Below are 57,671 nucleotides of genomic sequence, written 5' to 3'. Positions count from 1 at the left end.
CTTTCTTTCGGCCTACGGGTGAGGGTATGCACCCCGTTGTGCGGTTTTTCTCGGTCCTGCTGACTTTTCATTTTGTCGCATTTGCCTGGATCTTTTTTCGGATGGAAAATCTCTCTGATGTTTGGGTGATGCTGGATATGATTGCGCACGAATTTCATCCGGAGGTGGCGAGTCAGTTTGTCAAGGGGTACCAAGTGGTCTCAATCCTAATGTTCACGGGCTTTTTGGCTCATTTTACGCCATCGGCACTCCGTCGGGGCCTTCAGGACTTTGTCACGCACCTCCCGCTTGTCGGCCAAGCGTTGGTATTGGCCATCGTCTTTGTGGTGCTTGTGCAGTTTCGCTCAATAGGGGTCCAGCCATTCATTTACTTTCAGTTTTAGTGATCGCAACCTTAGTGTTTTCTACAGAATGAAATACCAATGCTTCTTTTTCCTCCTCTTGGGAGGTTTGTTCTCGCTTTGTGTGCCTGCTTTTGCCCAAGCCGACAGTCTGCTCATGGCCCGCTACCAACGCTGTGTCGAGGATTACTTTGATGCCTATGAGCGTGGGCAGGTCGATAGCGCGGAGTTGGCTTTGCGATCAGCCCTGTCGATTTTGCCAACGTATGGCGGAAATTTTTTGTTGGAGGCCAACCTTGCAGAGCTTGTTGTGGCACGAGGTGACACGGTCGAAGCGTTGGGTTTGTTGACATCTGCCCTCAATCGTCAGCCGCATCTTGATACCATTCGGAGTCGTCGCGCGGAGCTTTTGACGCAGTCTCGGCGGTTGGAGGACGCACTCGCAGACCTAGATGAGCTCCTGAAGCAATATCCCAAGAGCGAAATCTATCGCTATCGGCGAGCCTTGCTCCTGCGTGACCTAGGCCTGCCGGAAGGTGCTGTGGCTGACCTCCAAAAAATAGTGGAACACAATCCCAAAGCCTACATTCCGCAGGTTACGCTGGCTGAGGTACTATTTGACCAAGGAGAAAATCTCCGGGCCGAACAGATCTTGACCCGCCTCATCGACGAATACCCCCAACAGCATATGGCCGCACGTGTCCTGACAAAATGCTACCTAAAGAGTGACCAAAAAGCTCAGGCACTTGCCACTATCCGAAAGGCCATCAACTCCGGTACTCGTGTAACCGCTGAGGAGTACCTCGTCCGGGGTATGGTGTGGCTGGCTTACGGCGAGCAAAAGGAGGCCGAAAAAGACTTTGGTAAGGCCAAAGAACTCGGTGCAAACGATCGAAGTGTCCACGATGCCAATGCTTGGGTCCATGACATGAGGCAGGGCAATCGACCGTAGCTCGCCGGGGAGTAAAAATAGGTGCCTCCGGGCAAACAAAAGCAGCTCTCGGACTGTTTTAGTCCAAAGTCCGACTTGATCGGACACTATAATCACCATCAAAAAAAAGATAACTATGGCAACAACTCAACTAAAAGGACAGACCCTCCATACCTCCGGCTCGCTCCCAAAGGCAGGCATGCCGGCTCCGGACTTTACCGCAACCAAAAGTGACCTCTCCGACGTCAAGCTATCCGACTACCTGGGGCAGAAAGTCATCCTCAATGTATTTCCAAGTATCGACACGGGTGTTTGCGCACAGAGTGTCCGGACCTTCAACAAAGCGGCTGCCTCGCTCCAAAATACCCAAGTCTTATGTATCAGCAAGGACCTGCCATTTGCCCAAGCACGCTTTTGTGGTGCAGAAGGGATCGCCAATGTCACCACCCTTTCCGTATTTCGTGATGACACCTTTGCCAAGGCCTATGGTGTTGAGCTGGCGGAGAGTGTCATGCGTGGCCTCCTCGCACGATGCGTGTTTGTGGTAGACGAAAAGGGACAAATCGTATACGAAGAACTGGTGCCGGAGATTACCTCCGAGCCCAACTATCAGGCCGCACTGGACGCACTCAAGTAGTTCGTCCTGCCGGATAGTACCCACAAAGCTCGCCTCCCTCTAGGGGGCGAGCTTTTCTGTATACGCCATCCAATCAATGAGTTTGTCAATTTGCTCTGAAAGCTATTATTAAGTGCAGGAACGATAAAGAAAACTTGATGTTGCGGATTGGTCTTTCTGATTAATGCCAGCCAACCGCTGCATAATACTCACTTTTAGGTATTGCGAGACTTGGCCACACCTCGTACCTTTGCAACAAATAAATTCAAGTGTACGATAAAACGAAAGTACCATATGACATACCTGGATAGACATCCATCGACCATAGAAGCGCACTGTTCAAGAAAAGAACAGTGCGCTTTTTTTATGAACAAAATAGAACGATGTTCATTATTGACGCCTTACCCCAATCATGCAAACTCTGAAAGATGACATTCGGCAACGTATCATTGATACCGCCCGTGAAGAATTTATCGCACATGGCGTACGTTGCACATCCATTCGCACGGTGGCTCGCAAGTCGGGTATTGCTGTAGGAAACCTATACAATTACTTCAGTAGCAAGGACGAACTGTTTTGTGAGGTGCTACGGCCTCTCACCAAGGCATTGGACAAACACATCCTGTCGCACAATGACGAAAAGTTCCTGTCGATAGACGTATTCAGCATGCGGCAATACCAAATAGACTACATCTTTGACCTGCTCGGCATCATCAAGGACTTCCGTCCGGAGCTTCGACTGCTCCTATTCAACTCTGAGGGAACGTCGCTACAAGGATACAAAGACAAGATGGTGGACAGACAGATGAAAGTGGGCATGGAATACATACGACTGATGAAAGAACGCTATCCACATCTCAACGCCAACATTTCGCCATTCTTAGTTCATATCACCTGCTCTACTTGGATAACTGTTTTCTGCGAGATTGTAGAGCATGAAGATTATACCGACGAGGATATCAAGGTCGCCTTGGAGCAGTACATGGACTTTAGTATGGCAGGATGGAAAGCATTGCTCAAACCATAAAGATTAATTTCTAAAAGACGATAATATATGATCAAGACTCTCAAACGTTTAGGAACTTACATGGGAGGGCGCAAATACTTGCTGCCATGCTCCGTAGCACTGTCGGCAGTCAACGGACTGCTGTCGCTTGTGCCATTCGTACTTTTGTGGCTCGTGGTACGCACACTACTAACAGCCAAAGGCAACCTCTCAGACACACCCCTTATAGACTATGCCCTATGGGCTTTTATCATATCGGTGGCGAACGTGTTGCTCTACTTTTTGGCACTGATGCTCTCTCATCTTGCGGCATTCCGTATCGAAACCAACATGAGACGAAAAGCGATGCAACGACTGATGCGTGCGCCATTGGGCTATTTCGATAGCCAAAACACGGGGCGTATGCGCAAAATCATTGATGAGGATTCGGGACAGACACATACTTTCGTGGCACACTTGTTACCCGATGTGGCGAGTTGTGTTGTTGCTCCGATAGGTGTTATAGCACTGCTGCTCTTAGTGGATTGGCAGTTGGGAGTGGCTGCAATGATACCTCTCGTTTGCGCCATAGGTATTATGGGATATATGATGAACCCAAAGAACAACCAATTTCAAAGACTCTACCTTGATGCGCAGGAGAAGATGGGGGCAGAGGCCGTGGAATATGTCAGAGGTATTCCCGTGGTCAAGGTGTTTCAGCAGACTGTCTTCTCGTTCAAACGTTTCTACGATAGCATTATCAACTACCGCGACCTTGTCATCAAGTGTACGCTTGTGTGGCGCACGCCAATGTCACTGTACACACTTGCCATCAATGCCTTTGCTTTCGTCCTCGTTCCTACTGCTATTATCCTGATAGGACACGGGGAAGATACCACTACAATTATTGCCAACGTGATACTTTATGTGGTGATTGCACCGCTTATTGCTGCCAACGTGATGAAAGCCATGTATCTCAGCCAGGACCTTTTCTTGGCAAACGAGGCTGTAGAACGACTGGAGCAGCTCACTCATATCACACCGCTCTCACAGCATGACGAGCCAAAACGGGTAGAAGCGTACGACATTCGCTTTGACGACGTGTCGTTCCGATACGAGGGAGCTGAGAAAGATGCAGTGAGTCATATCAACCTGACCATTCCCGAAGGCAAGACGATTGCGCTTGTAGGAGCGTCGGGCAGCGGAAAGACCACCATAGCAAGGTTGATACCCCGCTTTTGGGATGTATGCCATGGCAGCGTCACCATAGGAGGTGTAGACGTGAGAGATATGCGCCAGGACGAGCTGATGCGCAATGTGTCGTTCGTCTTTCAGAACACCCGTCTGTTCAAGACTTCGCTCATCGAAAACCTACGTTACGGCAATCCTGATGCAACGACCGAACAGATCAACCGTGCCATCGACCTCTCACAAAGCCGAGAGATCATTGACCGTTTGCCACAGGGGTTGGATACCATTATCGGTGCCGAGGGTACTTACCTTTCGGGTGGTGAGCAGCAGCGTATTGTTCTTGCCCGTGCCATTCTGAAAGATGCTCCTATCGTAGTGCTCGACGAGGCGACCGCCTTTGCCGACCCCGAAAACGAACAACTTATCCGTAAGGCACTGGCACATCTCACCCAAGGAAAAACCGTGCTGATGATAGCCCATAGACTTACCACGGTTCAGGATGCCGACAGTATTGCAGTCGTGGACAACGGCGAGATTGTTGAGCAGGGAACGCACGAGGAACTATTGAGTAAGGGAAAGCAATACCACCGTATGTGGAATGAATATCAACAGTCCGTTTCGTGGAAACTATAATCGATCAAATGTCACAAAACCATGATTAAATACTTTCAAAATCGTTTCGCTCTTACTGAAAAAGGGGCAAAAGACCTGCGCCAAGGCATCGTCTCCTCAACACTGCTCAACCTTGTGCTGATGCTGCCACCCACTTATTTGTTTTTCTTCCTGATGGAGTATCTCGATAATATGCAAATTAATACCCCTCATACGTTGTGGTTTTATCTCCTCATGGCAGCAGGGTTAATGATCGTGATGCTCCTCGTGATCCGTTGGCAGTACGACAGCACCTATACCACCGTATATAATGAGAGCGCGGAACGCCGCATCTCTTTAGCCGAGAAACTGCGCCGTTTGCCTCTCGCCTTCTTTGGTGATCGCAATCTCTCAGACCTCACTGCCACCATGATGGAAGACTGTACGCTATTGGAAACAACGTTCTCGCACGCCATTCCCCAACTATTTGCTTCCGGGGTAAGCATTGCCATTATCGCAGCGGGAATGTTCTGCTACGACTGGCGATTAGCCATCGCTGTGTTTTGGGTAGTGCCTTTTGCCTTGGTAGTGCTATTAGTTTCACGAAATCGAACGGACAAGGATTTTACACGTATCTATCACATCAAGCGTGGCGTGAGCGAACAGATACAGGAAGGACTGGAGTGTGTGCAGGAAATCAAATCGTACAATGGCGAGGACGAATATAACCAGCGGTTCGACCGGCGATTAAAAATATTGGAAAAAGGACTTGTTGCCGGTGAATTCTTGACAGGTGTGTTTATCAACATCTCCGCTGTATTGCTTAAACTGGGCATGCCTACCGTCATCGTTGTAGGCGCATGGATGCTTCAGCGTGGCGACGTATCGGTGTTCGTCTATTTGGCGTTCCTACTTGTTTCGGCAATGGTTTATAATCCTATCCTTGAAGTATGCAATAACCTTGCTATTCTTACTTTTCTTGATGTGCGCATTAAGCGAATGAAAGAGATGGAGGCAATGCCCATACAGACGGGCGACACGGAGGTGAAAGTTTCAAACTATGACATTGAGTTCCACAACGTCGACTTTTCCTACGAAACAGACAAGCAGGTACTACACAATGTTTCATTCACTGCCCGACAAGGTGAGATAACAGCACTTGTTGGTCCCTCAGGTGGTGGCAAGAGTACCGCTGCCAAGCTTGCTGCACGCTTTTGGGACATCAATAGTGGTAAGATAACACTGGGCGGACACGACATCTCTGGCATAGAGCCAGAGACGTTGCTCAAAAATTATGCCGTAGTGTTTCAAGACGTGATGCTCTTCAACGCCTCCGTTGCCGACAATATACGCATAGGAAAGCGCGATGCCACCGATCAGGAAGTAAGGCATGTGGCACGATTGGCACAGTGCGATGACTTCATCAGTCGTATGCCACAAGGCTACGACACGGTGATAGGTGAAAATGGGGAAACCATTTCGGGCGGTGAGCGACAGCGTATCTCCATAGCCCGTGCGCTCTTAAAAGATGCTCCAGTCATACTCTTGGACGAAGCAACCGCCAGCCTTGATGCCGAGAACGAGACGAAAGTTCAGGCTGGAATTTCCGAGCTGGTGCGCGACAAAACCGTCATCATCATCGCACACCGCATGCGCACCGTATTGGGAGCCGACCACATCGTAGTACTCTCGGGTGGCACAGTGGTAGAGCAGGGTACACCCAACGAGCTGATGGCACACAATGGGACTTTTGCACAAATGGTAAGACTGCAACAAGATACTACTTCGACAAATAGCTCATCAAAATAGACGGTTATTCTCCCATTGGAAGAGGGTGCCATCACCGATTAGGGCCCTGAAATCCGTCCTGGTGGAGCAAAAGTTTTGGCCAAGTAGACAAAAAAGGGTACCTTTGCAAAGATTACTCTTAGGCAGGGTCAGGAAAGCGGAAGTGAGAGAACGACCCCCCTGCCAGGTATAAAACGATTTTTTTTTCAAGAAATTATGTACGGAATCGTAGAGATTCAGGGACAGCAGTTCAAGGTCGAGAAAGGCCAAAAGTTATTTGTGCACCATCTCAAAAGTGTGAACGAAGGTGACACGGTCGAGTTTGATAAGGTCATGCTCGTTGACAACAATGGTGCTGTCACCGTAGGTGCGCCTCTCGTCGAGGGTGCCAAGGTGGTGTGCGAAGTGCTACAGCCACTCGTAAAGGGCAAGAAAGTCCTAGTCTTTCACAAGAAACGTCGCAAGGGCTATCAAAAGCTCAATGGACATCGCCAGCAATTTACGCAGATCTCTGTCAAGGAAATTGTTGCGTGAGAGGGGAATTATTTATCTGAATACTAAAAAGTAAAATAAAGACATGGCACATAAAAAAGGTGTTGGTAGCTCCAAGAACGGTCGCGAATCAGAAAGCAAACGACTGGGCGTGAAAAAGTTTGGTGGTGAAGTGGTCAAGGCCGGTAACATCCTTGTCCGTCAGCGTGGAACCAAGCACCATCCCGGTGATAATGTCGGAATGGGTAAGGACCATACACTCTATGCCCTGAAGGATGGCGTTGTGGTCTTCCGGACAGCTAAAGGCGATCGATCGTACGTGTCTATCGCAGAGGAGCAACTGGCTAACTAAATAACACACGACCGAGGCCTGTGCAATCTCACCGACAGCAGTGTGGTGACAGAGTACAGATGCCGATAGACTAATAGCCCACGAGTGACATGCTAGCCGGCATCCCACTCGTGGGCTCTCTTTTTGGAATAGACGACTGTGAACCTTCCCGGGTCCGAGATGCTAGGCCCCACTATGCGTGAGACAACGGCAGCCGACCAATGTACTTATGAAGTTATTATCTCGCAAGCCACTTTTTGTCCTGTTTTTTTTCTGCGTCAGCATGAGCTCATGCAGTGTCACTAGGACCCCAGTACACCGCATTTACTTCCCGGAAACAGTAGACGAGGGACGGAGTGTGGCACTCGACCGGTTGGCTGATGATCTGACCCAAAAGCTACTGATCCCACTGGACGCAACTCAAGACAATCTGGGCCTATATGCCTTTGTGGCTGATTGGATAGGGACACCCTATAGGTTCGGTGGCTCTACGGATCGAGGTACGGACTGCTCCGGATTCGTACATTCGCTCATGGGGGAGGTCTACAAGTTGAGCGTGCCCCGCTCCTCGTCCGCCAGTCTGATGGCCACCACCAAGCGTGTGGACAAAAAGAATCTAAAGGAGGGCGATCTGGTGTTTTTCAACATCAATAACCGCCGTGGCGGAAGGGCTTCGCATGTGGGAATCTATCTGAAGGGGGATAAATTCGTACACGCAACAACGCAGAATGGTGTCATCATATCTAGCCTAAACGAACCCTACTATAGGCGGACCTATATAGGTGCCGGACGTTTGCAATGAAAAAAGTCTTGGCTTGTCCCACAACCAAACCTGAGGTTGTGCTCTTTGACATGGATGGGGTTCTTTTTGACTCCATGCCGATACACGCTTGGGCGTGGATGGAGACGGCATCAAAGTTTGGGCTCGAGACAACAGAGCGGGAGATTTACCTCTCCGAAGGAATGACGGGTCAACAAACGATCCAAGAAGTCTACAGACGCCAGCACCACAAAGACCCGGATCCATCGCTGGTCGACGAAATCTATCGCTACAAGTCGCAGCTCTTTTTGTCCCACAACGAAGAGATACCACTCATAGATGGGACTTTGGAGCTCATGCAGTGCCTATGCAGTGCGGGGGTGAGGATGGGAGTGGTCACGGGTAGTACGATCCGCAATGCCAGCCATAGAATCCAAAAAGCATACCGGAGCTATATTCAAGACGGATACCTGATAACTGCGGATATCGTAACCCGGGGGAAGCCGCACCCCGAGCCCTACTTACGTGGGTTGGAGCTCTTTGGCATCGGACCGGACCAAGCGATGGTCATCGAAAATGCCCCCATGGGGGTACAATCGGCCCATGCGGCGGGTATCTTTACGATAGCAGTCACAACCGGTCCCGTGCCGGAGTACTCGTTGCGCGACGCCGGTGCCAACCTGGTGTTGCCGAATATGGATGCCGTGAGGGCATGGTGGTCATCTCTGTATAAATAACAAACATAGCCTATGGAAACCCCATCTGTCAGCACGAGAGAGCGAAAGCTGATAGCCTCACTGTGTATGAAAAAGTACAGAGATCGAGAAGGACTTTTTGTGGCCGAGGGAGAAAAGGTGATCGCACAACTGTGTGCCCACTATGAACCACGGCTGATCGTGGGTGAAAAACTCTGGACAAAGACCCCGATCCGGCCCGACCTCATGCGGATAGCGACTGCCAGTCAGCTCCGAGCAATGAGCAACCTTCAGTCTCCGACTGACTTTGTCGCACTTTTCCAATTGCCTCCATCCCCAGAGACCCTGCCAAAGTCAGAGGCGGTCGTCGTGGCACTAGATAGTGTGCAAAATCCGGGTAACCTTGGGACCATTATTCGCCTGTGTGATTGGTTGGGCATTGAGCAACTAGTCTTGGGCAAGGGGACGGTGGACCCCTTTTCGCCAAAAGTCGTTCAGGCCACAGCCGGAGCTCTTGGAGCCGTGCGACTGTATACCGACGTTGACTTGACAGAGTACTTGTCCGGGTTGGATGAGGAGGTGCGTGTGTTTGCAACAGCCTTGGAGGGAAACAACATCTCCCAAGTGGTAGTCCCCGAGCGGTGTGTGGTCCTTTTTGGCAACGAAGGTCATGGGCTCTCTGCCTCCCTCTTGTCTGCGTGTGATGAGCTGATCAATATACCGGCGGCTCCAAGTACGGTGAGCGAATCCCTGAATGTCTCGATCAGTGCGGCGATCATCCTCTCAAAGATAGCGAAGGTGCTTTAGAGTACAAGAAAAGCCGGAAACAAAAGAAAGGGGGTGTGCCAAAACAGTTGCTTTGACACACCCCCTTTGGTGTTTTGTGCCCATCTTTTGGAAAAGAAAAATGCAAGGTCGTAGCAAAAGGAACGCTTGTACTAGGAAAAAGATAAAATCACAGTGTGATTTCTAGAAATCACACTGTGATTTATTCAAATCACATAGTGGTTTGTTGTTTTCCCAGTAAGTGTGTCGGATATTGTCGCTCCTTTTCTAGATTATGGTGAAGATGATAAGTTCCAAGAACACACGGAGTGCACTTTCTTGCGATTCCTCATCCTCTATCGTTTTGCTCCTGCCACAGCTTACGGAATCTAGGGTCAAAGTCAGGTGATATTGTTAAGGAAAAAAATAGGTAACTTTGCCAAGAATATGCAAAAACAAACAATATAGTTCTAACCGATATTTTATGGCTAACGTGATCAAAATCAAGAAAGGCCTGGATATCAACCTCGTTGGTAGAGCCCCCAAAGTGGATGTGTCCACTACAATGGGTTCTTCTTTTGGTGTTGTGCCAGATGACTTTCATGGCATCGTTCCACGACTTTCAGTAAAGGTGGGGGACCGTGTCCTCGCCGGAAGTCCGGTCATTTACCACAAAGCTATTCCCGAGCTAGTACTTACTTCTCCCGTAAGTGGTGAGGTCGTGGAAGTGGTACGTGGTGCAAAACGCAAGATCATTGCAGTAGAGATCAAGGCGGATCAGGCAATCGAGTACCGTGACTTTGACGTGACCGGAGTGACCAATCGCACCAGAGAAGAGCTCTTGTCGTTGTTGCTGGAGAGTGGGCTTTTTGCGCTAATCAAGCAACGCCCGTACGACATTGTTGCCGACCCAACCGTCATGCCCAGGGATATCTTTGTCACCGCCAACTATACCGCTCCGCTGATGCCGGATGCGCTGGAGTTGATCGCGGAGGACAAGAAATACCTACAGCTGGCTGCCGATGTGCTGAGAAAGCTCACCAGTGGTGGCGTTTCCCTCGGGATAAAGAAAGGGGCTGATCTATCGCTCAACGGAGTCAACACCTATGAGGTTGAAGGTCCGCACCCTGCCGGAAACGTGGGTGTCCTGATCAACCACACTCGACCGATCAACAAGGGTGAGACTGTATGGACCCTGTCTGTGTCGGAGATGGCACTGATTGGTCGATTCTTGGCGACAGGAAAGGTAGACTACCGTCGCCGGATCGTCTTGGCCGGCTCACGCCTCAGCACCCCGGGGTACACAAATGTAATAAGTGGAGCACGGATAGCCGACATTATCAAGGACAAGCTGGACAGCAATCCGTCCAACAAACGAATCATAGACGGAGACGTCCTGACCGGCACTCAGGTGACACCGGATCACGAGTACCTCAGTCCGTTTAGCAATATCATTACCGTCATTCCCGAGGGAGACGATGTCGATGAGTTGTTTGGTTGGGCAGTGCCGGGATTCAATAAGTTTAGTGCCAGTCGTACCTACCCCTCATTTTTGTGCAAGAAGCGCGAATACAATATCGATGCCCGCATCCGTGGAGGCGAGCGTGCCATCATCGTCAGTGGTGAGTACGAGAAAGTCTTCCCGATGGATATTTATCCAGAGCAGCTCATCAAGTCCATCATCGCATTTGACATTGACCGGATGGAGGAGCTTGGTATCTACGAAGTAGCTCCGGAGGACTTTGCCCTGTGCGAGTTTGTCTGCACCTCCAAGCTAGAGCTACAGTACATAGTACGTCGTGGTCTCGATCTTCTGTACAAGGAGATGAACTAAAAGAGACTGTACTTCGACGATCTATACAGGATTATTCAATACTCAAAAGATACTACTACATTGAACGCTCTAAAGAAATACATAGACAAGATACAGCCGGCCTTTGAGAAAGGTGGCAAGCTTGCTTCTTTTCACTCGGTATTTGATGGGTTCAAGACTTTTCTTTTTGTCCCCAATACCACCGGCAAGCGTGGAGTGCATATTCACGACTCCAACGACTCCAAGCGCACCATGATCATTGTAGTGCTGGCCTTGATACCTGCACTACTCTTTGGAATGTACAACATCGGCTACCAGCACTATCTGGTGACAGGAGTGAGTGCCGGATTTTGGACCATGTTTTGGTACGGCTTTCTCGCTGTCCTGCCCAAGCTCATCGTCTCGTACGTGGTCGGACTGGGGATAGAGTTTGCCGTGGCGCAGTGGAAGCACCAGGAGATTGCAGAGGGCTTTTTGGTATCCGGCTTCCTCATCCCGCTCATCGTGCCGGTGGATACACCACTGTGGATGATCGCCATTGCAACCGCCTTTGCAGTCATCTTTGCAAAAGAGGTCTTTGGTGGTACGGGGTACAACATTGTCAATGTGGCCCTAGTCACTCGCGCCTTCCTATTCTTTGCCTATCCAGCACACATGTCGGGTGACTCCGTCTTTATCCGCACCGCTGACACCTTTGGTATCGGTGGGGGCAAGACGGTGGATGCCTTTACCGGTGCCACACCACTGGGACAAGTGGGTATGTGGGAAAGTGCACACGGCACAATCACCAATGCGGTCGGCACTCCGATCAGCTCCTTGGACTACTTTATCGGCCTGATCCCCGGCTCCATAGGTGAGACCTCCACTCTAGCCATCCTGATCGGAGCATTGCTTCTCCTCATTACAGGCGTGGCCAGTTGGAAAATCATGCTCTCCACATTTGTTGGAGGTGGGCTGACGGCACTGATGTTCAATGCCATCGGTACCACGCCGGCCATGTCGCTGTCAGCTGTGGATCACTTGTTGCTGGGCGGCTTTGCTTTTGGTGCCGTCTTCATGGCAACCGACCCTGTGACAGCCGCTCGCACCGAGACCGGCAAGTGGATTTACGGTTTTTTGATCGGGTTCTTTGCGATCTGCATCCGGGTCCTCAACCCCGGTTACCCGGAGGGTATGATGCTAGCCATCTTGCTCATGAACACGTTTGCACCGCTGATCGACTATGCGGTCATTGAGCGAAACGTCAGCATGCGCAAAAAGCGGGCAAAGTCTGCTGTCGCGGCAGTCAAGTAAAAGTAAAGGAGACCTAATTTTGGAACATTGAAAATGAACAAGAATAGCAATATATACGTGATCCTTTACGCCTCCGTGATGGTCATCCTGGTAGCCATAGGGCTAGCCTTTACCTCACAAGCACTAAAGGAGCGCCAGACCAACAATGAGAATATCGACCGGATGCGTCAGATCCTTCGCTCACTGCAGGTGGATGTCGAAGCCGACCAAGCCATCGACACCTACAACAGCATCATCAAAGATGCATACTTGGTGGACAAGTCCGGTGAAGTCGTAGCCGGATCAGAGGGCACCGGAGTGAAGGATGCCGCCTTTTTGGCCAGCCTGCCAACTCTGACCAAGTCAACCGAATACCCCGTGTACGTGGCCGAAATCGACGGAGAGACAAAGTACGTACTCGGTATGTATGGTGCCGGCCTGTGGGGACCTATTTGGGGCTATATCGCTCTCGACAAGGATGCAGATACGATCTACGGGGTGGACTTTAGCCATGCCAGCGAGACCCCCGGTCTGGGTGCAGAGATCGTACACACTCCTTTCCGTAGCCAGTTTGAAAACAAACACATCTACAGAGACGGAGAGCTACGTAGCATCGCCGTCGTAAAGCGTGGCAAGGACGATAGCCGTCGCGACTACGTGGACGGAATCTCGGGAGGTACCCTGACCTCACACGGCGTACAAGAGATGCTTTCGGAGTGTCTTTCTCTCTACGAGCCTTATCTCAACAAACTGAAGACAAACGCACAATAAACATATGGCACTATTTGGAAAACAACAGAGAGAAACACTCTCTGACCCCATTAGCAAAAACAACCCGGTCATCATTCAGGTACTGGGGATTTGCTCGGCACTCGCCGTCACCTCCAAGCTGGAGCCTGCAATAGTGATGGCACTATCCGTGACTACAGTCGTTGCCTTTGGCAATGTCATCATCTCCCTCCTGCGAAAGACCATCCCCAATAGCATCCGCATGATTGTTCAGCTCGTGGTGGTGGCGTCCCTCGTGACCATCATCAGTGAGTTCCTTAGGGCGTTTGCTTTTGACCTAAACAAGGAGCTATCCGTATTTGTCGGCCTGATCATCACCAACTGTATCCTCATGGGGCGGCTGGAAGCCTTCGCCCTCGGCAACAACCCCTGGGACTCATTCTTGGACGGTATTGGTAATGGCCTAGGCTACGGAATCATCTTGGTGACCATCGGCTTTTTCCGTGAGCTCCTTGGCTCAGGTACCCTGCTCGGATACCGGGTCATACCCGATAGCTTTTACGAAGCCGGCTATGCAAATAACGGACTGATGATCCTCCCTCCTATGGCCTTGATCCTTGTGGCATGTATCATATGGGTACATCGCTCAATCAAGCCGGAGCTACAGGAGGAAAACTAAACATGATCACTGTACTAACCGAAAAAGTTTAATCAGACAATGCAAGAATACCTAAGCTTATTCGTACGGTCCATCTTTGTGGACAATATGATATTTGCATACTACCTTGGTATGTGCTCGTACTTGGCGATATCCAAAAACGTCAAGACCTCACTCGGACTAGGGATGGCAGTGGTCTTTATCCTCACCTGCACGCTACCAATCAACTACCTGCTGGAGAACTACGTCCTCAAGGATGGCGCACTGGCCTCATGGTTGGGCGAGGAATATGCCCAGATCGACCTGAGCTTCCTTAGCCTGCTGATCTTTATCGCCGTCATTGCGTCCTTTACTCAGCTCGTCGAGATGGCAGTAGAGCGTTTTAGCCCCAGTCTGTACAACTCACTGGGTATCTTCCTACCACTGATTGCCGTGAACTGCTCAATCCTTGGTGGCACACTATTCATGCAACAGCGCGAGTTTGCCAACATTGGGCTGGCAACTATCTATGGATTTGGCTCCGGGCTGGGCTGGCTGCTTGCCATTGTGGCTATGGCGGCCATCCGCGAAAAGCTCCGCTACTCCGATGTCCCCAAGCCACTACGTGGTCTAGGCATTACCTTCATCATCACCGCACTCATGGGGATTGCCTTTCAGTGCTTCTCAGGCCTCAGTATCTAGTAGACGCCTTCACGATCACTAAATAACGAAAGAATACGAAGAAATGGTTATCAACACAATATCTCTAGTGGCCGTCAGTGTGGTAGTATTTCTACTCATCATACTGCTTCTCGTGGTCGCGCTGCTATTTGCCAAAGCCAAGCTAATCCCCTCAGGCTCGGTCACCATCAATGTCAACAACGAGCAGGACCTAAAAGTCCCCATGGGAGGTACCCTCCTAAACAGTCTCCAAAACAACGGCATCTTCCTGTCATCCGCCTGCGGAGGAAAAGGCTCCTGCGGTCAGTGTCGCTGTCAAGTACTTGATGGAGGTGGTGCACCCATCGCCACCGAGTTGCCACACTTTAGCCGCAAGCAACTCCAGGACAACTGGCGCCTCTCCTGCCAGGTAAAGGTGAAAGAAGACATGAAGATCCATGTCCCTGACTCCGTATTTGGAGTAAAAGAGTGGGAGTGCGAAGTGATCTCCAACCGAAACGTCTCCTCCTTCATCAAAGAGTTTGTCGTAAAACTCCCCGAGGGCGAGCACATGGAGTTTCAGGCCGGATCCTATGCACAGATCATGATCCCAAAATACCGGGTCAAGTACTCCGACTTCATTATCGAGGACAAGTACAAACCAGAGTGGGATAAGTTCAACATGTGGTCACTGGAAGCCCAGAATGATGTCGAGACCGTCCGTGCCTACTCCATGGCCAACTACCCTGCAGAGGGTAATATCATCACCCTCAACGTCCGTATTGCTACTCCTCCTTTTGACCGAAAGAATGGTGGCTGGATGAAAGTGCCACCGGGCATAGCATCCTCCTACATATTCTCCCTCAAGCCGGGTGACAAGGTGACCATGAGCGGACCCTACGGAGACTTTCACATCCATGAGTCCAACTCCGAGATGCTGTATATCGGTGGTGGAGCCGGAATGGCACCCCTCCGTGCACAGATCCTCCACCTATTCAACACCGTAAAGACCGGTCGCAAGGTATCCTACTGGTACGGAGCTAGGTCCAAAGCCGAGATTTTCTACGAAGAAGACTTCCGAGAGATTGAGCGAAAATTCCCCAACTTTGAGTTCCACATCGGACTGTCTGCCGCACTGCCTGAGGATAATTGGACTGGCTACACCGGCTTCATCCATCAGGTGATCTACGACAACTACCTCAAGGATCACCCCGCCCCCGAGGATGTAGAATACTACATGTGCGGCCCAGGCCCCATGACCGCATCCGCGCTACGCATGCTGGATGATCTAGGAGTATCACCGGACCAGATCTACTTCGACGACTTCGGTTGATCCAAATATCAAGACACACACCGGCGATGGGCTGTCACCACACATGTGGAGACAGTCCATCGCTCTATTTTTACACAGCGCTGAGGATTTGTTTGGGCAAAATGTTGATTGTTAGTCCGTAACGTGGTAGACGCTCCTCTCTAAAAACTCTCTGGGATCGGTCTATTTTTTTTGGAACGAATTTACACTTTTTGCAAACAGCAGAGAATCAGCAGATTGAGAGAGGCCTCGAGTCCCACGGATAGAAGCAATCTTTTTCACGGATAGAAGCAAAACTTTTCACGGATAGAAGCAATTGCGTAGACGGATAGAAAAAAACGAGACGGCAGAGAGGGATTGTCGTGGCCTACCTCCTTAGGTTCTCCGAAAGCTGTTGTGCGTCCTATTTACCCCCGATATTCATTAGACTTTAGTGTCAGTATTTCAATAAATTATAGTATCTTTGCCGAGGTGAGTACTTTGTGCTAACCATAAGAGAATCAATAACAATATTGTTGAACCATTTTTATTAAGCGTTTTTACTAACCATTTAATGAACAAATTTGACGACGTAAAGCCTCTAGAAGGTTTTGACTGGAAAAGTTTTGAAAGCGGAGATGGAGTAGCCATTTCAGAGAAGGAAGAAAAGGCACTCGAGGACAAGTATTCATCCACGATCGAAAGCATCGAGGAGGGACAGGTCGTAGAGGGCAAGGTTGTCTCAATCTCCAAGCGAGAAGTCATTGTAGACGTTGGTCTCAAGACCAATGGTGTCATTCCGTTCCCGGAGTTTCGCTACAATTCTGACCTCGCAGTAGGTGATACCGTAGAGGTTCTCGTCAAGGAGCAAGAAGATCGCTCAGGTATGCCCGTCCTCTCCCACAGAGAAGCGATGCAGGTGCGTGCTTGGGATCGCATCAATAAAGCACTTGAGACCGAAGAGACAGTCAAGGGATATATTGAGAGCCGTACACGTGGCGGTATGCTCGTGGAGATTATGGGTGTCCAGGCGTTCTTGCCCGGATCACAGATCGATGTGCGTCCGATACGCGACTTTGATGAGTTCGTGGGCAAGACGATGGAGTTCCGCGTGATCAAGGTCAACCAAGAGTACCGCAATGTCGTTGTTTCTCACAAGGCACTCATCCAAGAAGAGCTCGAGGCACAACGCTCCGAGATCATCTCTCGCCTCGAAAAAGGCCAAGTCCTCGAGGGCGTAGTCAAAAACATCACCTCCTACGGTGCTTTTGTCGACCTTGGTGGCGTAGATGGTCTGATCCACATCACCGACCTCTCTTGGGGTCGCGTAAGGCATCCTGAAGAAGTGGTGTCTCTGGACGAAAAGATCAATGTCGTAATCCTAGACTTTGACGAAGACCGCAAGCGTATCGCACTCGGTCTCAAGCAACTCACACCACACCCATGGGATAGCCTCGACCCCAACCTCGCAGTAGGCGATCGTGTCAAGGGTAAAGTGGTAGTCATCACCGACTACGGCGCATTCGTCGAGATCGTACCCGGCGTAGAAGGACTCATCCACGTGAGCGAAATGAGCTGGACACAGCACATCCGCAACGTGAACGACATCCTGAAAGTAGGTGAGGAGATCGAAGTGGTAATCCTCTCACTTGACCGTGAAGAGCGCAAGATGAGCCTCGGAATGAAGCAACTCGTGCCCGATCCATGGGAGAATATCGAGGAGAACTACCCTGTCGGATCCAAGCACACCGCAAAAGTCCAAAACTTCACCAACTTCGGAATCTTCGTGGAGTTCCCTGATGGTATCGATGGACTCGTACACATCAGCGACCTCTCTTGGACCAAAAAGATCAAGCACCCAAGTGAGGTTACCAGCATCGGTGCCGATATGGAGGTGGTCGTACTTGATATCGACAAAGAGAACCGTCGCCTCAGCCTAGGTCACAAGCAGATAGAGGAAGATCCTTGGGCGGCTGTTGCCGATAAATACAAGATTGGCAGCATCCACACCGGTACAATCACCGAAGTAATGGATCGTGGTGCCGTAATCAGCCTAGAAGACAATGTCCAGGGCTTTGCCACCCCCAAGCACTTGGTAAAAGAGGATGGCACTCAAGCCAAGCAAGGCGACGAGCTGGAGTTCAAGGTCATTGACTTTAACCGCAACAATAGGCGAATCATCCTCAGCCACAGCCGTATCCATGAGGACGCAGCTCGAAGCGAAGAGGGCGACGATCAGAGCGTAGACCAAGAAGCCCTACGCGCAGCGACCTCTACGACAGCCGAGAAGTCCACACTGGGAGACCTGGATGCACTGGCAGATCTACGCGAAAAGCTGGCTGACAAAGACGCCGAGTAAATAAAGATGCTGAGATCGCTTTAGTCGGGCAGCTGCTCGACAAAGCATCCACGATAACCGCAAGAGGGTGTGTCAAAACAACTGTTTTGACACACCCTCATTGCTATACAGAGCACAGTCAGTGTCAGGCTTCTAGATCCAGCAAATACTTCTTGCGCTCAAGGCCTCCGGCATAGCCGGTTAGCCGACCATCGCTGCCAATCACCCGATGACAGGGGACAATGATCTGGAGAGGGTTTGCCCCTATCGCTCTTGCTACGGCACGCACTGCGGAAGGACGTCCCACAGTATGGGCTACAGAAGTGTAGCTGCAAGTGGTGCCATAGGGGATCGTCATCAGTGCATGCCAAACGTCTTTTTGAAAATCAGTACCGACCGCCATCAGTGGGAGACTGAACAAGTGACGCTCACCTGCAAAGTACTCATCCAACTGCGCAGCCGCCACCAAAAGAATCGGGCTATTTACCGACATCGATACCGGACGGCAAGGCTGGCCGAGGCGCTTCAGGAGTCGGACATGACTCAATCCATCGATCCAGTCGCAACAGCAAAGATGGTGACCGCATGCAATCAGTACGAGCATACCACATGGCGATGTATAGAGCATCTGCTCAAGAGGCGGCAAATACTTGGTGCCACACATAGTTTCACGGAGGATTTCTCTACCGAGGCTCAACTTCGCCTGCAGCAAGCACCCACAAGTAAATACTTGCCACACTACCGTACGGCGAGTATCGACGTCTGTACCGCTCAAAGCGTGCACGTGGCATCTCTCGGTGGTGGTAAAGCAGTCGGAGTCCGCGGTGAATGCCCAAGTCACCGAAGCTCAGGACATCCGATCGCTGAAGAGAGTGGAGCAAAAGCATCTCGGCAGTCCAAACACCTACCCCATCCAATGCGGTAAGTCGCTGGATAACTTCAGCATTCGATAGCTCTGAGAGGGCGTGAAAGTCCAGAGCTCCACTCCGGACTTTTTCCGCTATAGATCGGATGTAGCCTGCTTTTTGGTAGGAGAGCCCCAAGCTCCGGAGCTCCTCCGGCGACAGAGAGAGGACCGACTGAGCGTCTACAGTCCCAAGTCTTTGCTGCAAACGAGCCCAAACAGTAGCATGAGCCTTGGTAGAGATTTGCTGCCCCACAATACTGTGGACTAACGCCTCAAACAGGTCCGGAATTACCGGACGGCGGACCATGCCGACCCGCTCGATGAGCTCAGCCATCCGCTTGTCTTTTCTCCTTAGGTAGTCCGTCTCTTGCCTACCGTATCGGAAGAAGTGATCACCCATATCCACTTTGTCACTTATCGACTGTAAAGGTACATATATTTTAGGCGTATAGTCCAAAAAACTTTTACCGGATAACAAGACTATAAAATAAGCCCCATAGGTCGAAGTTTCGTTGTCATTATAAGTGTGTAAGAGTTACTTCAAGTGTCCCTTTTATCATGTCTGAACTATGTAAAGCTAGACGATAAGTTAGTCTCCGGTTCATTAAGAGTCGGTAAGGGTACTGCTATTCGATAAAAACCAAACAAGAGCCTGTCTTCATCCTCCGTCAAGAGCTCTTCCAGGCTCTTATCTTTGAAAGGATTCTGCGCTTCCCCTTCCTTAGGATAGATAACAAGACAAGGGATTACTTCACTGGCTGAAAGCCGAAAAAGCTTTCGATCTCGAGCATATCCGGCTAATTGCCTTGCGATAGCTGTGTCGATACTTCCCTGCTGAAAGCGTGGTATATACTTAGTATCCATGACGAGTTTGGGATTATAACAGATAAAGTCCGGATAGCCCGTATATCCTTTGGCTTGATACTTAATCTTCTCACCATAGGCTTCTCGCAATAGTCCTAACACGTAATGCTCATACAGCAACGACATATCTAGCCAAAAGACAGGGCAAGGGCTCTCTGCAGCAGGACGGATGCTCGTGATACTATAATCACACCATCTCAAGATCATCTGAGCAATCTGCACAGCCTCTTCATACCCTCGAAAGAGTTTATGACACTTCATGCTTTTGATCTCCCACACCTCTATCTGGTCACCGACATCACAAAAGGCTGAGATACATTGATTGATCGCATGATGCAGAGCGTGTAGGCTTTTGTTTTCTTGTGCGATCTGAGCGATGATCTGACGAGAAAAGAGCAGAGCCTTCTTGATCAAGCGATTCTCTGGCGTATCTACAGAGTACTCTTGGTATTTGCAATACACCCTTTCGCAACGCTTACGCATCACATTGTAGTACTCGTTTTGGGAGATGGCGATGCTTCCCCTCACCTTCTTCAGATTGCTCTCTCTTGACACATAGCTCTTTTTTAGTCCACGCTTGATGATCTCCCGTATCAGGGATATGAAGTGAACTATAATCAACGGACTCAGCACAGAATTGAGTTCGGGAGCTTCTATCCGAGGTTGCTCTAGGTCGACACCATAAATCTTAGATAGCTCCTTCGGCTCTATGCCACTATTGAGACATGTAGCAAGCATCTTTAGGTAGTCTATCCTGTCACACCCACCCTTGGGGGTAATAACTAGAGGAGTCGCGTCGATCCATTGAGCTCCTATTACATAAGAGGCATAATAGCCCTCCCCTGAATACTCTTCACCAGAAGAGGCTAGTGGTGACGTACCACCCCACTGCCAGCGAAAGAACCACCTATCTAGGCCCTTCGACTGTGCAGGTAGCCGCATGCCCTCTTGCCAAACAGACAGAGAAATCTCTAGAGGGATTAGCTCATGCTCCTGTACTTGTATTAGCTTTGGCATTACTCTACTCAGTCCTCACTGTCCTCTGACGGCTTAGGTAGATAGCACTTCGCATCCATCCAGCTATTGAAGTAGTGCTCATCTTCTTTCTTCCCTCTCAAGATACCATCCTTGATGTATTCCTTGATCAGAGGCACCACTTCATAGCGCATCTTGAGCCGGAGCGACTCGATATCATCCGCCATAAAGTAGCTGTGTCCTATCATCAAGTCTTCAAGCTCAAAGTCGCCACTCTTGTGTTGATAAATAAACGAGTTCTGATCGTCTTTAGACTTGCCATTTATCTCCTCAAAGAGAGATATAGCGAGGTCACGCACAGACTCATTAACGTGCGTCCTAATAACCTCGGTACTAGCCTCCAATGTAACGAAGGCAAAACGACGACGTACGGCGTAATCAATACTACCCGTAGAGCGGTCCGTCGTATTCATCGTGCCAATGATGTAGAGATTGGCAGGGACAGCGAAGGACTCCTCAGAGTATGGTAGCGTCAAGCTTATGCGATGGTCACCGCCTCCGCTACGCTTATCTGCCTCTAACAAGGTAATCAACTCTCCAAATATCTTAGATACATTACCTCGATTGATCTCATCGATAATAAGAACGTATGGCTTACTAGATATTTGATTTTCTAGATGATACTCTTTCTTTACAGCATTGATGAAAGCGGCCGCATAGCTTGACCAGTTGTTTTCTCTACCTTCACCGATCGCTTGTAGCTTGACCTTTTCAATATTGAGCGGAGAGGGCGAATAGTCCTCTTTTTCTCTCAGTGAGAATACACTGCGCGAACTAATAGTTTTATTACCCTCTTTCCACCAAACGTTCAGTTTTGACTTGCCCGTAAGCGTTGGGATCGTTTTTCGATTCTCATATCCCTTGATTGACTCCAGATAAGTATCTATACAAGAGATGATGTCAGCACCTTCTTTCATTTGAGCCCTTTGGCAGAGACTCTTGAAGAGCCCATCCTCCACTTCGTACGTGATGCCACCCCCATTTTCACTGACTACCGGCTTAAGCCCCTCGACAAAGTCTTCATAATCCATCGACTGGTGAAAGGTACAAAAAGCTATCTGCCCCTCGTCTTGTAGTTTTTCATACTCAGCCATTACCTTGCTATGATCTGAGAAGTCAGAAAAGTCTTTATTGCACAAACGCACAGCGATGGAGGCTGTCGTATAGGTCTTGCCTGTCCCTGGTGCCCCTTGCAAAATGATGTTTTTCTTTAGCTCAAGGAGCCGCACATAGTTGTCTATCTCTTCATTCATCTTAAGTTTCGAAATGATTTTGTCAATATACTTCCAAGTCTGAGTAGTTGAGCCACAAGGATTAAAAGTCCCTTGCGCTTGTATGCGATAGCCGTATACATCTGGTTGATCCTCATCTGATATGTGGCAAAGCACATCTACATTTCGATAATGCTCGTAATAGAACTCTTTGTAAAGTTCAGGGTCTTCGTACCAGTTCTGGCAATTTTACAACTTTTTTACCAAAACAAACAAATGCGATGCGACGAGCGTGGGCTGCTTTTTTTGACCCATAGAGGCTAACGCTTTAGCTCCTAAGGTCTAAACTATAGCGGGCTACTCCTCTCCGCTGGCGATCCGGCGACGTAGTGCTCTCTTGAGTTGCGCCTTGATGGTGCACCATAGCTGAGACTCTTCCAGCTCATCTGCGGGGATTCGGCTAGCGTAGCGCTCTAGAAATTCATAGCTGTACAGATGCGATGCGCCAAGGTCATTATCCCTCCAGGCACAGTGATTTATCAGCTCAGCCCAATCCCACTTGTCAATGAAACGATCTATCGTATCATACTCCAGTGGTATATCCTCATTCTTAGATAGTTCATCCCAGTCCTAGTAGTCAGCAAACCGCTCCAAGCACGCCACTGTCAGAATGGTATAGCAATCAGTCTGAGAGAGCTCCGTCCAGTTTATCCAAGTCTTGAACAGCTCGAGCATCTCGGGCGTCCACAGGATCTCGCCGTTGCCGGAGACGATATCCCAGTCTAGCTTCCTGCTATACTTTTTGAGGGTCTCCAATGTCCAGGGGAACTCCCGTGCGAGATCTCTCCAAGCAGCTTCGTCCAGCTGCGTCTTTAGTAAGTCATTTATCTCCATAGTTCTTCATCTGATTAGTTGAACACGGTACAAAGATATCCCGTAGGGTGTGCCATATTGAAGCAGAGGCTATGAGAATCTTTCGACTTCCTCAGAAGCTCTGACAGTTCCATAGGGGTGACACTCCAGTTTCTCAGTAGTGAAACTCTAGTTTCAGCGGAGTGAAACTGGAGTTTCATAGGCTGGAAACCTCCGGCTTCATAGGGAGGTCTAATGCCTGCATTGAGAAGCTAGGAGAGAGCAACGACCAACGGCGAGAGTGGGGCTCCCGGCTCTCGTACCGATGATGCTCGCCACGCCACTTAGCAGGCAAGCACAAAAGCAGGCACAGCGCAAGCCAACGATCAATGACTTCGTGCTTGATGTGCAGGGTGGCGAGACACCGGCATCGACTGAAAGGGTACAAATATTTTATTTCTCTTTCTCGAATATTTATTATAATTTTGTAAGGACTATACTAGGACGAAACGATATCGTTTAACTACAGTAATACTATTCTAAACAATCATGGGTAATACACCGAACTCAGAAGTCCTTCACAGTGTCGTTGTGCGCTTTGCCGGCGACTCCGGTGACGGAATGCAGCTGACAGGCTCCCTTTTCTCCGACGTGTCAGCCATACTAGGCAACGAGATCTCCACCTTCCCGGACTACCCGGCCGAAGTGCGCGCACCAAAAGGCAGCCTCGGTGGTGTCTCGGGCTTTCAGGTACAGATAGGTACAGACCACGTGCGGACTCCCGGTGACCAAGCCGATGTCCTGATCACAATGAATCCCTCGGCACTCAAGGTCAACAAGGGCACGATCAAGCGAGACGCTATCATCATAGCCGATGATGACTCTTTCACCGATCGTGATCTGAAAAAAGGAGCCTTTGAGACCGACAACCCCTTCATCGAGCTTGGACTGGAAGATGTGCAGGTGATCATGGTACCGATCACAAGCATGGTCAAAGAGAGCCTAAAGGACTCCGGACTGGATGCCAAGTCGATTGATCGATGCAAAAATATGTTTGCTCTCGGACTCGTGCTCTGGCTTTTTGAAAAAGATATCACTCCGGCCGAAGAACAGCTCAAGCTAAAGTTTGGTAAAAAGCAGGACCTCCTTGCCGCCAATATCAAGGTCCTGACCGATGGATACAACTATGGGCACAATACCCATATGAGTGCGACGACCTACCGCATCGAAGGCAAGGAGATGGAGAGAGGACACTACACCGACCTTAGTGGCAACAAAGCCACTGCATTGGGCCTGCTCGCCGCAAGCGAAGCCGCCGGACTGGAGCTCTTTTTGGGCAGCTACCCGATCACACCGGCAACAGACATCCTACACGAGCTGTCCAAGCTAAAAGCACAAGGTGTCAAGACCGTACAAGCCGAAGATGAGATATCGGGAGTGTGTACAGCCATTGGGGCAGCGTATGCCGGAGATCTGGCCGTGACGACCACCTCGGGACCCGGGTTGGCACTCAAGACAGAAGCCGTCGGCTACGCCGTGATGACAGAGCTGCCTCTCGTAGTGGTGGATGTCATGCGCGGAGGCCCCTCCACCGGACTTCCGACCAAGAGCGAACAGTCCGACCTCCTACAGGCTATTCATGGACGAAACGGAGAGTCACCGGCAGTGGTGATGGCCGCATTGTCGCCGACCGACTGCTTTGAGTCCGCATACATGGCCGCCAAGATCGCTGTGGAGTACATGACACCGGTCATCCTCCTGACGGATGCATACATCGCCAATGGAGCCTCCTCCTGGCGAATCCCCGATATCAGCCAACTACCCAGGATCACTCCACACTACGTACAAGAGTTTTATAAAAACCCGGAGAAAAAGTGGACCCCCTATCGCCGTGACAACAACACCAAAGCACGCTACTGGGCGATCCCAGGCACAGCGGGATACATGCACCGAGTAGGGGGACTGGAAAAAGACCCCGAAACCGGAGCCATCAGCACCAACCCAATCGTACACGACCTGATGGTACACACCCGAGAGGAAAAAGTACAAAATATCGCCAACATACTACCTCCACTAGAGGTCGAGGGCGCAGAAGATGCCGACACTATACTGGTCGGCTGGGGTAGTACCTACGGACACAACCAAAGCGCTATGCGCCTCCTCCACGAGGAGGGCTGGGAGGTCGCATTGGCACAATTCAAGTATATATACCCTCTACCGACCAATGCTGCCGAAGTCCTTCGACGGTACAAAAAGGTCATCGTAGTCGAGCAGAGTCTGGGACAATTTGCCAAATACCTGAGTGGAGAGATCAGCGGTCTCGATATCTACCGGATCAATAAAGTCGAGGGCAAGCCATTCCTCGTGCGACGTATCTGCAATGATGTCATAGATATCCTCAAGAAGTAAAGCCACACCATGAAAGTACATAACGAATTTTTGACCGTATGCGGTCCCGAAAAGAGCGAACGCAAACTAACTGCCAAGGACTTTTCTAACGGCTCTCCCGTAAAGTGGTGCCCCGGCTGTGGCGACCATGCTGTGCTCAACTCCCTACAAAAGGCGATGAGTAATATCGGGATCGCCCCCGAAGATACCGTGGTCGTATCCGGTATCGGTTGCTCCTCACGCTTGCCCTACTATATGGGGACCTACGGGATGCACACCATCCATGGACGTGGCGCCGCCATTGCCACAGGAGTCAAGACTGCTAACCCCAACCTCAGTGTCTGGCTCATAAGCGGAGACGGAGACGCACTCGCCATCGGAGGCAACCACTTCATACACCTCTTGAGACGCAATGTGGACATAAATATGGTGCTTTTCAACAACCGCATCTATGGCTTGACCAAAGGCCAATACTCACCGACAAGCCCAAGGGGATTTCGATCAAAAAGCTCTCCTTTTGGGACAGTTGAAGATCCATTCAATCCAGCCGAACTAGTCTTTGGGGCACGAGGCACGTTCTTCGCACGCTCCCTAGATATTGAGATGGACACCATGTCCGAGTGCATGGAAGCCGCACATGCCCACATAGGAGCCTCTGTCGTCGAGGCTCTCACCAACTGCGTCATCTTCAACAACGGAACACATAGCTACTACTCCGACAGACCAACTCGTGCAGAACGAACCATCACACTCCGACACGGAGAAAAAATGATCTATGGCAAAAATAGAGACAAAGGGATCGTCCTAGAGGGGTTGGAACTCAAGAGTGTCACCATCGGTGAGGACGGCTATACCGAAGAGGACATCCTCACACATGACAGCCACATGCGCTCCCCCATCCTCCATGCACTGCTGGCACAAATGCACGAAACACCGGACATGCCTCTGGCGCTGGGGATCATTCGTGATGTCAGCGCACCAGCATACGATCGCGAAGTGTCGCGACAGATCCAAGAGGTCCAGGACCAAACACCGCCTAAGGGTGTACAAGATTTTCTCTACAGTCTGTCACGTTGGGAAGTAAAATAGGTCGACATAATTAGCGAAAGAATTCACCAAACTCTTGGTGATGGCCAAATTTCTAATTAACTTTGTGGTGCTTCCGAGGGCTACGTAGTGCGTCCCCCCGAAAGCACCACTTGGTGCATGTGCACCAATGACTGCAGGACACATAATACTTTCAAAATTCAATAAATATCGACTAACTGATTATGGCAAAGATTGACCTAACAAAGTACGGCATTACCGGTGCTACCGAGATCGTACACAATCCGTCGTACGAGCAACTCTTTGAAGAAGAGACTAAGCCAGGCCTTGAAGGCTTTGAAAAAGGACAAGTTACCGAGCTTGGCGCTGTCAATGTCATGACCGGTGTCTATACCGGTCGTTCCCCCAAGGACAAGTTCTTCGTCATGGATGACACCACACGTGACACACTATGGTGGACCACCGACGAGTACAAGAATGACAACAAGCCCGTCACAGAGAAAGCGTGGAAAGAGATCAAGAAAATCGCAACCGATGAGCTCTCCAACAAACGTCTATTCGTTGTTGATGCCTTTGTCGGAGCAAATCCCGCCACTCGTCTGAAGCTCCGCTTCGTGATGGAGGTTGCATGGCAAGCTCACTTTGTCACCAATATGTTCATCCGCCCAAGCAAGGAAGAGCTCGAAAACTTTGGTGAGCCGGACTTCCTCATCCTGAATGCATCCAAGGCCAAGGTAAAGAACTACAAAGAGCTTGGACTCAACTCTGAGACTGCTGTAGTCTTCAACCTGACCGAAAAAGTACAGGTAATCATCAATACATGGTATGGTGGTGAGATGAAGAAGGGAATGTTCTCCTACATGAAGTACCGTCTCCCACTTCAAGGTATTGCAGCTATGCACTGCTCCGCCAACACCAACCTGGACGAAACAGAGACCGCAATATTCTTTGGCCTATCCGGAACCGGTAAGACCACCCTATCCACTGACCCGAAGCGCAAGCTGATCGGAGATGACGAGCATGGTTGGGATGACGATGGTATCTTCAACTTCGAGGGCGGTTGCTACGCCAAGGTAATCAACCTGAGCAAGGAAAATGAGCCAGACATTTACAACGCAATCCGTCGTGACGCACTCCTTGAGAATGTGACAGTGGATGCCAATGGCAAGATCGACTTTACCGATGGATCGGTGACCGAAAACACCCGTGTTTCTTACCCAATCTACCACATCGAAAACATCGTAAAGCCTGTCTCCAAGGCCGGTCCTGCAAACAAGGTTATCTTCCTATCCGCCGATGCATTCGGAGTGTTGCCTCCAGTATCAATCCTGACACCGGAGCAGACCAAGTACTACTTCCTGAGCGGATTTACAGCCAAGTTGGCCGGGACAGAGCGTGGTATCACTGAGCCCACTCCTACATTCTCTGCTTGCTTTGGTGCCGCATTCCTCACACTGCACCCAACCAAATATGCAGAGGAACTTGTAAAGCGCATGAAAGCCAATGGATCAACTGCATACCTTGTCAACACCGGCTGGAACGGCACAGGCAAGCGTATCTCCATCAAGGATACACGTGGCATCATCGACGCAATCCTAGACGGCTCTATCGACAAGGCCCCCACGAAGCAAATCCCATACTTTGACTTCAAGGTACCTACAGAGCTACCTGGTGTAAACAGTGATATCCTGGATCCTCGCGATACCTACGCAGATCCTGCAGAGTGGAACAAGCGCGCTGAGGATCTCGCACAGAGATTCATCAAGAACTTCCAAAAGTTCACCGGCAACGAGGCTGGAAAGGCTCTCGTATCTGCAGGCCCAAAGCTCTGATACGGACACCACGTCCTAGAGCGTGATTGAAAAGAGAGGGTGTGTCAAAACTACTTTTGACACACCCTCTCTTTTATTTTTCTCCCAACATCTGTCCTGCTTTTTTACCCTCAATAATAGACCTGTTTTTCTTCTTCTACCCGTCTAAGCGATCGCTTCTATCCGTGAAAAGTTTTGCTTCTATCCGTGAAACCGATCGCTTCTATCCGTGAAACTTGAGAACTCTTATAAGTCTTTGATTATCAGCAGCTCCAAAAAAACTTTTTTCGTTCCCTGAAAAGTTCCCTTTTCTAGTCCGTTTTTGAACCATACTTTTGACTTCCCCACGATGTACGTTTGTCCTGCTCGGGGTCTTGATCACGATAGGATAAAGTCCCCCAAAAACAACCCTGTGTGCTTGCATAAGTCAGAAAGTGTGCGTACATTTGCAACGTCTTTCAGAGAGAGACACCTTATATCATTGTCCGGTGGTGTAATGGTAACACGTAAGATTCTGGCTCTTAAATTTGGGGTTCGAGTCCCTGCCGGACAGCGAAGCACAACCCGCTCAAAGCCGTTTAGACTGGCTTTGAGCGGGTTGTCCTTTTGTTGCTACTGTCTATGATGGCATAAAATCGCACCAATATGGGCTATGACAGAGGAGCTTTCGTGCTACTTGGTCTGTCGCTAGAGTCGCACACCAATAAGGGCATGTAGAGTGGCATGCTAAATTCGGAAAAGTTTTTGGGCTACAGTCGTGATAGTCTGGAAAGAAATGGGTACATTTGCACCACTTGCCCAGATGGCGGAATAGGTAGACGCGCTGGTCTCAAACACCTGTGGAGCAATCCGTGCCGGTTCGATCCCGGCTCTGGGCACCGGAAGCGGGATAACAAACAACGGGATTGTGACTTATCAGTCTCGTTGTTTTTGTTTGTCCGTTTCGCAATGCTATTTAGAGGATGTGGCGGTTTTTTTTTGAACAAAGCGACCATCCTTTTGGTTATATTGTCAGAAATGTGCCTGCAAGGTGCTATTTCGGAGCTCAATACATACCCACTCAACTAGGATAACAGTAGACTTATGAGGCAGCTAAAGATAGAGAAGTCCATAACCAGCAGAGACGATGCGGTGATGAACCGCTATATGAAGGAGGTGGCAAAGGAGGAAATGATCACCCCTGAGGAGGAGGCGGAGCTGGCTATGAAGATTCAGCGACACGATGAGGAGTCTCAAGCCGCTATAGATAAGCTGGTGCGTGCCAACCTGCGCTTTGTGATCTCTGTGGCTAAGCAGTACCAGGACTTGGGGTTGCCATTGATTGACCTGATCAACGAGGGTAACCTTGGGATGATCCGTGCGGCACAGGGTTTTGACGGCTCTAGGGGCTTCAAGTTCATCACCTACGCTGTGTGGTGGATCCGCCAGAGTATCCTAAAGGCACTTGGGGATCAGGGGCGTATTGTCCGCCTGCCACAGAACCAAGTGGGCAATGTGACGAAGCTCAAGAGTGCTCGTGATCGATTTGAGCAGCTGCACCAGCGCTTGCCATCGCCAGAGGAGCTGGCCGATGAACTGGAGATGGATGTCGATAAGGTGATTGATATCATCCAGATTGATAAGGGGGAGGTCTCGGTGGACAAGACGTTTGAGGATGGGGAGAGTAGTACGCTCTTGGATGTGATGACTGACGAAAATGCTCCGGCTGTCGATGGTGGATTGCTGGATGAGTCTTTGTCGCGGGAGATTTTCTCTGCCATGCAGGTTTTGAATGAACGTGAGCAGTTTGTGCTGGTCCATACTTTCGGGCTGGGTGGTGCTCCGGAAATGAGTTTGGACGAAATCGGTGCGGAGGTGGGTCTGAGTCGTGAGCGTGTGCGACAGATCCGCGAAAAAGCGATCCGTCAGCTGCGGAAGGATAGCGACAAGACTCAGCTAAGGAGCTACTTGGGTTAGTGACCTGTAGATAATATACAATCGATAGTCCCGGCTTGCATCGCAAGTCGGGGCTATCTGTTTTGGTGGGGTGAGGGTTCTCGCTTGGTGTGACTATAGGAAAGGGGGTGTGCCAAAACTAACTTTTGGCACACCCCCTCGTTTTGGTCGGAGCTGTATGTTAGTTATTTCCGGTCAAATGCTTCAGCAAACTCTTGTTCCCACTTGAGGTAATAGGCTTTGGTTGCCTTGTCAGTGGCTGTCGCGGCGCGACGCTTGTATAGCTCACGTATTTCTTTGACCTTTAGGGTCATGAGTGGAGCTACCTCGTAGGTGTCGGGGACATTGGGCATCATATTTGGACGGAAGAAGTTTTTGCCTTCACTTTTTGTTGTGTGGGAGCATAGGGTGGCGGGATCGGATTCGCGCAGCTTTTCTTTGAATTCATTGTTCAGTGCGATGGTATTTTTGGAGCTGGCTTTTTTGGGTGCCACGTAGTAGGCCATCATTGCGCTGAGTGTGGCGTCCTCGATGGCCATCGCGGTCTTGTCGAGTGTGGCTCCACGGTAGCTTTTGCGTAGCATGGTCTTGGTGGCGTCATCGATGTAGTCTTGTAGCTTGTACCCGGTGCTTTCTTTGGCGTTGTATCCTTCTAGGATTCCCAGCATTCGGTAGGGCTCAAAGATATCTGATGCGATGGAGGTGGGGATTCGTTTTTCCATCATGGCTCCGAAGACGTTGCCGGACATGTCGTACTTCTGGCGTGTCTCGTCGGTGATTAGCCAGGTGTAGAGGTCGTATAGCTGATCGGCAACCCAGTTGAGGGCCGCTTTTTGCTTGTTTTTGGTAAAGTAGGTGACGGGCATTTTGCCATCGCCTTGTCGGTTTTCGTAGTATTCGCGTCCGCCGATGTATGGGACTACGTGGCCTATGTGGCGCATGAACTGGGTGCAGATCTCGAAGTAGGTCTCAAAAAGATCATCGGTGTTTCGTCCCGGTTGGTACAGCCACTTTTCGTAGTTGTTCATGATGATTTTGAGGTTGCTGATTGCGTAGTTTCCGGCTCCGATGTGATCGTTGCTGAGGTCTTCTGTCTGGTCGGTGGGGTCGAGTAGGTTCATCTGCTGGGCACCGAAGCGGTACATGGGGTCGTCGTTTTTGGCCATGATCCACTTGTCTAGGCTCGGACGTTCATCTCTATAGGTTTGGACGTTGGGGATCAGTCGGTAGCCCCAGTTGATGGCGTGTACGTCGTATACTCCGAGGATGGGGGGGGTCAGTCGGACTCCTCTCTCGAGGTCACCGGGCTGTGCCACAAAGTTGTTGCGCGCATAGTCCATGATGGATGGGGTGGTGCCGTACTTTTGTGTGAATGCAGGGTCGCGTAGTTTTTCTAGCGGAAAGGCGTAGCTGGCGCCCATGTTGTGCATGAGTCCCAGTGTGTGTCCGATCTCGTGGGCCGCTACGTAGCGCATGGACTCTGCCATGATGGAGTCCGGAAAGACGAGTGTGCGTACCCGGCTGTCTACTGCTCCGGTCTGGGTGAATCGCCAGTTGTGTAGGAGTGAGACAACGTTGTGGTACCAGATGACGTCTGCATTTAGTATCTCTCCACTTCGGGGGTCTACGTAGCTAGGTCCCATGGCGTTTTTGATGCGTGTGGCGGCGTACTTGACGCATGAGAATCTCAGGTCATCGGGGTCAAAGTCGGGCATCTCGGCAGGAGATGGGTAGGGGCGTGCCTCTATTGCGTTTTTGAAGCCTGCTGCCTCAAATGCGGTACTCCAGTCGGTGATTCCTTGCATGACTGCTCCCATCCACTTTTTGGGGAAGGCGGTGTCTACGTAAAAGACAATGGGCTTGACCGGCTCTACCAGCTCGCCTCTGAAGTATGCGGCTGAGTCTTTGGGCTCCATGCGCCAGCGGTGTATGATCTGATAGGAGTCGACTTTGTCGATGCTTGTGCTAAAGCGTTGGCGTGTGGAGGAGAAGTAGCCGACTCTGTTGTCTTGCAGGCGGGGTCTCATGGGTTTTTCCGGGAGCAGGACGATGGAGCGGTGTGCCTCGACGGTGTAGGGGGATCTATTGTCGCGATAGGCTATGACCGACTTGACCTCTACGTTGCGTGGGAAACTGCGGACGCTGCGGATGAAGGAGCCTCCACTCACGGGACCGCCCGGGGCGCGTTGGTTTTCTCCCACGGGAGAAATGTAGGAGTCACCTCCGGTGAAGAAGTCGGTGACGTTGATGACAACGTTGCTTCCATTTTTGGCAACGATCTTGAAGCTCTTCATGATGGGGTCGCCAAAGTTTTTCTTGAATGCCGGTGTGATGGGGTCTTGCTGATCGACATAGGCTTGTGTCTGTGGCATGAGCATGAGGACTCGGTCTTGCTCTTTGACAAGTCGGATGAGGAAGGGGTCGGTGATCATCTGTCCGGCGACTGTCGTGGTGGAGTTGGTCGTCTTGGAGATACGGTTGGAGATCAATAGTGGCTTACCCATGATTGAGTCCGGTATCTCAAAGTAGAGCTCCTCTTCTTTGGAGATGGTGATGAATAGGCCGGAGTCTAGCTCGGCTTTTTTGATCAGGTTTTCGTACTTCTGCTCTTCTTCGGATTTGGGAGCATTGTTCTCTTTTTTTGCTTCTTCTTTAGCCTTTTGTCTTTTGGACTTGAACCAGTCCTTGACCGGTGCGCATGCCGCACTGCCGTTGGTGGTGTCCTGGGCATACGTGATAGGACTAAGTAGTAGCAACGCAAGAAGCGTAAGGAGCCCTTTTTGTTTCATGAGCCTAGTGAAATTTGTTGTATGGGTGGATGATATTATGAAGGTGCTGTACAGTTGATTGTCTAGCGTGACAAAGGTACAAAAAAAGACACTCTTGCTTATAAAGTCTTCTTTTGTGTCCTAAAACTATTTTTTTCGGTCGAAAAACTTGAAATCACTGTGTGATTTCTTCAGATCACTTAGTGATTTATTCGCGTCACTGTGTGATTTGAAGAAATCACATAGTGATTTTATCTTTTTCTTGGGCATGATTTACTTTTTCTCCGAGGTTGCCGGGTTTTTCTCTAGAAAAATTAACTTTTTCCTTTGTACGAAAAAGGCAGGGCGTTTTCGGTCAAAAACGTCCTGCCTTTTTGTGGTGTTTGTGTGGAAAAGGTGGGTGGTCGTGTGCTTCAGGGGTTTAGGGTGCGGACTTTTTGTGCGACGTCTTCCATCAGCCATGTGGGTGTGGAGGTTGCTCCTGAGATGCCTACGGTGTGTACCCAGTGGGGTAGTGGCTGGGTAATCTCTTCGGGGGAGGATATGAATGTGGTGTGGGGGTTGGCTTTTTTGGCGGTGTCGAAGAGGACTTTGCCGTTGCTTGAGTTTTTGCCGGCGATGAAGTAGATCCAATCTTTGGACTGTGCAAACTTTATGAGCTCGGGTATGCGGTTGGCGACTTGTCGGCAGATGGTGTCGAAGTACTTGAATGTGGTGCCGGGGGTGAGGTGTTGCCGGATGGTCTCGATGAGGTCGGTGTAGTCTTTGTGGCTTTTGGTGGTCTGGCTAAAGAGGTATATGGGCTTGGTGAAGTCGAGTAGGGTGAGTGCTTCGTCTTTGTTTTGGAGGACGATGGCTTCGTTGTTGGTCTGTCCGACTAGTCCGTTGACTTCGGCGTGTCCTTTTTTCCCAAAAATGACGATCTGTGCTTGGTCGGCTTTGGTTTTGTCGTAGGTGCGTCGGATGTGTTTTTGGAGCTGGAGTACGACGGGGCAGGTGGCATCGATGATGTGTACGTTTTTTTGTGCCATGAGGTTGTAGACCCATGGTGCTTCGCCGTGTGCTCTGAAGAGGACTACTCCTCCGTCTAGGTGGGGTAGCTCGTCGTAGTTGATGGCTTTGAGTCCTTTTCGGGAGAGGCGATCTACTTCTTGGCTGTTGTGTACGATCTCTCCCAGTGAGTGTAGGGATCCGGATTTGTCGAGGTATTTCTCTGCTTGGTTTATGGCATTGACGACGCCAAAGCAGAATCCGGCTGATGTGCTGATCTCGATGTCGATCATTGGGTTTGGAGGATTTCTTTTACCCGGGTGTTGATCCAAGCTTGTTGTTGTTCCGGGGTTAGGTCGGAGTTGTCCAGTAGCACGGCGTCGTCGGCTTGCCGTAGTGGACTGGTGGCTCTGGTGGAGTCGATGCGGTCTCTGTCGGTGATGTTTTGGAGGACTTGGTCGTAGTGGACTTCTTGTCCTTTTTGTTTGAGCTCTTGGTACCTTCGGTTGGCGCGTATCTCGGGTGTGGCTGTGACAAAAATCTTTAGTTCGGCATCCGGCAGTACTGTGGTGCCGATGTCTCTGCCGTCCATCACTACTCCTTTTTGTCGTGCCATCTGCTGTTGTTGGCGGACGAGATGTGTGCGGACTTGTGGGATGGTGCTGATGGGGCTGACGTGGCCGGATACCTGCATGCCTCGGATCTCTTTTTCGACGTCTTCGCCATTGAGGAGTAGGTGTTGGCCGTCGTCTGTGGGTGCAAATCGTAGCTCGATGTGGTTGAGTGCTTCAATGATCTTTGGGACATCGGGGGTGTGGTCGTCGCTCCATAGGTGGTGCCGGAGGGTATAGAGGGTGACGCCTCGGTACATGGCTCCTGTATCTATGTAGGTGTATCCGAGGTCTCCGGCAAGTCGTCTGGCGATGGTGCTTTTGCCGCAGGAGGAGTGGCCGTCTATTGCGATATTGATTTTCCGGGTAGTCTTCATTGCATGCGTCGAATAATGCTGTATGCGTCGTATATGCCGAGTGTGCCTGCTTTGCTCATGTAGCTGTCGGCTTTTTCTTTTTCGCCAAGTGCGTAGAGGGTGAGTCCGAGGTTGAAGTAGGCGACTCCCATCTCGTGGTCGGCCTTGATGGCGTGCTCGAAGTATTCTCTGGCCTGATGGTATTGCCCTATCGTGTAGTAGATACATCCGAGGTTGTATAGTGCGGGGGCATAGTTGGGGACTAGCTCGAGTACTTTTTGGAAATCACTGATTGCGGCCTCGGATACTGCTTTTCGGAGGAGTAGGTCGGGTTCGGTGTCTCGGTGTGTGGCTCGAAATGCGAGGATTCGTGAGGTGCCGCGCTGAAAGTAGAGTGCCGGCATGGTGGGCTGCTCTGTGATGGCTTGGGTGAGTGCCTGTACGACGCTGTCGTGATCCTTGATCGTGAGGTAGTCCATTGCTTGGCTGAATGGTGTCCCTGATGGGGATAGGTGCTCACGTAGCTGTGGCTCGCTGAGCTGTGGCAGGTCGTAGATGACGGAGATCTGTCGACCATCTTGTTCGTTGAGTCGGAGTGCTGTGGTGTAGTTTTTGCCGGAGGCAATCCTTAGTTGGCTGTCTGTCTTGGTGTAGTAGCTGAGCTGAAACATTGGGCGGAGGTCTACGGCTGTCTCGCGATCTTGGATGCGGCCTCGGATGTTTTCGCCCTCTTCGCTATAGAGTTGGTTGTAGGCTTTTTCTCGACTGTTGATGACTAGGAGCTTGAATTTCCGGATGTTTTCGTCTCTGTCGTCTCGGACTTCGTTGGTGGCGATGGTGTCGGTCGTAGCTTCTTGTTGTGCGTCTTGTTTTTTTCGTGCTTTGTCGGCTGTGCGGCTGTCGTAGATCAGTTTTGAGGCGTGGTAGAGGTCTTTGCGTGCGGCTCCCTCTTGTCCGATGAGGGTGTAGGCGTTGGATCGCTCGGTGTAGGCGGGGACGAATGTCGGGTAGCGTTGGATGATTTTGTCTAGGTCGGATAGGGCTAGCTTGGGATTGCCTACTTGGTTGGATAGGATGGCTCGATTGAATGTGGCGAAGTAGTTGCTTGGGTCGTTTCGGACTACGATGTTGAAGTCTTCGAGGGCTCCATTTAGTTCGCCTACTTGTGTCCTGAGCAGTCCTCTATTGTATCGTGCGAGTGTGTTGTTGGGCTCCATCTGTACCGCTGTGGAGTAGTCGTTCATGGCTCCGCGAAAGTTGTTTTGCTTGTAGCGCATGAGTGCGCGATTGATGTACAGATTGGCTTCTCCGGGGTTGTGCTCGAGGGCGTTGTTTAGGTAGCTTTCGGCGGCCGGGTAGTCGGCTTTGTCGTACATGATCTCTGCCATGGCGAGGTATGCTCCGGTAAGTCCCGGAGCTAGGTCTATTGCTTTTTTGAAAAGTGCCTCGGCGCCTATGGTGTCGGATTGCTGGAGGTGTAGTCCGCCGTCAATGACGTAGGCTGTGGCGTAGTCGGGGAAGAAGCGCTTCATGTAGTCCAGGGTTTGGCGGGCCTGGGTGGTGTCTTTTTGGGCTATGTACAGTACGGCGGAGTTGTGGAGCGCACCTTTGTGGTCGGGGTTGTTTTTTAGGACGACTTGGTAGTCTCGTAGTGCTAGGGAGTCTTTGTGGAGTGAGTGTCGTGCTATGCCCCGTAGGTAGTAGGCGTCGTAGATGTAGGGGTTTCGCGTGATGCTGTGTGTGGCATCCTCTTCGGATCCTCGGTAGTCGTCTAGGCTGTACTTGGCTACTGCTCGGTAGTAGTAGGGCTCTGCTCGGGCAGAGTCGGTGCGGATAGCGTTGTTGAGCAGCTGTATGGCTAGGACGTAGTCTTTGAAGTAAATGGCATTTCGTCCTATGGTCAGTACTCTATCCACATCTATTTGCGCCAGTGCTATGCTCTGACTGCCGACCAGTGTGGATAGTAGCCAAAGGATGATTCGGATCCACCTTTTTTGCATGACGGGTCTTACTTGGTTATTGTCCGGTAGGATGCATTTACTTTGCCTTTGGAGAGCTTGCTGAGTTTTCCTCTCAGCATTTGCCGGCGCATTGGTGCCACTTTGTCTGTGAAGAGGATTCCCTCCAGGTGATCATACTCGTGCTGAAACACTCGTGCGTTGAAGCCTTCGAGCACTTCTTCCACCCATTCTCCATCCAAGGTTTGGTACTTGACTCGGATGCGGCTTGGGCGTTTCACCGGCTCCGAGATGCCCGGTAGGCTGAGGCAGCCCTCGTCTAGGCTGACCAGCTCATCGCTGTACTCCAGGATCGTGGGGTTGATGATGGTCCTCCTAAAGCCCTCTGTCTCGGGGTAGAGGTCCTTTAGCTCGTCGGCGTCGATCACAAAGATTCGCACTGCTTTTCCCACTTGGGGTGCGGCGAGCCCAACCCCATCGGAGGCGTGCATTGTCTGGTATAGGTCGTCTATGAACTTGGGGAGGTCTGCTCTCGTGACATCGACCTCCTCTGTCGCTTCGCGGAGGACCTCCATCCCATAGACGTATATAGGTAGTATCATAAAAGTGTTGATTATCTCTTTTGTTGCATATATGGTAGTCCTGATTTGCTTTCCATGAAGTCTCTCAGGATGATCACGGCACTGACTTCGTCCACCAGTCCTTTTTCTTTTCGTTTCTCCTTGGGGACACCACTTGCTATGATGGATCGTTGTGCCAGTACGGAGGTGTAGCGTTCGTCGTAGTGGACGATTTCGAGGTTGGGTAGGAGCTTGCGTATCCGATTGAGTAGTGGTACTATGTACTTGACACTCTCCGACTCTGTGTTGTCCGCCTGTCGTGGTGCACCTACCACCAGAGCATCCACCGGCTCCTTGGTGCAGTAGTCTGCCAACCACTCTGCCACTGCACTTGTAGGCATATAGCCTATGGGCGAGGGGATGATTTTCATGAGGTCTGTGGCGGCAATCCCGGTGCGCTTACGGCCTACATCCAGTGCTACAAGTCTTCCCATGATAGAGTTCTATTATTGTCTTTCCGGTCACCGGATCTACTGTGCTTGGTGCAATCTCTGCCAGTGGTCCTAGGACAAACGATCGCTTCCGAAACTCCGGGTGAGGAATCACCAGCTCATCGGAGAGCCATTGTGCCGATCCGTATAGGATGATGTCGATGTCGCAGGTCCGGTCTTGGTAGTGTCCGTCGTTGCTTTTTTGGCTTCGTCCGAGTATCCTCTCTATATCTTGCGTGATGTCCAAAAGCTCCAGTGGGCTGAGTCCGGTCCTGACCCCGATGACTTGGTTGAGGAAGTGATGGGGGGAGCTAAATCCCTCGGGTGTGGTGTCGTACACCTTGGACTCGGACAATATGGTGCCCACCTTTTGTCGAATCAATGCCCTTGCATCGGACAAGGTTTGGGCTCGATCACCAAGGTTGCTGCCCAGTGCCAGATAGACTTCTACTCCACCCTCCATACTCCTTATTTATCAGATGATCAGCATCGCATCTCCATACTCGCCAAACCCATACTTTTCCTTTATGGCCACCTTGTAGGCGTTCATGACATAGTCGTATCCGCCAAATGCGGCCGCATTCATCAGCATCGGGGAGAGTGGCATGTGAAATCCTGTGATCATTGCGGTGGCGACATCAAACCTGTACTCCGGGAAGATAAACTTTCCCGTCCAGCCATCGTAGGGCTTGATGAACCCATCGGTACTCACGCAGGTCTCTAGGGCTTTCATGGTGGATGCGCCTACTGCGCAGATCCGGTGTCCCTCGGTTTTGGCATGATTGACTATTTGGCAACACTCAGCCGTCACAATCATGCGCTCGCTTCCCATCTTGTACTTCGTCAGGTCGTCCACATCTATCTCGGAGTACATCACTCTACTGTTGTGCAGTGTCAGGGTCGGGAAGACACAGTCCTTTAGCTCTAGACGCTTGAGGAGCTCTCGGCTGAAGTGAAATCCTGCCGCCGGTCCGACCACAGCACCCTCATTCTTGGCATATATAGTCTGGTACCGTTCTTGGTCCTCTTCGTCCGGTTTGCGTTTGATATAGGAGGGGATGGGAGTAATCCCGTGGGCAAAAAGCTCCTCCTTGAATTCTTCGTGCGTCCCTTCGTAGATAAAGCGCAGGGTACGTCCTCGAGAGGTCGTGTTGTCGATGACTTCGGCCACCAAGCTTTCGTCTTCGCCAAAGAAAAGTTTGTTGCCAATCCTTATTTTCCTAGCCGGGTCTACCAGTACATCCCACAGGAGGATTTCCGGCTTTAGCTCGCGCAACAAAAATACCTCAATAGCCGCATTGGTCTTCTCTTTATGTCCGACAAGGCGTGCCGGGAAGACCTTGGTGTCGTTGAGCACAAAAGCATCTCCGGCATCAAAATAGTCGACCAAGTCTTTGAAGAGTCGGTGCTCAATATCCCCGGAGTCCTTGTGTACGACCATCAAGCGGGATTCGTCGCGAAAGTGTGCCGGCTTCTGAGCGATTAGCTCCTCCGGTAGTTTGAATTTGAATTGGGAGAGCTTCATGCTTCCCATATTGTTTCTCAGTGTCTTCATATGTTTTGGAATAACCTGTTCAAAGGCACATTTGTTCAGTCTCAAGCTTCTTGGGTCGTCTGAGACAGGATCTCTTCTATATAGTCCTGAAATTCCTCCGGCTTCAGGCCATTCTCCGTACCAAAGTCTCCCACTCTTGTCCTCCTCAGTGCAGTCAGGTGAGCACCACTCCCCAGTGCCTGACCTAGATCTCTGGCGAGCGAGCGTATGTAGGTCCCTTTTCCGCAAGTGACCTCCAGTTCGATCTCCGGCAGTGACGCTTTGCGGAGCTTCAGCTCGTAGATCCGCACCTCTCTGGGGGGCAACTCTAGATCGCTACCTTTTCTGGCCAGTTCGTAGGCCCGTGTCCCTTCCACATTGACGGCCGAAAAGAGTGGCGGGGACTGTAGGATCGGCCCCTCAAAGGCTGCAAGAGCATCGTGTATCATTTCCGAGGTGATGTGTTCGTACGGATACACCCCGTCCACTTCGGTCTCTAGGTCGTAGCTTGGTGTGGTGGCACCGAGTCGCAACGTGGCCACGTAGGTCTTGGGCATCAGCTGCACCTCCTCTATGCGCTTGGTGTACTTCCCTGTGCATAGGACGACCACGCCGGTGGCCAGAGGATCCAGCGTGCCGGCGTGCCCGACCTTGATCCGCTTGACCCCCAGAGCTTTGGAGAGCAACCACCGAAAGCGGTTGACGACATCAAAGCTCGTCCAGCCCAATGGCTTGTCGACGACTACAAACTGTCCGTCGCTAAAGGGATTGGGGGGAGTCCGGTGCGGTTGCTTATTCATCTCTGCTTAGTGAATGATTGCCAAGTCCATGCCCAGTGCCAGAGCTGCGAGGATTAGTCCTCCCACAATGATACGATACAGGCCAAATGCCCTAAAGCTATGGCGCTGTATGTACATGATGAAGTATCGGATCGCAACTGCGGCCACCAAAAAGGCCACCACATTCCCCACCACCAGGGTGAGCATATTGTCTTGTAGGATGGACAGCCGGTCGCTCCTAAAGAGCTTGATGACTTGGAGCAGTGAGGCTCCAAACATCGTCGGAACCGCCAAAAAGAAGCTAAACTCAGCGGCTCTTTTTCGGTCGAGCCCCACCACCATACCACCGACGATGGTGCTCATGGAGCGAGACATCCCCGGGAAAAACATGGCGATGCACTGGAAAAGTCCTATGGCAAATGCTTGTACGTAGGATATGTTTTGCCGTGTTCCCCGCTTTACCCATCGGTCGATGAAGAGCATGATCACGCCTCCGACCACAAGGTTCAGCGCAATCACCCACACCTTTCCCAGCACCTCGTCCACCCAGTCGTCAAAGAGCAGCCCCAGGACTACGGCCGGTATGAGAGCCACGATTAGCTTTAGGTAAAAGCTCACTCGCCCCACAGCCTTGCGCCATAGAGGCACCTTCTCTGATCGGAGTGCCGGCGGAACCGAAAAATCAAAAAAGTACCTGTAGTACATCAGGACTACCGCCAAGATGGCCCCAAACTGAATCATGACCGTAAAGGCCTTGACATAGGGCGTACTCTCAATCCCCAGCAAGGCCTGAGCGATGACCATGTGGCCGGTACTCGACACCGGCAAAAACTCGGTCAGCCCCTCCACGATGGCAAGTATGATGGACTCGAATAGTGTCATTTCCGGACTCTGCCACGGTATAGGATTGCGACCACCACATTCAGATACCCGATGGCGCAGATCACGGGTGCCAGCACTATCCTACGCATGCTAAACACACGCTCGTCAAAGCTCACGCCATCCGGAGAGCTACCACCGGACATGAGTAGGTACCCGATCGTGATCAGGAGGAGTGAGAGGAGTAGGAGGTAGCCGTTGACCTTGGTAAATCCGGAGCGATAGGAGCCCTTGTCGGGCTTCGCTTCTCGTTGTTCGATATTCATGAGATAGCTGTGTCTACGTGTTTGTTGTCAGGCTCGGTAGAGCTTGTCCGCATCCATCTTGAGGTAGTGCGTGACTGCGGCGGCGGCACTCAGCCAGCTGATCAGGATGCCCAGAGCCAATACGATGCCGGCTACGATACCGGCGTTGGCCGGGGTGAGGACCGTCCGCATGATCGGGTAGGTGGTCATCACATGTGTCCACGCCCATCCAAGCAGCCCCAAGGCCACAATGGCCGAAATCACACCACTCCACACATTGGAGCGAATGAAGGGAGCGCGAATGAACGAGGGTGTGGCACCCACCAAGCGCATCGTGTAGATCAAGAACCGCTTGGAGTAGATCAGGAGGCGTATCGTGTTGTTGATCAGTACAGTCGAGATCAAGAGCAGTAGCAGTGCCACCACGATCATCACAAGGGTCACGGTCCGGATATTGCTGTTGAGCTCCTCCACCAGATCTTTTCGGAAGCTGACCGACTGTGTCAGTGGGTAGCTGTTGAGCTTTTGCTCAATCATTCGGATGCTGTCGGGAGAGGTGATGTAGTCGGCCTTGATATAGACCTCAAAAGTGGGAGACAAGGGGTTCCAGCCCAAAAACTCCTCCGGACTCTCGCCCAACTCCTGCGTGAGGTCGATCATTGCTTGCTCTTTGGAGAAAAACTCCACCCCTCGCACAAAGGGCTCTTTGGTAATCAATCCCTGCATATTGGCAATCTCCGAGTCGGTGGCTTCGGGGGTCAGGAGGACCGTGAAGTTGAAGCTCTCGCGGACATAGTCCTTGAGACCGGTTGCCACTAGCCCCAGCATCGCCACCACTCCGACCAAAAAGAGTACCATGGAGATACTGATGATACTGATGATCCGTGAGTGCAAAAAGCCGGGCGCTTTTTTGCCTTGTTCGTGCTTAGACATTTCTTTGTTTTATCAAGCCTGATGGTAACTGTTCCAAACGCCCAAAGTTACCTATTTTTCTGCACAGTGCCGAACCCCCCGAGCCACCTCCCGTCCCACAGGTTAGGCACTTGTGTCTCCTCCTAGGAGCTTCGTGATGGTCGCCACGCTGCTCGGCGCATATTTAGGAGGAAGGAAGAAAAACCCGGCAAGCTCGGAGAAAAAGATGCGCTTGTCCTATGAAAAAGATAAAATCACTGTGTGATTTGAATAAATCACACAGTGACCTGAATAAATCACTAAGTGATTTGAAGAAATCACTTAGTGATTTGGAGTTTTTCGACCGGGAAAAATAGTTTGGAAGTACATAGCGTGGACTTTCTAACCTTGGGTGAGGACTTTTTGACCAGTCGGAATGCCAAAGGTTTGGCCCTTAGGTGCACGCTCCGCCTGATAAATGTGGCGATGGTGTGGTCGGAGTCGGAGTTGCGTTTTTTTCGTAAATTCGCAGAAAGGGCGCACGGCCACGTTGGATTGACAATGTCCGAGTGGGTTGCCCCCTTTTTCATCCTCCCCTTTTTGCTCCGATGTGGTGGGCCTGCACATCCGTTTGCTCGGCACTTGTCGGGATGGGGGGCTGATCGAGAAAAAGACGACACAACCCAAAATTTTTTTTTGACCATAAACATGAGTAAGGTATTGAAAAAGATGGCTATGACTGCTGTCCTCTGTGGCTCCCTCACGGTGGGTGGGGCCACACTTCCTGCATCGGCAGGATCCAAGAGATTTACCCCGGAGGCAATGATGGAGCTCTATAGGATAGGGGGTCCGGAGCTTTCGCCGGACGCTCGGCACTACCTATATACGCGTAGCAAGCCCAACTTGGCTGAAAACTCCTCCACTACCGAGATAATGCTTGGGGAGGTGGGCAAGCCCGGGGCTGCACGGGTATTGGTGGAGGGCAAGGGGCACTCGCCCGTGTTTCTCGACAACCGTACTGTCGCATACATTACGACTGACCGGACGCCGGCTCAGGTGGCACTGATCAATATCGATGGGAGCGGCAGGAGGGTCGTCTCGGACTATCCTTTTGAGGTGGAGGCGTTCCTTTTCTCGCCCAAGCGCGACAAAGTGGTGGTGATCCGTGAGCGTGAGTTGCCACAAATTGCCAAGCAGGAAAACCCGGACTTGGACAAAACCTCCGGCCTGATCTTTGATGACCTGATGTACAAGCACTGGGACCACTGGAATCTCACGACTCGCCAGCCCTATATCTCCATGGTCTCCTCAGATCTGAAGATCAGCTCCGATCTGACACCGGTCCTGGGAGAGGGCGAGTGGTACGAGGTCCCGACCAAGCCTTTTTCGGGCGTGGAGGATCTGAGCTGGAGCCCCGATGGCTCCAAGCTGGCCTACTCTTGTCGCAAAAAGATGGGGCTGGCGTACGCCGTGTCGACCAATACGGATATATATGTCTACGACCTGAAGAGTGGTGAGACTACCAATATCACCGAGGGAATGATGGGCTACGACACCCACCCGGCCTACTCGTCCGATGGAAGGTACATCGCCTGGATCAGCATGGAGCGTGATGGCTACGAGGCGGATCTGAAGCGTCTTTTTGTCCTGGATACCCGGACGGGGCAGAAGACCTTTTTGAGCCGAGACTATGACAACTTTGTGGACGACTTTGCGTGGATGGACGGGGATCGTCGTATCCGATTTGTCAGCAATGATAGGGGGCTGGGGTCGCTTTTTGAGATCGACCTAAACGGTAAGGTGACCCGCACCTACAAGCCCAAGCAGGCCGATGTCACGGCCTTTTCGGGGACGGGTGATGTGGTGCTCTTTGCGATGCAGTCGATGGAGTCACCGGCTGACCTGTATTGTATGGTGGGCAAGAAACCGGTCCAAAAACTGACCACGGAGAATGATGCTTTCCTAGCCCAGTTTGGCAAAATAACGATACAGGAGCGCTGGATACCGACGACGACGGGAGAGAAGATGCTGGTGTGGGTGGTGTTGCCACCCGACTTTGATGCCACAAAAAAGTACCCCGCAATACTCTACTGCCAAGGTGGTCCGCAGAGTACGGTGAGCCAATTTTGGAGCTATCGGTGGAACATCCGCACCTTTGCCAGTGGAGGGTACGTCATGGTCCTGCCCAACCGACACGGGGTCCCGGGTTTTGGCAAAGCCTGGAACGAACAAATAAGTGGTGACTACGGTGGACAAAATATGAAGGACTACCTCACCGCCATAGACGAAGTGGCCAAGGAGCCCTATGTGGACGAAAATCGACTGGGTGCGACGGGGGCAAGCTATGGTGGCTTTTCGGTCTATTGGCTGGCCGGACACCACGAGGGAAGATTCAAGGCCCTGATGGCGCATGCCGGGATTTTCAACCTCGAGGCACAGTACCTCGAGACAGAGGAAAAGTGGTTCGCCAACTGGGATATGGGCGGTGCCTACTGGGACAAGGACAATGCGATCGCACAGCGCACTTTTGCCAACTCCCCCCATCGCTTTGTGAACAAGTGGACTGCCCCCATCCTCATCTCGGTGGGCGACTTGGACTACAGGATTGTCTCCTCACAGGGTATGCAGGCTTTTGACGCCGCCAGGATGCATGGGCTACCCGCACGCCTCCTCTACTACCCCGATGAGAGCCACTGGATCCTACGACCACAGAATGGCGTGCTCTTTTACCGCACGTGGTTTGACTGGATGGATCGTTACCTGAAACAATGACACAGATGAAATCTATGAGAAATACCCTCGCATTACTTGCACTACTGATTGGCTCCCTGAGTGCTGTCGCACAGGAGAATGCTCCCCGATGGATCCGCTATCCGGCCATCTCGCCGGACGGATCGGAGATAGCGTTTAGCTACCAAGGAGATATCTACAAGGTCAGTCGTACCGGAGGACCGGCCCAGCGACTGACTACGGATGTAGCCTATGACACACAGCCTATATGGTCACCGGATGGGAGGCAGATCGCCTTTGTGAGCACCCGATACTATGGTGCGCGAGATATCTACACGATGAGTGCTCAGGGTGGCGTGGCCAAGAGGGTCACGACCCACTCGACCTCCGAGACGCCACTCTTTTTCAGCAACGATGGCAAGTACATCTACTATGCGGCTCAGATACAGGATGAGGCCCAAAGTGCGCTGAACCCCAATAGGCGGATGAATGAAATGTATCGTATCCCCACAGAGGGCGGACGCTCTACGCTGGTGATGGGCACACCACTCTCTGCGGCAACGCTGGATCCCAAAGGAAAGTTCGTGCTGTATGAGGACCAAAAAGGCATGGAAAACTATTGGCGGAAGCACCAGAAAAACTCGATAGCACGAGACATTGTCCGGTACGACTTTGCCACCAAGGCCTATACCCCGGTCGTGACTTCGGAGAGTGAGGATCGCAACCCTGTCCTCTCTGCAGATGGTAGGACACTCTACTTCTTGAGCGAACGCAACGGCTCGTTCAACCTCTACTCCACCGACCTGCGGAATGGGGCGGAGGCAAAGCAACTGACGGACTTCAAGGAGCATCCCGTGCGCTTTTTGAGCATCGCCAAGGATAACACACTGGCCTTTGCCTACGATGGTGAGCTGTACACCCTTGTCCCCGGTGGTAGGGCAGAGAAGGTGAGGGTGGAGCTACACAATGACCTAGGCCCGGATCTTGTCGATAATCTAAGGCTAAGAGGCGGAATCACCTCGGCCGCTGTCTCGGATGATGGCAAGCAGATCGCTTTTGTCATTCGGGGTGAGGTCTTTGTCACCTCCTCGGACTACAAGACCACCAAGCGGATTACCAACACCGCGGCAGAGGAGTCTTCGGTCACCTTTGGCCCCGATGGACGCACCCTGGTCTACGCCAGCAGGCGTGATGGGAGCAGTGATCTGTATGTCGCACGCATCGTCCGAGATGAAGAAAAGACCTTCCCTTACGCAACGCTGATAAGGGAGGAAAAGTTGATCCCCGATGTTTCTGCCGAAAAGATGAGGCCCCTCTTTTCTCCCGACGGTAAGGAGATTGCTTTTGTCCTCGATCGTAACAAAGTGGCGGTGTATAATCTTGCAGACAAGCGCTTGCGTCGTATCGTGGACGATGGCGTGGTCAGCTATCGAAATGGGGGGATTGACTTTGTCTGGTCTCCCGACAGCAGGTGGCTGGCCCTCAATATTACGACCAATCATCACGAGCCCTATGCCGATGTCGTACTAGCAAGTGTGACGGAGGACAAGCCCACACTCCACAACCTCACCAATAGTGGCTATTTTGCCACCAACCCCCGCTTTGTCATGGGTGGAGATGCCATCATCTATGCGTCCGAACAATATGGAATGCGCAACCACGCCTCCTGGGGATCAATGAATGATGTCATGATCGTCTTCCTCAATCGAGAGGCGTATAACAAGTTTAGGCTCAGCAAGGAGGAGTATGAGCTTCTGACGGAAGCGGAGAAAACAGCGCACAAGGATGAGGAGACCTCCTCCAAAGACAAAAAAGCGACAGCCACCAAGTCGGAGACTGCACCCAAGGAGATCAGAGTGGAGCTGGAGCATATCGATCGTCGCATCCTGAGACTCACCCCCGCCTCCTCCAAGCTGGGAGATGCCTACATTACCGATGATGGCAAAAAGCTGTACTACATGGCGGCCTTTGAGGGTGGCTATGATCTGTGGGTAAAGGATCTGCGTGAGGGCGACACCAAGTTGCTCAACAAGATGAATGGTGACTCCTTCGGCATGATCCCTGACCGAGGACAAAAGAATCTCTTCCTCGTCAGTGGTGATGACCTAAAGAAAATGGAGCTCTCCTCTGAGAAAATAAGCCCGATCAGCTACGAAGCTGAGATGAAACTCGACCGAGGAGCCGAGCGAGCCTTCATGTACGACTATGTCTGCAGAGAGGAGGCCGAGCGCTTTTACGACACCGGCATGCACGGTGTGGATTGGCCGGCCCTGACGGACCACTACCGCAAGTACTTACCCTATATTACCAATAACCACGACTTCTCCGAGATGTTGTCGGAGTTGCTGGGTGAGCTAAATGTCTCGCATACCGGATCCGGCTACGCTGCTCCCAATAGTGCACCACGTACTGCCGAGCTTGGCCTTTTCTTGGACTTCACTCCCGATGACCGGGGGCTCAGGATCCAAGAAATCGTGCCCGGAGGACCTTTTGATGTCTACAATACCAGAGTCCAGCCGGGAGACTATGTCACCGCCATAGATGGCGTGGAGATAGGTGCGGACACCGATCTTTTCCCACTGCTGGAGGGCAAAGCCGGCAGGCCCACCCTCATCGCTTTTGCATCCAGTGGAGGCACAGCCTGGGAGGAGGTCATCAAGCCGATCACTGCATCCAAGCTCAATGCCCTACTGTACGACCGCTGGGTGGAGCGTCGCGAAGCCGAGGTCGACAGCCTGTCCAATGGACGACTGGGCTATGTACACATTCCCTCCATGGATGACGCCAGCTACCGAAAGGTGTATGCCAAAGCCTTGGGCAAGTACTACCAGAGGGAGGGGATCGTGATCGATGTGCGCTACAATGGTGGAGGACGCTTGCACGAGGATATTGAGGTCCTCTTTTCCGGGAAAAAGTACCTGACGCAGGAGATCCGTGGCGAGTACTACTGTGATATGCCCTCACGTCGCTGGACCAAGCCCAGTGTCATGGTCACGTGTGAGATGGACTACTCCAATGCCCATGGGACCCCCTGGGTGTACCGCCATATGGGGATCGGCAAGGTCGTCGGCATGCCTGTCCCCGGTACCATGACCTCGGTCAATTGGGTCACCCTCCAAGATCCGAGCATGTACTTTGGTATCCCGGCCGTAGGGTATAGGACGGCTGAGGGCTATGTCCTCGAAAACCACCAACTTGAGCCGGACGTGAAGGTCCCCCTGGACTGGACCAAAGCCCTCAACGGTAAGGACACCCAGCTGGAAGCTGCTGTCCGCATTCTGCTTGAGGAGCTAAAGTAGCCCTCGAGCCAATCCTCTAAAGAAGCGGTCTCCGGTGACTTCGGCGAGCTGTGCCGAATCTACCGGAGACCGTTTCTTTACCCTGTCGGACCTTGTTTTTTAGTTCTATCCGTCTAAGTGATCGCTTCTATCTGTGAAAACTTTCGCTTCTATCCGTGAAAGAGATTGCTTCTATCCGTGAAACTCAAGGCTCCTTGTAAGTTTTTGATTTTCAAAGGCTCCCGAGGACGTTGTTTTTGACGTCCTCGGGAGCCTTTGTATTCTTCCAAAATCAGTGATTTTTGGATCTAGTGTTTGTGCAGACTATTGGGGTCAGGTGGTGTGGATTGGACCACGATGATCCTACTCTTGGCCTCGGGGAGGATTTTTTGGATGAGGCGGGGTACCTCTTGTGGGTGTATCTCCTCATAGCCGTCAGGAGTGTCGGTGTGACTTTGGCTCCGTGTGGGGAGCTTGCCGGTCTCCATGTAGGCGTTGAGCAGAGCGATCCTCAGGAGTGGGTTTTCGGCTTCGGTAGTATCCCCACTGTCGGTTGCCCCTTTGTGTGGTGGCGGTGTCTGCATTTTTTCGTCCATCGCCAGTCGTACCTTTGTCTGCTTGAAGTACTTGGGGTCCACTGTTCCGTCGGATAGGGCTTGCAGTATGTGCTCAATCTTGTGACGTACGAGGTCTACCTTTTCTCGTCCGGTCTCGATGCGGATATTGATCGTCTCCGATGGCTTGGGGTAGGCGAGGTAGTTGGCTTGGACTGCAATCCCGTAGGTGATGGTTTCCTTTTCCCGCAATTCGTCAAAGAGGTAGGCCTGCAGTATTCCCTCTATGATCTTGAGCGTTTTTTGCTCTCGATCGGTCAGCTCTTTGTCTGCGCTGTAGGAGTACTCGACTTGGCCAATGTCTCCCGGAAGGTCTGCCGTAAAGGTTGCGACAATTTCTTTTTGGGGCGCGGATAGGTCGCGCTCAATGTAGTGGCGGGGTGTGGTACCTATCACTCCGGGCAGTGAGGCAATGTAGCGCTCTGTGAGCTGGCGTGCCTGTGCCTCGGGGACATCGCCTGCTATGCAGAATGTGAAGTGTGCCATGTTGCCAAACTTTTCTTGAAAGAGTTGGCGGACTCTCTCGAGCGTGATGGCTTGGTAGTAGGCACTGTCCTTGGCAGGGTTTTGGGGCGATATGGGGTAGAGCAGTCTCTGTATGGAGTCGTTGACAGCCTCCATACCGGTGTGCTTGCGGTCGAGGTAGAGGTACTTTTGGCGTTGCATCTGCTTGCGGAAGGTCTCCGGAGCAAAGCTGTGCTGACCGAGGATGAGGTGGGTGTAGGCCATCATCTCCTCTAGTGAAGCCGTGTCGGTGGTACCTCCGATGCCGTCGCTTGTCTCGGTGATATTGAGGCTGAGGTCAAAGGACTTGCCGGCCAGCCATCGTGCGAGGCTGTTGCGGGAGTGTCCTCCGACACCGGATTGCAATAGGAGACTCTGCATCATGTTGTACGAGGGGAGGTCCTCCGGTGCTATGATGGAGTGCCCACCCATTGCTGTACCGGCAAAGAAGGCTTCGCCCTTGAGGGATGGGATGGGCATGTAGAGCATCCTGGAGCCATTGGAGAGGTGCCACTCTTTGGCACCTAGCTCGGGCAGTGCTTTTTCGCTCAGAATTTTGCCCGGTGTGAGCGTGCCGGTGGGTATGAGCTGTGCTATAGGCTCGGCAGGGCAGATGTGGTAGGTCTCTTCGGCCCGGACTTGTCGGAGGAGTTGCTCAAATTCGTCGGAGCTCAGTGGTGAGGAGGATCGGTCGGATGCGTAGGTGACGAAGGCGAGGTTGCGGTCGGTCATCCACTCTTTTGTCCAGCTGTTGAGCTCCTCAGCGGTTAGCTCGACGAGTGTCTCGATGGTGGTGGTCAGCTGACTGCGAAAGGAGGTGATGGGCTGCCCATATAGGTAGTTTTGCCTAAAAACCTCCATGATGTTGTCGGGGGTCCCTAGCTTGTCTGCCGACAAGAGCTCCTGGATCTCGCGGTACATGGCTTCTTGCACGGGGGCAAACTCTTCGTCTGTGAAGCCATCTCTGCGGATGGATTCGCGGAGAGCGAGCAGTTGGTGTAGTGCTTCTTTTTCCCGTCCGGTGTAGGGAACGACATCCCAGCTGTTTTGGGCATATAGGCGAACCAATGGTGCGTAGGAGCAGACGGCCGCTATGAACTCCTCGGAGCCATCGTTTCGGATCATTCCGATCCTCTGGGTCACGAGTTTGTTGAAGATCATGGAGAGCAGGTTGTCTCGGATGCTGTTGCGCTTGGCGGGATCTGCGGGGGTGTAGATCCTCTGGTAGAGTCCGAAAGAGTAGTGGGTGTTTTCGGGATCGGTGAAGTGCTCATACAGCACAGACTCGTTGTCGGGGATGAGTGGGTCGACACGTTTGGGCGCATTGGTGGGTTGCTTTAGGTCCGAGAAGCGGGCGATCACGAGTTGCTCCAGCTCGTCGACCGGGTAGTCTCCTATCAGGATGACGCACTGCAGATCCGGGCGGTACCACTTGTGGTAAAAGTCCTTTAGCCCCTTTGGGGTGATGCTCCGGATACCGTCCGGTGTGCCTATGACGTTTCGGACGGCGTAGGGAGAGTGGTTGTATACGACCGGAGCGATGGCGTCTTGGATTCTTTTTTCGAGTCCTTGTCGCTGTCGCCACTCTTCGGTGACGATACCTTTTTCTTTGGCCACGTCCTTGCGGTTGATGTCTATGTCTCCGCACCAGTCTCGGACTAGCTGTAGTGCCTCATCTACCTTGGTACGGTCATTGGTGGGTATGCTATAGAGGTAGTACTTGGTCTCGCTGAGCCCGGTGAGGGCGTTGAATAGTATCCCATTGCTTTGGAGAAAGTGCATGACTCCTCCGGGGTAGTGCTTGGTGGTGTTGAAGGCAATATGCTCGAGGAAGTGTGCCATCCCCTGCTCGTTGTCTTTTTCCTCGATGGCTCCGATATTCTGTAGTAGGTAGCAGTTTAGCTCTTGCCCAAAGTCTTTGGTCTCGTGGATATAGTAGGTGAGTCCATTGGGTAGGCGTCCATGCTTTGTGGTGCCACTCTCCTGCGCAAAGGCCGTCCCGCTGATGAGAAGGCAGAGGAGGAGAAATAGTAGTGGTGGTGTGGTCTGATTTTTGCTCATAAGTTTAGTCCCTCAGTAGCTCCAGCTCGGAGGTTTTTCGGATGATGGTCGCTTGGATCATTTGCTGCAATAGGTCGGAGTCGGTGATTTGGTACGAGTCGGCAAATCCTTGGTTGTAGTACTGCTGTGCGAGGTCGTACTTGCCCAGCTGCTTGTATGAGTCGCCGATCATCACTAGGTAGTTGATCCGATCCGATAGGGGGTTGTCTCCTTTTAGTGCCTCGGTGAGCCAAGCAATGGCGGCCTCGTGGTGCTTGGGCTGCAACTTGTCTCCGAGTGCGTGGTAGAGGTCTTGTGCAGACTTGGCGTAGTCGTTGGGGGTGAGCCCTTCGCCCAGTGCGACAAAGTACTGGGTCATGAGGTTGATGTACTCGTCGGCATCTTGGTTGCTGTAGAGTGCGTAGAGTGCATCGTAGTACATTTTGGACTTTTGGTAGGGAGAGAGACCTGTGTCGGGTGCGACATCGTATGCCGCCTTGTACTCACTGTTGATCTTTTCGAGCAGGTCTCGGTATGCGGTGTCTCCTTTTTTGGCCAGCTCTTCCATCCGTGCATCGTTGTACTCAATGATGTAGTAGGCGACGGGGTCACCCACTGCCGAGATCCACTCCGGAAGGGTGGTGACCATGTAGTCGATGATCTGCTTTTGGAGGCTTGGGTCGTCGCCCCCCATTGTGCTGATGATCCGGTAGTCCTGTCGGTTGATCAGCTGTGGTCCTATCTTTTGTGTGATGTACTCTCGGTAGAGTTTGCGTAGTCGGACGACCCATCTGTCGGCGTCCATTCCCTCCTGTGTGGCGAGGAAGGAAGGGGCTTGGAGGAGGAGATTTTGCTTGAGGTCCAGGTTGTCTTTGTCGTGCTGATACATCTCATAGAGCTTGGCAAAGCCGATCATCTCTCCGGTGGCAGTCTTTGCAGCGTCGAGTAGTGAGGCGACATCCACTCCTCCGGTGGTGACTGATATGGCTTTGCCCTGATTGTTCATGAATATGAGGGTAGGGTAGGCTTGTACGGCGTACTTTTTGGCGATCTCCACGTTTTGTGGAGCTTCGGCATCCAGTTGGATGCTGATGAAGTGGGTATTGAAGTAGTCTCCGACCTCTTTTTGGGGAAAGACCTCTCGAGCAATCCTTTTGCACGGGCCACACCAAGTGGCGAAGAAGTCTACAAATAGGGCCTTGTCTTCGGCCTTTGCTTTGGCCAGGGCTTCATCAAAAGTCCCGGTGAAAAAGCGGATCCCATCCTGTGCGGAGGAGACAGAGGCGATCAAGAGGGAGAGAAGTAGTGTGGTGAGTAGTGTTTTGGTATTCATTTTGGGACACGCAGTTTGGTTATTCTTTGTCTTCTACAACAATGGTCAGGATATCATTTAGGATGGCGCTATGCCCTTCGTTGTAGACTTTCAGCGTGATCGTATAGCGTCCGAGTGGGAGAAGCTTGGCCCCCTTTTGTGACAGTCGGATGAGGCCACCGCTGACATCCAGCTCGCCTTGGTCCGCAATTTTCTGAAAAACGGTGGCATCTCCACCGTCGCTGACCTTGACGCTGACAAAGCTGTAGTTGATAGGATTGGTACCGGATACGCCTTGGATCCTGGTGGATACCCATGGGGCACCATTGGTCGCACGTGGAGACTCGGGATCCGGGGTGTGGTAGACCATGAGGGTGTTGGGGACGAACTCTACATCCTTGGTCTGAAGATACCCCACCGGAATCCTCTGGCACGAGGCGAATAGGGTGACAAAAAGGGCCAGTAAGACCTTGCACAATGTGGAGGATGGTCTGTTTTTCATATTTTCTGATTTTAGAAGTCGTTGAGCTTGAATGTGTATGCTAAGGAGTGTACGATGCCGGTCTTGGTGGCAATGTTGTGTGATGCCACATCGGAGGAGCCTGATTTGTCCGTGCTCACTAGGTATAGCTTTTTGGGTCCCATTCCGACAACACCATTGTAGGGCTCTCTATAGGCATAGATCCATAGTTTTTTGCCGGATAGCATGGTGCAGACTTCTCCGCCTTTTCCGATTCTCTCACCGGGTAGCTGTGCGCCCTCTTTCCACCTCTCAAGTGGAATAGCTTTGGGGTAGACACAGGTCAGGATCCACTCTTTGCACTGATCGGCCGGTATGTCGCGCACACTCTCCAGTTGGTTGTCAAAAAGGTAGCTCTTGATGCTGAGGTCGGTGATCCCAAAGAAAGTAATGTCGGAGCCGTACTGACTCTTGCCCTCAAATAGGTCTTGCAAGCCGGCATGCTTGATCATCTCTTGGGTGAGATGCCAGTTGTATGAGTCGGTGGATAGATACTCCCACATGGTCTTGTCGAGGTGAGAGGTGGGTGCTTTTACCTGCACGTAGTTGTACTTGGTGCAGGAGGTGCCACATATGATCATGAGTGGCAGGAGTAGGGTGATGACACGAGTATTCATGAGTCCGGAGATCTTCCTATTAGTTTTCATACTTGATCCAGTAATCTTTTTGGCGGATGAGGGTGTTTCTACCCCCCTCGCCATAAGCTGTGGAGGATATAGGGAGGACGAGTGCCCCGCCTTGTATTTCTTGCTGTGTAAGTTGACTCAACTTGCCTACAAACTCGGTGGAGAGGTAGTTGTTTCGTACTACGTCAAAGTATCTGTGGTCGCTCTCAAATAGGAGCTCGCGCTCACGCTCCTTGAATACAGCATACTGTACACCCTTGGTGTCGTTGGGGGCCGGATATTGCGTGGCATTGGATCTGCTTCGGATCGTGTTTAGGTCCTGTATGGCTTGTCCCTCGTTGCCTAGCTTGGCATTGCACTCGGCACGCAGGAGGATGAGGTCCGCTAGTCGCCAATAGGAGTAGTGGGCGTTGAGTGCACGGAAGGTCTTGTCTTGCTGGGAGTCCACATCCACATTGTAGAGGGCTTGCCGGTACTTGTACATCAGGGCATAGCTGTTGTTATCGGAGATGTGCTCCACCTCTAGGTCGTAGAAGAAGGCCTCACGGCGTAGATCCTCTGCGTCCGGAAATAGCTTTAGCGCAGTCTCTCGGTAGATCTTTAGTTGCGTGTCGTATGCGAGGTCATCGAGTCGCTTGGTGTCATCGACCGGCCAGCTCACATAGGACTTTGCCGGAGTGGGAGAGTTGCTATATTGGCTCCGTAGTTTGTCAAAAGCGAGGACGTAGATATCTTCAGGGCTGATCTGGTCGGCGTTTGAGAGGTTTTGGACCAACTCTATAGGAGTGGATAGCAGCCTATAGTTTCCGACCTTGCCATCTATGATCTCTGTGGCGTATCGTATGGACTCCTTGTAGGCTTCCTTGGCATCACCGCTGAGGTGATAGAGCTCGATGGCACTCCCTTTCCACGCATAGGCATGTGCGAGGAGCGCACAGGCGGCACCTTTGGAGGCATATTGTTTGTTGAGCGGAGAGGTCCCGTCCGGAAGCTTTAGTTGCTCAAATGGAGGGAGAAGTTCGTAGGCTTCTTTCCCGGCTTTGATAGCCTCTTCCAAGACTTGTAGCATAGGACTGACCCCGTAGGGGTGAGTTGCCTTTGAGTCCTTGGTGATGACCGCATCTCCGAAGCGCATGGCGACATTGAGGTAGGCAAAACCTTTGGCAAAAAGTGCTTGTCCCCTGTGGTAAGCCCGTCGCTCGTCGTTGAGCCCCGTGGTCTGTGAGATATTGTCCAGCAGTAGATTGGACTCATAGATGACATCGTAAAAGTCCTTCCAGCTCTGTTGCAGGTCAATGATGGTTTTGGGGTTCCATTCGCGAAGCTGGTTTTGGTAGGCCGTCTCATCGGCCACTTCTCCGGCAATCTGGAATACCGTGCTATTTGCCATCGCCTGACTGGTGAAGAATAGGATAGAGATGGTCGTAGCGTTGAGTTCTTTTTCGGTCACAAAGGCATTGGTCTGTGTCAGTGCGTTGTCCGGTCTAAAATCTAGCAGATTGCACGATGAGGACAGCAGACTTACTGACGCCACTGTGAGGAGTATATTGGATATCTTCATAATGAATGGATGAGCTCTTGTTGCTTAAAACTTCAGGTTGAGTCCCAAGGACACCTTCCGGCTCAGAGGGTAGGTACGTCCATCGTCTTTCCCGGTCATTGGGTCGATTGTTTCGGGGTCGATTCCGGAGTAGTTGGTGAGCATCAGTAGGTTCTCGCCTGTCAAATGGATTCGGATCCCCTTGATGTTCATCTTTTTCACCCACTCTTTCGGCAAGTCATATGATAGTGTGGCCTGTTTCAGTCGGATAAAGCTGACATTCTCGATAGCTGAGTCGGCCATTCCGTCGAACTGACCTGCGTAGTTGGATGACGCAAACTTGATGGACGGGTGGTCGGTTACGTCCCCCGGTTTTTGCCAAAATGTGGCGCGGGTATAGTCGCCCATGATGGGGCCAAATGCTCCACTGAAGGCAAAGGCCGTTGCCTTCACTTGGTTTACCACCTTTCGCCCGAGTGAGTAGTTCATGTGCAAAAACAGCGTCAGCCCTTTCCAGCTTACTTGGTTGCTGAGTCCGCCATATGCTTGGGGGATTGTGCTACCGGCGTAGTAAAGGTCTTTACTATCTATTTTGCCGTCCATGTTTTGATCTTTTAGCTTGCGTGCGCCTACCTGGATGGGGAAGTTGGCTCCCCCGAGCAGTAGGGGGGTCTTTGTTCCCTTGGCATCGTAGTAGTAGGGAATGTCTTTTTCGCTCTGGACGTATCCTTCGTCCTTGTAGGCGTAGATGCCATAGAGTGGTCTGCCGAGTATCATGTTGGACATGTCGACGCCGTCAAAGGATTTCCGGAATAGGTTCCAGTTTCGAGAGATATTAAACATCACCTGCCACCTGAGCTGATCGGTGCGGATCACATCGGCCTGTATCGATAGCTCTAGTCCTTCGTTGGATATGGCAGAGGCGTTGTTCCACATTTTTTGGACGAAGTAGACATCTCCCGGCATAGGGGTTTGCATCAGGAGTGCATACGAGTATTTGTTGTAGTAGTCGAGGGTTGCTTTCACCCGGTAGTTGAAAAGCTCCAAGTCCAATCCCAGATCGACTTGGTCACTTTTCTCCCATGTCAGGTCGTTGTTGGCAAGGAGGGCCGGTACTAGTCCGGATTTTCCAAAAAACGTATTGGACTCGGACATCAGCCCGTGTGCGAGGTAGGCTTCTTGAAACTTTTGGCCTGACCTTCCCCACGATGCTCTCACCTTCCCAAAGCTCAGCCACCACCAATCTTTGGCAAGTGCTTCTTTTGAGAAGACCCAGCCAAAGCCGGCAGCTGGGAAGTTGCCCCACCGTACATTGCTGCCAAAGACGGAGGAACCATCTCTGCGGATGGATAGGTCCAGTAGATACTTCTGTCTGTAGTTGTAGTTGATGCGCGCCAGTAGGCTGAGCATGGCTTGCTCTTCCAGGTTGGTCTGGATCTTCTGTAGTGCACGGATGGTGCCGTATTCATCGGTCATGATGGATGGCCATCCTTCGCCGACCTGGTGTATCTGGTTTGTGGGGCCTCCGCGTCCCTCTCCTGTGACGACATCTAGGTGATCGTAGCTATAGGTTGCCCCGGCCATGAGGTCAAAGTTGTGGTCGCGTGCAAAAGTCTTCTTGTAGTTGAGGATATGCTCCGTCTGCACCATTGTCATGCCGACCCTGCTTACGTTCACCGAGGAGAGTTTGTCATGGCTGAGGTAGTCCGGGGTAAAGATGTTTACCTTGGTCCCAAAGTGGTTGATGGCAGCTGATGAGTTGAGAGTCAGCTCCTTTAGGATGTCGTACTTCAGGCCTAGGTTTAGCCGTAGGTTGTAGTTGCTGTTTTTTTGGTCAATGTCTCTCAGTTGCTTCAGGGTCTCTTTTTCGATCTCGGTACCACGTCCGGGGAGCATGGTGGAGGAGAGCTTGGGGTCCACAGTCAGCCCTTGGACCTTGCCCATATCCGTTCCGGCGTTTTTGCTGGTGTAGCCGAGGGATAGGTTGGAGTACATCTGGAGTTTGGGGCTGAGGTTGATATCGAGGTTGGTCACGTAGCTCAGTCGCCTAAAGCTAGAGCCGATCATGATCCCGGTCTCGTCGTAGATACCGCCCCCGATCATGTAGCGGACATTGTCGGTACCACCGGTGGCGTTGAGGTCGGCATCGGTCACACGACCTAGCCTGAA

At 51.5% G+C, this 57,671-nt stretch carries 47 protein-coding genes and 2 tRNA genes (2 of these 49 only partly in view); 26 read left to right on the top strand and 23 right to left on the bottom strand.

Features of this window, described 5'->3' with window-relative positions; translation table 11 throughout:
• From AC1EK1_RS01170 to rpsA, 18 genes are all read left to right on the top strand, one after another.
• Nucleotides 1-383, top strand: the final stretch of a protein-coding gene (locus AC1EK1_RS01170; RefSeq protein WP_480305230.1) for an MBOAT family O-acyltransferase. It extends 1,126 nt beyond the left edge of the window; 383 of the gene's 1,509 nt are visible here — the last part of the coding sequence; the start codon falls outside the window, past its left edge; its stop codon occupies nucleotides 381-383.
• Between the two features lie 28 nt (nucleotides 384-411).
• Nucleotides 412-1,293, top strand: a complete 882-nt coding sequence (locus AC1EK1_RS01165; protein ID WP_480305229.1) for a tetratricopeptide repeat protein — start codon at nucleotides 412-414, stop codon at nucleotides 1,291-1,293.
• 115 nt (nucleotides 1,294-1,408) lie between these two features.
• Complete coding sequence (tpx, locus tag AC1EK1_RS01160) at nucleotides 1,409-1,909, top strand: thiol peroxidase (protein WP_480305228.1); 501 nt, start codon at nucleotides 1,409-1,411, stop codon at nucleotides 1,907-1,909.
• Nucleotides 1,910-2,300: 391 nt separating this feature from the next.
• Nucleotides 2,301-2,915, top strand: a complete 615-nt coding sequence (locus AC1EK1_RS01155; RefSeq protein ID WP_480305227.1) for a TetR/AcrR family transcriptional regulator — start codon at nucleotides 2,301-2,303, stop codon at nucleotides 2,913-2,915.
• 27 nt (nucleotides 2,916-2,942) lie between these two features.
• Complete coding sequence (locus AC1EK1_RS01150) at nucleotides 2,943-4,697, top strand: ABC transporter ATP-binding protein (protein WP_480305226.1); 1,755 nt, start codon at nucleotides 2,943-2,945, stop codon at nucleotides 4,695-4,697.
• A 21-nt stretch (nucleotides 4,698-4,718) separates the two neighbouring features.
• A complete protein-coding gene (locus AC1EK1_RS01145; protein WP_480305225.1) occupies nucleotides 4,719-6,464 on the top strand; it encodes an ABC transporter ATP-binding protein in 1,746 nt (581 codons plus the stop codon).
• Between the two features lie 195 nt (nucleotides 6,465-6,659).
• Complete coding sequence (gene rplU / locus AC1EK1_RS01140) at nucleotides 6,660-6,977, top strand: 50S ribosomal protein L21 (RefSeq protein WP_480305224.1); 318 nt, start codon at nucleotides 6,660-6,662, stop codon at nucleotides 6,975-6,977.
• A 43-nt stretch (nucleotides 6,978-7,020) separates the two neighbouring features.
• Nucleotides 7,021-7,287, top strand: coding sequence for a 50S ribosomal protein L27 (gene rpmA, locus AC1EK1_RS01135; protein WP_480305223.1), 267 nt, complete (start codon nucleotides 7,021-7,023; stop codon nucleotides 7,285-7,287).
• 208 nt (nucleotides 7,288-7,495) lie between these two features.
• Complete coding sequence (locus AC1EK1_RS01130; RefSeq protein ID WP_480305222.1) at nucleotides 7,496-8,068, top strand: C40 family peptidase; 573 nt, start codon at nucleotides 7,496-7,498, stop codon at nucleotides 8,066-8,068.
• Nucleotides 8,065-8,763, top strand: coding sequence for an inorganic diphosphatase (locus AC1EK1_RS01125; RefSeq protein ID WP_480305221.1), 699 nt, complete (start codon nucleotides 8,065-8,067; stop codon nucleotides 8,761-8,763). Before AC1EK1_RS01130 ends, AC1EK1_RS01125 begins: the two co-directional genes overlap by 4 nt.
• Nucleotides 8,764-8,775: 12 nt before the next feature.
• A complete protein-coding gene (locus AC1EK1_RS01120; protein ID WP_480305220.1) occupies nucleotides 8,776-9,528 on the top strand; it encodes a TrmH family RNA methyltransferase in 753 nt (250 codons plus the stop codon).
• Between the two features lie 442 nt (nucleotides 9,529-9,970).
• Nucleotides 9,971-11,320, top strand: coding sequence for a Na(+)-translocating NADH-quinone reductase subunit A (locus tag AC1EK1_RS01115; RefSeq protein ID WP_480305219.1), 1,350 nt, complete (start codon nucleotides 9,971-9,973; stop codon nucleotides 11,318-11,320).
• A gap of 60 nt (nucleotides 11,321-11,380) precedes the next feature.
• Nucleotides 11,381-12,592, top strand: coding sequence for an NADH:ubiquinone reductase (Na(+)-transporting) subunit B (locus AC1EK1_RS01110; RefSeq protein WP_480305218.1), 1,212 nt, complete (start codon nucleotides 11,381-11,383; stop codon nucleotides 12,590-12,592).
• 33 nt (nucleotides 12,593-12,625) lie between these two features.
• Nucleotides 12,626-13,342, top strand: a complete 717-nt coding sequence (gene nqrC / locus AC1EK1_RS01105) for an NADH:ubiquinone reductase (Na(+)-transporting) subunit C (RefSeq protein WP_480305217.1) — start codon at nucleotides 12,626-12,628, stop codon at nucleotides 13,340-13,342.
• A gap of 4 nt (nucleotides 13,343-13,346) precedes the next feature.
• Nucleotides 13,347-13,979, top strand: a complete 633-nt coding sequence (locus AC1EK1_RS01100) for an NADH:ubiquinone reductase (Na(+)-transporting) subunit D (RefSeq protein ID WP_480305216.1) — start codon at nucleotides 13,347-13,349, stop codon at nucleotides 13,977-13,979.
• 39 nt (nucleotides 13,980-14,018) lie between these two features.
• The gene (nqrE, locus tag AC1EK1_RS01095; RefSeq protein WP_480305215.1) at nucleotides 14,019-14,639 is read left to right on the top strand and encodes an NADH:ubiquinone reductase (Na(+)-transporting) subunit E; all 621 of its coding nucleotides are present in this window, start codon (nucleotides 14,019-14,021) and stop codon (nucleotides 14,637-14,639) included.
• 43 nt (nucleotides 14,640-14,682) lie between these two features.
• Nucleotides 14,683-15,930, top strand: coding sequence for an NADH:ubiquinone reductase (Na(+)-transporting) subunit F (gene nqrF / locus AC1EK1_RS01090; protein ID WP_480305213.1), 1,248 nt, complete (start codon nucleotides 14,683-14,685; stop codon nucleotides 15,928-15,930).
• A 532-nt stretch (nucleotides 15,931-16,462) separates the two neighbouring features.
• A complete protein-coding gene (gene rpsA, locus AC1EK1_RS01085; protein ID WP_480305212.1) occupies nucleotides 16,463-18,247 on the top strand; it encodes a 30S ribosomal protein S1 in 1,785 nt (594 codons plus the stop codon).
• Between the two features lie 124 nt (nucleotides 18,248-18,371).
• Here rpsA and AC1EK1_RS01080 read toward each other — a convergent pair whose 3' ends face one another.
• From AC1EK1_RS01080 to AC1EK1_RS01060, 5 genes are all read right to left on the bottom strand, one after another.
• Nucleotides 18,372-18,854 (bottom strand): methylated-DNA--[protein]-cysteine S-methyltransferase, encoded by a 483-nt coding sequence (locus tag AC1EK1_RS01080; protein ID WP_480305210.1) that lies wholly within the window; start codon nucleotides 18,852-18,854, stop codon nucleotides 18,372-18,374.
• A 55-nt stretch (nucleotides 18,855-18,909) separates the two neighbouring features.
• Nucleotides 18,910-19,533 carry a DNA-3-methyladenine glycosylase family protein gene (locus tag AC1EK1_RS01075; protein ID WP_480305209.1) on the bottom strand — a complete coding sequence of 208 codons (624 nt, stop codon included), beginning with the start codon at nucleotides 19,531-19,533 and terminating at the stop codon, nucleotides 18,910-18,912.
• 167 nt (nucleotides 19,534-19,700) lie between these two features.
• Nucleotides 19,701-21,014, bottom strand: coding sequence for a 5-methylcytosine restriction system specificity protein McrC (locus AC1EK1_RS01070; protein WP_480305207.1), 1,314 nt, complete (start codon nucleotides 21,012-21,014; stop codon nucleotides 19,701-19,703).
• 8 nt (nucleotides 21,015-21,022) lie between these two features.
• Nucleotides 21,023-22,285, bottom strand: coding sequence for an McrB family protein (locus tag AC1EK1_RS01065; RefSeq protein WP_480305206.1), 1,263 nt, complete (start codon nucleotides 22,283-22,285; stop codon nucleotides 21,023-21,025).
• Between the two features lie 588 nt (nucleotides 22,286-22,873).
• A complete protein-coding gene (locus AC1EK1_RS01060) occupies nucleotides 22,874-23,137 on the bottom strand; it encodes a hypothetical protein (protein WP_480305205.1) in 264 nt (87 codons plus the stop codon).
• Between the two features lie 507 nt (nucleotides 23,138-23,644).
• Here AC1EK1_RS01060 and AC1EK1_RS01055 point away from each other — a divergent pair.
• From AC1EK1_RS01055 to AC1EK1_RS01030, 6 genes are all read left to right on the top strand, one after another.
• On the top strand, nucleotides 23,645-25,504 hold the full coding sequence (locus AC1EK1_RS01055) for a 2-oxoacid:acceptor oxidoreductase subunit alpha (protein ID WP_480305204.1): 1,860 nt from the start codon (nucleotides 23,645-23,647) through the stop codon (nucleotides 25,502-25,504).
• A gap of 9 nt (nucleotides 25,505-25,513) precedes the next feature.
• Nucleotides 25,514-26,572, top strand: coding sequence for a 2-oxoacid:ferredoxin oxidoreductase subunit beta (locus AC1EK1_RS01050; RefSeq protein ID WP_480305203.1), 1,059 nt, complete (start codon nucleotides 25,514-25,516; stop codon nucleotides 26,570-26,572).
• A 182-nt stretch (nucleotides 26,573-26,754) separates the two neighbouring features.
• Nucleotides 26,755-28,362 carry a phosphoenolpyruvate carboxykinase (ATP) gene (pckA, locus tag AC1EK1_RS01045; protein WP_480305202.1) on the top strand — a complete coding sequence of 536 codons (1,608 nt, stop codon included), beginning with the start codon at nucleotides 26,755-26,757 and terminating at the stop codon, nucleotides 28,360-28,362.
• A 461-nt stretch (nucleotides 28,363-28,823) separates the two neighbouring features.
• Nucleotides 28,824-28,894: transfer RNA gene (locus AC1EK1_RS01040), tRNA-Gln, on the top strand.
• Nucleotides 28,895-29,137: 243 nt separating this feature from the next.
• Nucleotides 29,138-29,219: transfer RNA gene (locus AC1EK1_RS01035), tRNA-Leu, on the top strand.
• A 205-nt stretch (nucleotides 29,220-29,424) separates the two neighbouring features.
• Complete coding sequence (locus tag AC1EK1_RS01030) at nucleotides 29,425-30,297, top strand: sigma-70 family RNA polymerase sigma factor (RefSeq protein WP_480305201.1); 873 nt, start codon at nucleotides 29,425-29,427, stop codon at nucleotides 30,295-30,297.
• A gap of 164 nt (nucleotides 30,298-30,461) precedes the next feature.
• Here AC1EK1_RS01030 and AC1EK1_RS01025 read toward each other — a convergent pair whose 3' ends face one another.
• From AC1EK1_RS01025 to AC1EK1_RS00970, 12 genes are all read right to left on the bottom strand, one after another.
• A complete protein-coding gene (locus AC1EK1_RS01025; RefSeq protein ID WP_480305200.1) occupies nucleotides 30,462-33,065 on the bottom strand; it encodes a zinc-dependent metalloprotease in 2,604 nt (867 codons plus the stop codon).
• A 392-nt stretch (nucleotides 33,066-33,457) separates the two neighbouring features.
• Nucleotides 33,458-34,327: a 4-hydroxy-3-methylbut-2-enyl diphosphate reductase gene (locus tag AC1EK1_RS01020; protein ID WP_480305199.1), complete on the bottom strand. Its 870-nt coding sequence runs from the start codon at nucleotides 34,325-34,327 to the stop codon at nucleotides 33,458-33,460.
• Nucleotides 34,324-35,022, bottom strand: coding sequence for a (d)CMP kinase (gene cmk / locus AC1EK1_RS01015; protein WP_480305198.1), 699 nt, complete (start codon nucleotides 35,020-35,022; stop codon nucleotides 34,324-34,326). The genes AC1EK1_RS01020 and cmk overlap by 4 nt, the downstream gene beginning before the upstream one ends.
• A complete protein-coding gene (locus AC1EK1_RS01010; RefSeq protein ID WP_480305197.1) occupies nucleotides 35,019-37,001 on the bottom strand; it encodes a tetratricopeptide repeat protein in 1,983 nt (660 codons plus the stop codon). The genes cmk and AC1EK1_RS01010 overlap by 4 nt, the downstream gene beginning before the upstream one ends.
• Nucleotides 37,002-37,009: 8 nt before the next feature.
• Nucleotides 37,010-37,561, bottom strand: a complete 552-nt coding sequence (gene def / locus AC1EK1_RS01005; RefSeq protein WP_480305196.1) for a peptide deformylase — start codon at nucleotides 37,559-37,561, stop codon at nucleotides 37,010-37,012.
• An 11-nt stretch (nucleotides 37,562-37,572) separates the two neighbouring features.
• Nucleotides 37,573-38,013 (bottom strand): Holliday junction resolvase RuvX, encoded by a 441-nt coding sequence (ruvX, locus tag AC1EK1_RS01000; protein ID WP_480305195.1) that lies wholly within the window; start codon nucleotides 38,011-38,013, stop codon nucleotides 37,573-37,575.
• Entirely contained in the window at nucleotides 37,979-38,473 is a 495-nt protein-coding gene (gene folK / locus AC1EK1_RS00995) for a 2-amino-4-hydroxy-6-hydroxymethyldihydropteridine diphosphokinase (RefSeq protein ID WP_480305194.1), read from the bottom strand. The genes ruvX and folK overlap by 35 nt, the downstream gene beginning before the upstream one ends.
• Nucleotides 38,474-38,485: 12 nt before the next feature.
• Complete coding sequence (queA, locus tag AC1EK1_RS00990; RefSeq protein WP_480305276.1) at nucleotides 38,486-39,535, bottom strand: tRNA preQ1(34) S-adenosylmethionine ribosyltransferase-isomerase QueA; 1,050 nt, start codon at nucleotides 39,533-39,535, stop codon at nucleotides 38,486-38,488.
• A gap of 71 nt (nucleotides 39,536-39,606) precedes the next feature.
• Nucleotides 39,607-40,344 carry a tRNA pseudouridine(55) synthase TruB gene (gene truB, locus AC1EK1_RS00985; RefSeq protein ID WP_480305193.1) on the bottom strand — a complete coding sequence of 246 codons (738 nt, stop codon included), beginning with the start codon at nucleotides 40,342-40,344 and terminating at the stop codon, nucleotides 39,607-39,609.
• A 6-nt stretch (nucleotides 40,345-40,350) separates the two neighbouring features.
• Nucleotides 40,351-41,205: an undecaprenyl-diphosphate phosphatase gene (locus tag AC1EK1_RS00980; RefSeq protein ID WP_480305192.1), complete on the bottom strand. Its 855-nt coding sequence runs from the start codon at nucleotides 41,203-41,205 to the stop codon at nucleotides 40,351-40,353.
• Nucleotides 41,202-41,468 carry a DUF3098 domain-containing protein gene (locus tag AC1EK1_RS00975; RefSeq protein ID WP_480305191.1) on the bottom strand — a complete coding sequence of 89 codons (267 nt, stop codon included), beginning with the start codon at nucleotides 41,466-41,468 and terminating at the stop codon, nucleotides 41,202-41,204. The genes AC1EK1_RS00980 and AC1EK1_RS00975 overlap by 4 nt, the downstream gene beginning before the upstream one ends.
• Before the next feature lie 27 nt (nucleotides 41,469-41,495).
• The gene (locus AC1EK1_RS00970) at nucleotides 41,496-42,380 is read right to left on the bottom strand and encodes a cell division protein FtsX (protein WP_480305190.1); all 885 of its coding nucleotides are present in this window, start codon (nucleotides 42,378-42,380) and stop codon (nucleotides 41,496-41,498) included.
• A 666-nt stretch (nucleotides 42,381-43,046) separates the two neighbouring features.
• Between AC1EK1_RS00970 and dpp5 the strand changes: the two genes are divergently transcribed.
• Together dpp5 and AC1EK1_RS00960 are read left to right on the top strand one after the other, a co-directional pair.
• Nucleotides 43,047-45,110, top strand: a complete 2,064-nt coding sequence (dpp5, locus tag AC1EK1_RS00965; protein ID WP_480305189.1) for a dipeptidyl-peptidase Dpp5 — start codon at nucleotides 43,047-43,049, stop codon at nucleotides 45,108-45,110.
• A 14-nt stretch (nucleotides 45,111-45,124) separates the two neighbouring features.
• Nucleotides 45,125-48,367, top strand: coding sequence for a S41 family peptidase (locus AC1EK1_RS00960; RefSeq protein ID WP_480305187.1), 3,243 nt, complete (start codon nucleotides 45,125-45,127; stop codon nucleotides 48,365-48,367).
• 287 nt (nucleotides 48,368-48,654) lie between these two features.
• Here the strand turns inward: AC1EK1_RS00960 and AC1EK1_RS00955 are convergent, their stop codons facing one another.
• The 6 genes in view from AC1EK1_RS00955 to AC1EK1_RS00930 are tightly spaced (at most 24 nt apart) and all read right to left on the bottom strand, a layout consistent with a single transcriptional unit that may run on beyond the window.
• Nucleotides 48,655-51,525, bottom strand: a complete 2,871-nt coding sequence (locus AC1EK1_RS00955) for a M16 family metallopeptidase (RefSeq protein ID WP_480305186.1) — start codon at nucleotides 51,523-51,525, stop codon at nucleotides 48,655-48,657.
• A gap of 4 nt (nucleotides 51,526-51,529) precedes the next feature.
• On the bottom strand, nucleotides 51,530-52,837 hold the full coding sequence (locus AC1EK1_RS00950) for a thioredoxin family protein (protein WP_480305184.1): 1,308 nt from the start codon (nucleotides 52,835-52,837) through the stop codon (nucleotides 51,530-51,532).
• Between the two features lie 19 nt (nucleotides 52,838-52,856).
• A complete protein-coding gene (locus tag AC1EK1_RS00945; protein WP_480305183.1) occupies nucleotides 52,857-53,318 on the bottom strand; it encodes a hypothetical protein in 462 nt (153 codons plus the stop codon).
• A gap of 11 nt (nucleotides 53,319-53,329) precedes the next feature.
• Nucleotides 53,330-53,983, bottom strand: coding sequence for a fasciclin (locus AC1EK1_RS00940; protein ID WP_480305182.1), 654 nt, complete (start codon nucleotides 53,981-53,983; stop codon nucleotides 53,330-53,332).
• On the bottom strand, nucleotides 53,973-55,523 hold the full coding sequence (locus tag AC1EK1_RS00935) for a RagB/SusD family nutrient uptake outer membrane protein (protein WP_480305181.1): 1,551 nt from the start codon (nucleotides 55,521-55,523) through the stop codon (nucleotides 53,973-53,975). Before AC1EK1_RS00935 ends, AC1EK1_RS00940 begins: the two co-directional genes overlap by 11 nt.
• Nucleotides 55,524-55,547: 24 nt before the next feature.
• Nucleotides 55,548-57,671, bottom strand: partial view of a SusC/RagA family TonB-linked outer membrane protein gene (locus AC1EK1_RS00930; RefSeq protein WP_480305180.1) — the 3' portion only. It continues 1,362 nt past the right edge of the window; the window shows 2,124 of its 3,486 coding nt (coding positions 1,363-3,486); its start codon lies beyond the right edge, outside the window; its stop codon occupies nucleotides 55,548-55,550.

This window comes from Porphyromonas sp. C0026D3, from assembly GCF_056590775.1.
This window is presented reverse-complemented; position numbering and strand designations above follow the sequence as displayed.

What these genes read in the sequence shown, in the direction of transcription:
- AC1EK1_RS01165 (WP_480305229.1), top strand. Translation starts at nt 412, where the DNA reads ATGAAATACCAATGCTTCTTTTTCCTCCTCTTGGGAGGTTTGTTCTCG.
- tpx (WP_480305228.1), top strand. Translation starts at nt 1,409, where the DNA reads ATGGCAACAACTCAACTAAAAGGACAGACCCTCCATACCTCCGGCTCG.
- AC1EK1_RS01155 (WP_480305227.1), top strand. Translation starts at nt 2,301, where the DNA reads ATGCAAACTCTGAAAGATGACATTCGGCAACGTATCATTGATACCGCC.
- AC1EK1_RS01150 (WP_480305226.1), top strand. Translation starts at nt 2,943, where the DNA reads ATGATCAAGACTCTCAAACGTTTAGGAACTTACATGGGAGGGCGCAAA.
- AC1EK1_RS01145 (WP_480305225.1), top strand. Translation starts at nt 4,719, where the DNA reads ATGATTAAATACTTTCAAAATCGTTTCGCTCTTACTGAAAAAGGGGCA.
- rplU (WP_480305224.1), top strand. Translation starts at nt 6,660, where the DNA reads ATGTACGGAATCGTAGAGATTCAGGGACAGCAGTTCAAGGTCGAGAAA.
- rpmA (WP_480305223.1), top strand. Translation starts at nt 7,021, where the DNA reads ATGGCACATAAAAAAGGTGTTGGTAGCTCCAAGAACGGTCGCGAATCA.
- AC1EK1_RS01130 (WP_480305222.1), top strand. Translation starts at nt 7,496, where the DNA reads ATGAAGTTATTATCTCGCAAGCCACTTTTTGTCCTGTTTTTTTTCTGC.
- AC1EK1_RS01125 (WP_480305221.1), top strand. Translation starts at nt 8,065, where the DNA reads ATGAAAAAAGTCTTGGCTTGTCCCACAACCAAACCTGAGGTTGTGCTC.
- AC1EK1_RS01120 (WP_480305220.1), top strand. Translation starts at nt 8,776, where the DNA reads ATGGAAACCCCATCTGTCAGCACGAGAGAGCGAAAGCTGATAGCCTCA.
- AC1EK1_RS01115 (WP_480305219.1), top strand. Translation starts at nt 9,971, where the DNA reads ATGGCTAACGTGATCAAAATCAAGAAAGGCCTGGATATCAACCTCGTT.
- nqrC (WP_480305217.1), top strand. Translation starts at nt 12,626, where the DNA reads ATGAACAAGAATAGCAATATATACGTGATCCTTTACGCCTCCGTGATG.
- AC1EK1_RS01100 (WP_480305216.1), top strand. Translation starts at nt 13,347, where the DNA reads ATGGCACTATTTGGAAAACAACAGAGAGAAACACTCTCTGACCCCATT.
- nqrE (WP_480305215.1), top strand. Translation starts at nt 14,019, where the DNA reads ATGCAAGAATACCTAAGCTTATTCGTACGGTCCATCTTTGTGGACAAT.
- nqrF (WP_480305213.1), top strand. Translation starts at nt 14,683, where the DNA reads ATGGTTATCAACACAATATCTCTAGTGGCCGTCAGTGTGGTAGTATTT.
- rpsA (WP_480305212.1), top strand. Translation starts at nt 16,463, where the DNA reads ATGAACAAATTTGACGACGTAAAGCCTCTAGAAGGTTTTGACTGGAAA.
- AC1EK1_RS01080 (WP_480305210.1), bottom strand. Translation starts at nt 18,854, where the DNA reads ATGCTCTATACATCGCCATGTGGTATGCTCGTACTGATTGCATGCGGT.
- AC1EK1_RS01075 (WP_480305209.1), bottom strand. Translation starts at nt 19,533, where the DNA reads ATGGGTGATCACTTCTTCCGATACGGTAGGCAAGAGACGGACTACCTA.
- AC1EK1_RS01070 (WP_480305207.1), bottom strand. Translation starts at nt 21,014, where the DNA reads ATGCCAAAGCTAATACAAGTACAGGAGCATGAGCTAATCCCTCTAGAG.
- AC1EK1_RS01065 (WP_480305206.1), bottom strand. Translation starts at nt 22,285, where the DNA reads ATGAATGAAGAGATAGACAACTATGTGCGGCTCCTTGAGCTAAAGAAA.
- AC1EK1_RS01060 (WP_480305205.1), bottom strand. Translation starts at nt 23,137, where the DNA reads ATGGAGATAAATGACTTACTAAAGACGCAGCTGGACGAAGCTGCTTGG.
- AC1EK1_RS01055 (WP_480305204.1), top strand. Translation starts at nt 23,645, where the DNA reads ATGGGTAATACACCGAACTCAGAAGTCCTTCACAGTGTCGTTGTGCGC.
- AC1EK1_RS01050 (WP_480305203.1), top strand. Translation starts at nt 25,514, where the DNA reads ATGAAAGTACATAACGAATTTTTGACCGTATGCGGTCCCGAAAAGAGC.
- pckA (WP_480305202.1), top strand. Translation starts at nt 26,755, where the DNA reads ATGGCAAAGATTGACCTAACAAAGTACGGCATTACCGGTGCTACCGAG.
- AC1EK1_RS01030 (WP_480305201.1), top strand. Translation starts at nt 29,425, where the DNA reads ATGAGGCAGCTAAAGATAGAGAAGTCCATAACCAGCAGAGACGATGCG.
- AC1EK1_RS01025 (WP_480305200.1), bottom strand. Translation starts at nt 33,065, where the DNA reads ATGAAACAAAAAGGGCTCCTTACGCTTCTTGCGTTGCTACTACTTAGT.
- AC1EK1_RS01020 (WP_480305199.1), bottom strand. Translation starts at nt 34,327, where the DNA reads ATGATCGACATCGAGATCAGCACATCAGCCGGATTCTGCTTTGGCGTC.
- cmk (WP_480305198.1), bottom strand. Translation starts at nt 35,022, where the DNA reads ATGAAGACTACCCGGAAAATCAATATCGCAATAGACGGCCACTCCTCC.
- AC1EK1_RS01010 (WP_480305197.1), bottom strand. Translation starts at nt 37,001, where the DNA reads ATGCAAAAAAGGTGGATCCGAATCATCCTTTGGCTACTATCCACACTG.
- def (WP_480305196.1), bottom strand. Translation starts at nt 37,561, where the DNA reads ATGATACTACCTATATACGTCTATGGGATGGAGGTCCTCCGCGAAGCG.
- ruvX (WP_480305195.1), bottom strand. Translation starts at nt 38,013, where the DNA reads ATGGGAAGACTTGTAGCACTGGATGTAGGCCGTAAGCGCACCGGGATT.
- folK (WP_480305194.1), bottom strand. Translation starts at nt 38,473, where the DNA reads ATGGAGGGTGGAGTAGAAGTCTATCTGGCACTGGGCAGCAACCTTGGT.
- queA (WP_480305276.1), bottom strand. Translation starts at nt 39,535, where the DNA reads ATGAAGCTCTCCCAATTCAAATTCAAACTACCGGAGGAGCTAATCGCT.
- truB (WP_480305193.1), bottom strand. Translation starts at nt 40,344, where the DNA reads ATGAATAAGCAACCGCACCGGACTCCCCCCAATCCCTTTAGCGACGGA.
- AC1EK1_RS00980 (WP_480305192.1), bottom strand. Translation starts at nt 41,205, where the DNA reads ATGACACTATTCGAGTCCATCATACTTGCCATCGTGGAGGGGCTGACC.
- AC1EK1_RS00975 (WP_480305191.1), bottom strand. Translation starts at nt 41,468, where the DNA reads ATGAATATCGAACAACGAGAAGCGAAGCCCGACAAGGGCTCCTATCGC.
- AC1EK1_RS00970 (WP_480305190.1), bottom strand. Translation starts at nt 42,380, where the DNA reads ATGTCTAAGCACGAACAAGGCAAAAAAGCGCCCGGCTTTTTGCACTCA.
- dpp5 (WP_480305189.1), top strand. Translation starts at nt 43,047, where the DNA reads ATGAGTAAGGTATTGAAAAAGATGGCTATGACTGCTGTCCTCTGTGGC.
- AC1EK1_RS00960 (WP_480305187.1), top strand. Translation starts at nt 45,125, where the DNA reads ATGAGAAATACCCTCGCATTACTTGCACTACTGATTGGCTCCCTGAGT.
- AC1EK1_RS00955 (WP_480305186.1), bottom strand. Translation starts at nt 51,525, where the DNA reads ATGAGCAAAAATCAGACCACACCACCACTACTATTTCTCCTCCTCTGC.
- AC1EK1_RS00950 (WP_480305184.1), bottom strand. Translation starts at nt 52,837, where the DNA reads ATGAATACCAAAACACTACTCACCACACTACTTCTCTCCCTCTTGATC.
- AC1EK1_RS00945 (WP_480305183.1), bottom strand. Translation starts at nt 53,318, where the DNA reads ATGAAAAACAGACCATCCTCCACATTGTGCAAGGTCTTACTGGCCCTT.
- AC1EK1_RS00940 (WP_480305182.1), bottom strand. Translation starts at nt 53,983, where the DNA reads ATGAAAACTAATAGGAAGATCTCCGGACTCATGAATACTCGTGTCATC.
- AC1EK1_RS00935 (WP_480305181.1), bottom strand. Translation starts at nt 55,523, where the DNA reads ATGAAGATATCCAATATACTCCTCACAGTGGCGTCAGTAAGTCTGCTG.